This is a genomic window from Sphingomonas metalli, assembly GCF_014641735.1.
GTDB lineage: Bacteria > Pseudomonadota > Alphaproteobacteria > Sphingomonadales > Sphingomonadaceae > Sphingomonas > Sphingomonas metalli.
In genome coordinates, this window is the sequence record NZ_BMIH01000001.1 from 755,453 (window position 1) to 813,123 (window position 57,671).

Below are 57,671 nucleotides of genomic sequence, written 5' to 3' on the forward strand. Positions count from 1 at the left end.
AAAATGCCCGTCCTTGCGACGAAAGCACGCTGGCGTGCGGCGGTACGTTGCTGCCGTGCCTGAGGCGTTAAGCATGATCGCGCCGCGGCGGAGCGGGTGCCGCCGTCCAGACCGTGCCGCGCGGAGTGACGACCACGCCGCCCTGTGTCGCCCGCCTGCCCTCCGCCAACGCGTCGAGCATCGCTTCCACATGCGTCTCCGGCCCGAACGGCGGGCGGACGATGGCATGGGACGCGCGGACGGCCGCGATCAGGCGACGGAGCAGCAGGCGGCGCAGCGTGCGGGGCTGGTCCGCGACGTCGATCGCGGCGTCGGCCGGCCGTTGCGACCAGACTCGGTCGGCGAGCTGCTCCCAGTCGGCGAGCATCTCGGCGAGATGATCGGCGGAGCGGGCGATGCTGCCCGTGTCGAGTTCGGGGATCGCGGCGAGCCATTGCCGCACGCGGGCGCGGGCGAAACGGGGATCGCGGTTGGACGGATCGTCGACCACGGGCAGCGCCAGCGCGGCGACGATCGCGGCCAGCTCGGCCCGGCGCCAGCCGAGGAGCGGGCGGACGAGCATCACCGCGCCGAGCGGGCGGCGACGGCGGATGCCGGAGAGGCCGGCGACCCCGCTGGCGCGATTGGCCCGCATCAGCATCGTCTCGGCCTGATCGTCGGCATGGTGCGCGGTGGCGACGAACCGCGCCCCCTGCCCCGCCGCCCAGGCCGCCAGCGCGGCATAGCGCGCCGTCCGGGCACGGGCCTGCAGGCTGTTCGCGGCGATGGGCCGCGCGGGCGTCAGGACCGCATGGGGGATGGCGTGATCGGCGCACCAGCGCGCGACCATCGCCGCCTCGCCGGCGCTCTCGGCGCGCAGCCGGTGGTCGAAGGTGGCGGCGATCACGTCGCCCGGCAGCGCGGCGGCCGCGAGCGCGAGCATCGCCATGCTGTCGGGACCGCCTGAGACTGCCAGGGCGAGCGGGGGGTGTGGCTCGCCTGTGAGGGCCGCGAGGTCTGCGGCGAAGCGGGTGACGAGATCAGGGGCGAGCACGGCTGCTGTGGTTTCAGAGGCGGCAGCTTTGGGCAAGGTGGTTGGCGGGCTGATCGGGGCCGTGTCCATAGGATCGATAACGATCAGCTTTGTTCACCCGCGTTCGCCCTGAGCGAAGTCGAAGGGCAGCTCTCCACAAGGTGCTTCGACTGCGCTCAGCACGAACGGGTGGTTACGACTGATCCAAACCAACCCCAAGCCGTCGCAGCGCGCTCCGTCATCCCGGTCTCAGGGATGTCGCCTCTACCCGTCATGCCGGACGAGTTCCGGCATCCACGGCGCCGCAAACGCACAACCCGTTGAATGCGCGCAACGGTGGATCCCGGAACAAGTCCGGCATGACAATCGACAGGGGGGCGTCGCCGCGGTTTTCGGAGAGGTCTCGCCTGCGCCTGGGTGACGCGAGTGAATGGTCCGACCTTCGCGACATCACCAACGCGGCTAGCCAGACGACGTCAGCGCCGTTCTTTCCGACTGCACCGCAGACAAGAACGGTGCTTCGACAAGCTCAGCACGGACGGAGGAGAGAGGCATCACGCCCCCACCCCTCACTTGCACTTGGCGGCGGTGCGTCCCTTCGCGATGTCGGCCTTCATCGCGGCGGACAGCTTGCCCGCATAGACGTCGCTCAGCTCGTCATAGACGCGGCAGGCGTCCGCCGGCTTGTTGAGCTTGACCAGCGCCTGACCGAGATAGAGCAGGCTGTCCGGCGCCCGCTCGCCATCCGGCATCTTCTTGTAATTTTCGTAAAAGGCCATGGAGGCCAGGCTGGGCTTGCCGTCGTCGAGATAGGCGCGGCCGAGCAGGTTCTGCGCATAGCTGGCGCGGCGACTGTTCGGATGATCGGCCACCGTCTTCTTCAGCTGCGCCTGCGCCTCCGGGTACAGGCCGGCCTGCCACAGGCGGTAGCCGTAGAGGTAGTTCTCCTCGGCCGCATCGCCGCTGGCGGAGGGGCGCTTGACCGCGGCGAGCTTGGCGGCGCGTTCGGGGTCCATCACCGGCTCGGCAGAGGCGGTAGCGGGCTTGCTGCCGGCGACGGGGCGGGAGGGGCGTGCGGGGGCGATCGGCGCGGGTTCGTCCGCGCCGCCGGTCGCACCCGTCGCGGCGGGCGTGGTCGCGGGCGCGGCGGCGGCGTTGAGCTTGGCGTCGGTCGCGGCCTTGTACGCCTCGAACTGCTCGCGCAGCTGGCGGATCTGATAGCCGTTCTGCTCCGCCTGCCCGGTCAGCGTCGCCATCTGCGATTCCAGCGAGGAGACGCGCGCGGTCAGATCGGCGAGCGGGGTCGAGGCGGGCGCGCCGGGCACCTCCACCGGCGTGTCGGGCCGAACGATCTGCGGCTGGACGAGCTGGCCGTCGCCGCCCGGGAAGACCTTGCGCTGGACGGCGCGCATCTCGCTTTCCAGCCGCCCGACACGGGCTTCGACGGTGCCGGTCTGGGCGGCGGCCAGAGCCGGCAGGGTCGCGGCGGCGACCCCCCCGAGCAGAACGGGCGCGAGCAGCGCGGGGCGGATCAGCTGGGTCATGCGGCTTCTTCGTCGAAAGGAGGGCGGCCGGTCACTGGCCGTCGGGCGTGGTCGCAGGCGGCGGCGGGTTGGCGGCGGATTCGAGATTGGCGCGCTGCACCTCGCTGAGCGCGCGGGTCGGCCGCGGCCGGGGTGCCGCGGTGCGCGCGGCCGGTCGGCGCTCGCGCGTCTCGACCGGCGGGATCGGCGCCAGCGGCGCGCCGACGGTGGGCGAGGCGGACGGGCTCGGGCCGGTGCCCTGACCCGCACGGGCCAGCAGCGACGCGGCATCGACCGGCACGTCCTTGATCGGGCGGCGGCCGTCGCCGAGCGGCGGGATCACCGTGTCGCCGACCGTGATGCGCAGCTCGTCGGGGCGACCGACATTGATCTTGGGCGCATTGGCGGTGGCCGGCACCTCGAAGCTGTCGCCGGGTTTGAGCGTGCCGAGATAGAGGGTGGTGTTGGCCGCGTCGTAGACGCGCATCCACACCTCGCCCGTGGCCGCGGCGAGGCGGACGGGCCCGGTCACCGGCGTCGGCGAGGGCGCCGGTGCCGCGACGACGGGGGCGAAGGGAGTCGCGGGCCCGCCGGCGACGGTGGGGGTCGCGCCGTTCTGGCGGAACAGGTCGGTGGCGTAGTAGAGGCCGGCGAGCACGATCACCGCGATCGCCAGCCCCAGCCCGATGATCGCGACCCCGCGCGAGGGCACACGCGCGGGATCCGCCGTCTCGTAGGGCTCGTACTCCGGCGCGCGCGGCACATGGGTCAGCTCGGCACGGACATCGCGGGCGACCTCGGCATCGTTGACCCCGACCGCGCGGGCATAGGCCCGGGCGAAGCCCACCGCATAGGTCGGCGAGGGCAGCTGGCCGAGCTCCATCGCCTCGATCGCTTCAAGATGGCGCAACGGCACCCGCGTCCGCGATCCCACCTCTGCCAGCGACAGCCCCTGCGCCTCGCGCGCCGTGCGCAGCCGATCGCCCACGCGCTCTGGCGTTGCGGTGCCGCCGGGCTCGACCTCTGTCATCCAACCAACTCCGATGCGGGCCGCCACCCCGGCCTGCGATACCCCATGTTCCAGAGCCTCCCCGGCCTGTCAACGCAAGGCTGCCCTATCGCGGGCGGGACGGGACGCGGCACGCTCAAGCCAGGTCGATTCCCTGCGCCACCGCCCAGGCTTCCAGCGTCCCGCGCAGGTCGCGCGGCGGGTTGGCCAGCAACGCGGCCAGCTCTCCGGTGGCCGCGGCGCGGTCCAGCGAGCGGATCATCGCCTTGACCGGCCCGACCGCCGCGGGGGTGATCGACAGCCGGTCGACCCCGATCGCGATCAGCGCCAGCGCCTCCAGCGGCCGCCCGCCCATCTCGCCGCACACCGCGACCGGTACGCCCGCGGCATGCGCCTCCTCCGTCGCGCGGCGGATGAAGCGCAGGATTGAGGCGGACAGCCAGTCATAGCGCTCGGCCAGCTTGGGATTGGCGCGATCGGCGGCGAACAGGAACTGGGTCAGGTCGTTGGTGCCGATCGACAGGAAGTCGATATGGGGCAGCAGCAGGTCGAGCTGCTCGGCGAGCGCCGGCACCTCCAGCATCGCGCCGAAGCGGATGTCCTGCGGCAGGCGCTTGCCGCGCGCCGCCAGCCAGTCGCGCTGGGCATCGAACAGCGCGCGCGCCTCCTCGAACTCCCACGCCTCCGACACCATCGGGAACATGACCTGGAGCGTCCGCCCCGCCGCCGCCTCCAGCAGCGCGCGCGCCTGCGCCTTCATCAGCCCGTCGCGCTCCAGCGCCAGCCGCAGCGCGCGCCAGCCCATCGCCGGATTCTCCTCGCCCTCGCTCTCGACGGTGAGGTAGGGCAGCGCCTTGTCGCCGCCGATATCGACGGTGCGGAAGATCACCGGCCGGTCGCCCGCCGCCTCCAGCACCTCGCGATAGAGCCGCTGCTGCCGCTCGCGCTGCGGCAGGGTGGCGGACACGAGGAACTGGAACTCGGTGCGGAACAGCCCGATCCCGTCCGCGCCGGTCAGGTCGAGCGCGGCGACGTCGTCGCGCAGGCCGGCATTGACCATCAGCGTGACGCGATGCCCGTCCTTCGTCTCGGGCGGCAGGTCGCGCAGCGCGGCAAAAGCGGCCTTGCGCTTCTGCCGCAGCGTCAGCTTGGCCTCGAACGCCTCCTCCATCGCGGCGGAGGGGCGGACGAAGACATTGCCCTCGGTCACGTCGAGCAGCAGCAGGTCGCCCTCGCCGATCAGCCGGCGCACGTCGCGCACCCGGCCCAGCACCGGCACGCCCATCGCGCGGGCGACGATGGTGACGTGCGCGGTGAGCGATCCTTCCTCCAGGATCACCCCCTTCAGCCGGCGACGGTCATATTCGAGGAGCTCGGCCGGGCCCAGATTGCGCGCGATCAGGATCGTGTCCTGCCTGAGCCCCAGCTGCGCCGCGGTGCCGACCTGCCCCGAGACGATGCGCAGCAGCCGGTTCGACAGGTCCTCCAGATCGTGCATCCGGTCGGCGAGCAGCGGATCGTCGATCTGGCGCATGCGCTGGCGGGTGCGCTGCTGGACGCGCTCGATCGCCGCCTCCGCGGTCAGGCCGCTGTCGATCGCCTCGTTGATCCGCCGCGCCCAGCCCTCGTCATAGGCGAACATCTTGTAGGTCTCGATGACCTCGACATGCTCGCCGCCGACGCCGAACTCCGCCTCGCGCGCGATCCGGTCGATCTGCTCGCGCATCTTGTCGAAGGCGGCATAGACGCGGTGGCGCTCCGCGTCCGTGTCCTCGGCGACGGTATGCTCGACGACGATGCGCGGCTGGTGGAAGACGGCGAAGCCGGAGGCCATGCCCTCGACCAGCTTCTGCCCCGGGATGCGCAGCGAGGCGGAGGATTGCGGCCGGCTCTGCCCGGCATTGGCCTGGTCGATCAGCCCCGCATTGGCGATCAGTTCGGACAGGACCATCGCCACCGTCTGCAGGGCCTCGATCTCGATATCGTCGTAGCGGCGCTGCTCGGCATGCTGGACCGCCAGCACCCCCACCACCCGCTCGCGCCGGATGATCGGCACGCCGGCGAAGCTGTGGAAGCGCTCCTCGCCGGTCTCGGGCTTGTAGGCGAAGTCGGGATGGCTCGCCGCCTCGTCGAGGTTCAGCACCTCGCCCTGCGCGGCGATCGTGCCGACCAGCCCCTCGCCCAGCGCCAGCTTGGTGACGTGGACCGCCGCCTCGGCGAGGCCGCGGGTGGCGAACAGCTCCAGCACGCCTTCGCGCAGCAGATAGACCGAGCAGACCTCGCTATGCGTCTCCTCGCCGATGATCTGCACGACCTGGTTGAGCTTCGCCTGTGCCGGCGTGCGCGCGGCCATCACGTCGTGAAGACGGACCAGGATCTCGCGGGCGGAGGCGGCGGCGGTGGCGGGCATGGCCGATTCGCTATCAGAAGCGTGGCATGGGTGCCACGCAGCAAATCGATTTCGGTGGCGATTGGGGCGGTCGAAGCCGACGCGCGGACGCGGCGGGGCTGCGCCCGACAATCTCCCTGATCCATGACAGACCGCGGAACCGGGCGCCGGCGAAAGGCATGAAAAAGCGAGATAAACCTATTAGAAACAATATGTTGACCGATATCAAACCGGCCTCTGCGGCGACTGCGGGCGATCACGAGCGCTGGTTCGCGCCCGAGCGCCGCGCCGCGCTGCTGGACCTGCTGCGGCAGCTGGACGCGCACGGCTACGACTTCGTCACCGCGACGCCGGCGACCCACAGGCGGGTGCTCGCCCGGCCCGGGCGCCAGCAGGCGGGCGCCCTGCGTGACGTGCTGAGCTGGAGCCTGCCCTTCGCACCGGACCTGCTGGACGCGGAGATGCTGGCGGCGCTGGAGGCGGCCGGCGCGGTCCGGGCCCTGCCCGGCGGGCGGCTGGCGGCGACGCTGCGCGTATCGCGGGTCGAGGGGCGATTGTTCCTCCACTCGGCCTATCCGACGCTGGCGCAGGACTCGGTCTTCCTGGGCCCCGACAGCCACCGCTTCGCGCGATGGATCGCGGCCCGGCTCCTGCCGGACGCGGAGCGGATCCTCGACTATGGGGCCGGCGCCGGCGTCGGCGGGATCAGCGCCGCGGGCCTCGTCCGCCGGCCCCACCTGACGCTGGCCGACATCAACCCCAAGGCGCTGTTCCTCGCCGGCATCAACGCCGACCATGCCGGCATCGCGCACGACACGATCAAGGTCGCCGAACCCCGCGCGATCGCGCAGCGCTTCGACCTGATCGTCACCCATCCGCCCTTCATGATCGACGCCGAGCGCCGCGCCTATCGCGACGGCGGCGACCTGTACGGCACCCGCCTGTCGCTCGAATGGGTGATGCAGGGGCTCGACCTGCTCGCGCCGGGCGGACGGCTGATCCTCCATACCGGCGTGTCGATCGTCGACGGGCGCGACGTGCTGCGCGAGGCTCTGCGCGAACGGTTGCCGGCGATCGGCTTCGGGCTCGACTATGAGGAGCTGGACCCGGACATCTTCAGCGAGGATCTCGACCAGCCGGGCTATGCGGCGGTGGAGCGGATATCGGCCATCGGGCTGGTCGTGCGGCGGGTGGACTGAGGCGGGCGCAAGATTCCCTCCCTCGTCATGCCGGGCTTGTCCCGGCATCCACCGGCCCTCACACGAACAGGACGGCAATTTTGCGGCGCGGTGGACCCCGGAACAAGTCCGGGGTGACGGTGACGGCTAGGCACCGTGCCGTCGCACGTTCCACAAATGTTCCACGTGAAACATTCGTCGGCGGCTAGCGCACGACCCGCGTCTGCCACACCACCCGGCCGATGATCGTCGGCTCGCCCTCGGGGATCGGCGGGGCGGCGGGATTGTCGCTGGTGATGGCGAGACCCGCCCGGCCGCGCGCAACCCGCTTGACCATCAGCGCTCCGCCGATGCGCAGCACGAAGACTCCGCCGCGCGCCTCGGGCGTCCGGCGGGTCTGGTCGATTAGGATGTGGTCGCCGTCGAGCAGTCCGGGCGCCATGGAGTCGCCGCGTACCCGCAGCATCGCCGCCTGACCGCGCGTCAACCCGAGCTGTCGCGCGAGCGCGGGATCGATCCGGTCGCTGCCCAGCAGGAGCTCCGTGTCGACCAGCGCGCCGGGCCCGGCGGAAGCCGCGACGTCGAGCCGCAGGACCGGAAAGACCGGCGGCGCGTCCCCGTCCGGTCCCCCCAGTGCCGCCTCGCCTACCCCGAAAAAGGCCGCGAGCTTGCGGCGATCCTCGTCCTCGAGGCGGCGGGGCGATCCGCGGCGGACATATTGCTGGAGATAGGCGACGTTGCGCCCCAGCATCCGCGACAGGGCGGACAGGCTGGTGCCGCTGTCCTCCGCCAGTCGGGCCAGCGCGGTGCGCGGATCGCTCGTCCCCATGGCGGATCAGTAGTCTAGGAAAATTTCCTAGACAAGTTGGATTCTCAAGAACAGATCGGGAACATCGTTGACGAGTCGGAGGAGTGACGATGTGTCTGTTGTACAGGATCGAGCGCTATCGGGCGGCGACGGCGATGCCGGCGACGACCTTCGGCCGGCGCGCGGTGAACGATCCGCGGCTGGTACTCGACATGCGCCGCGGGCGGGTACCGGGACCGTCGATGATCCAGCGGGTCGAGGCGTTCATGGCGGAGAATCCGGCATGACCCGCCCGCGTGATCCCGCCGCCCGGCTGGTCGCCGCCTTGCTGGCCGACGCCGCCGCCGCCGGCTGCCCGGCCCGCATCGTGTCGAGCGAGACCCGCGACTGGTCGAGCGCGACCTTCACCGGCGCGCGGCATCATATCCGGCTGGCGGCGGCGGCCGGCGACGCGCGGGCGGCGTGGCTCGACGCGCTTGCGCCGCAGCGCTTCGCCCTGCCCCGCCAGCTGCTCGGCGACCTGGTGGTGGAGCGCAGCGACGCGGCCGGCGTCATGCTTTCGGCGCTCGTGCTCGACGATCTGGAAGCGGCCTAGGCCGGGCTGGCCAAGCCCCGCGGGCCATGCTTAACTCTCCCGTATAACAAGCAAGAGAGAGGATCGCCCGATGGCCACCGCCGTCCCGATGCGCCCCGCCATGACCGAGGCCGAATGGCAGGCGCGGCAGGAACTCGCCGCCTGCTATCGCGTGTTCGACATGCTCGGCTGGTCCGAGATGATCTACAACCACATCACCGTGAAGGTGCCGGACGAGGACGGCGCCTTCCTGATCAACCCGTTCGGGCTGCATTTCTCGGAGGTGACCGCCTCCAGCCTCGTCAAGATCGACATCGACGGCAATAAGCTGGACGACAGCCCCTATCCGGTGAACCGGGCGGGGTTCGTCCAGCACGCGCTGTTCCACCGCCACCTGCCCGACGCGCATTGCATCATGCACACGCATACGACGGCAGGGATGGCGGTCAGCTCGCTCGAGGGCGGTCTCCAGCCGATCAACTTCTACGCGTGCAACTTCGCCGGGCAGATCGCCTATCACGACTTCGAGGGCGTGACGGTGCGCGACGAGGAGGGCGAGCGGCTGCTCGCCAATCTCGGCGACAAGCGGGTGATGCTGCTGCGCAATCACGGCATCCTCGCCATGGGGCGGACCCTGCCCGAGGCCTTCATCCGCCACTGGTCGCTCCAGCGCGCCTGCGAGATCCAGCTGGCGACGCTGTCGATGGGCCGTCCCCTGACGGTCGCGCCGGAGGTGATCGCGGTCCATCAGCGCGACCTGCACATGGCGCAGGTGCCGGGTGGCCCCGGCGCCGCCGACTTCGCCGCAATGGTGCGGCTGGTCGACCGGCGGGACACGAGCTGGCGCAACTGAAAGCCTGGGTGATTTGAAGCTGGTAGGCTAGGTGGGGCGGCGATGACCCGCTTCACCGTCAACAACCAGTCGGTCGAATATCTGCTCGACCCGGAGACACCGCTGCTCTGGGCGCTGCGTGACGCATCGAACCTGACCGGCACCAAATATGGCTGCGGCACCGGTCATTGCGGGTCCTGCACGGTCGATGTCGACGGCCGCGCGGTGCGATCGTGCCGCATGACGATCGCGCAGGCGGAGGGGACGTTCGTCACCACGATCGAGGGCTTGTCGCGCGACCGCTCCCACCCGCTCCAGCTCGCCTTTCTGGCGGAAGGCGTGGTGCAGTGCGGCTTCTGCATCCCCGGCATCATCATGGCCGCGCAGGCGCTGCTCCGCCGCAACGCCGATCCGGACGAGGCGACGATCCGCGCGACCATCTCCAACCTGTGCCGCTGCGGCGTCTATCCGCGACTGGTCGATGCGATCACCCGCGCCGCCCGCGCGATGCGGGGCGAGGAGGTGATCCCGGCCGGCGCACGGCCCGATATCGATCCCGCCGATGCCGCGCGCGCGGTCCCGGCGCTGACGCCGGGGCGGGGACAATAGGGTCTCGGGCGCTCTCCCCCCACCGTTCGTACTGAGCCTGTCGAAGCACTGCCTTTCTTTCTGGACCGGGCGATCGCGGCACGAAGAAGAACAGTGCTTCGATAGGCTCGGCACGAACGGAAAATGAGCGCGCCTGTCTAGGCTCCACCCACCCCAACCTTTCGCATCGCTGACACAGGCATTCAGCTTCAAATCACCCGCTTCATGGCACATCCCGTCGCATCATAGGGACCGGCTCGTGCGCCGGTGTTGAGGATCTGAGGACATGCGAAAGCTGATCGGGGCCCTGCTCGCGGCGGCGATGGTGACGCCGGTGGCGGCGGAGGCGCAGCGCGGCCGGTTCGAGAACCGGCCGGACGGCGAGGCGCGCCCGGCCGCGCCGCGTCAGGGCTGGGGCGGACGCCAGTGGAACGGCCCGCGCCCGGATGGCGGCGGCGGCCGGATGGCGCCACCCCAGGACGCCGGTTCGCCGCCCCCCGCCCCCCGCTTCGAGCCGCAGGCTCCGGCGGCCAACCGACCCTTGCAGGAGGGTCGCCGCGATTTCGATCGCCGTGACGATGGCCGTGGCGATCCGGGGCGCAACACGTGGCGCAACGACGGCCCGCGCCCGGACGGCGAGCGCCGCTACGAAGGACCACGGCCCGATGGTCCCCGCCCGGACCGTCCCGGCGAGCCGCGCCGCGACGGCGGCTGGCGCAGCGCTCGCGAGGAGAATGGCGTGCGCGTCTACGACCGCCGGGTCGAGCGGGACCGTCCGCTCTCTGCCGGCCGGCGCGACGCCGATCGGCGCTATGGCTGGGACGGCGGCCGGAACGACCGCGGCGGCTATGGCGATCGCAGCCGCTGGGATCGCGGCTGGCGGGGCGAGAGCCGGTTCGACTGGATGCGCTGGCGCGAGGCCAATCGCGACGCCTATCGCCTGCCCCGCTATTACGCGCCCTATGACTGGAACGGCGGCTATCGCCGGTTCGGGATCGGCATCACCCTGTCGAGCGGTCTGTGGGGCCGCAACTACTGGATCGACGATCCCTGGGACTATCGCCTGCCCGAGGCGTACGGCCCCTATCGCTGGATCCGCTATTATGACGACGCGCTGCTCGTCGATCTGGAGACGGGTCAGGTCGTCGACGCGGTCTACGGCATCTTCTGGTAACCGGGGTGGTCCGGCGGCGGGGCTCGCCCTGCCGCCGGACCTGTTTCCGCCCCCTTGCGCCATCTGGCGCTCGATCCGAATATGAGCGGCATGAGCCTGTTCGCCCGCAAGTCCAAGACCCCCGCCCCCGCCACGTCCGCCGTCCGCCAGCGCTTCGGCGCAGAGGTGGCGGCGCGGCTCGACGCCCATCCCGCCGTGGAGCGCGCGGCGATCGCGGCGGCGCAGGTCTATTACTATGTCGATTTCCTCGATGCAGAGACGTGCGATCGGTTGATCGCGATGATCGACGCGCATCGCCGCCCCTCCACCCTGCTCTCCGACCGCAACGACCAGGGCTTCCGCACCTCCGACAGCTGCGACATGAACCGCTGGTCGCCCGAGGTGCAGCCGACCGACGAGGCGATCGCGGCGCTGCTCGGTATCGATCCGGCGCATGGCGAGACGATGCAGGGCCAGCGCTACGCCCCCGGCCAGCATTTCCGCGCGCATCACGATTATTTCCACGCGACCGAAAGCTATTGGGAGCGGATGCAGCAGGAGGGCGGACAGCGGACCTGGACCGCGATGATCTATCTCAACGACGTGCCCGAGGGCGGCGCGACCTGGTTTCCCCAGGCGGGGATCAAGGTCGCCCCGCGGCGGGGCATGCTGCTCGCCTGGAACAACATGAACCCCGACGGCAGCCCCAACGAGGCGACGATCCATGAGGGGATGCCCGTGGTCGAGGGCGTGAAGTACATCATCACCAAATGGTTTCGCGAGGATCGCTGGATCAAGTGAGCGCGCCGCCCCCCTCGCCTTCGCCGGCGCGAGGGCGTAACGGGGGCGGCATCACCATGCAGACGATCCGCGCATGACCGTTCTCGGCATCACCCGCTCGATCCTCGGCCAGCCCTGGCGCTGGCGGGCGCTGTCCGCCGATGCGCGCGATGGGCTGATGAGCGACGATGCGCTGGTCGACCAGCTGCTCCTCGCCCGCGGCTGCCCGCCCGAGGCGGTCGCCGACTGGCGCGCGCCCTCGATCCGCGGCTTCATGCCCGACCCCTCGATCTTCCGCGACATGGACCGCGCCGCCGAGCGGCTGGCCGATGCGGTGGAAGCGGGCGAGCAGGTCGCGATCTTCGGCGACTATGACGTCGACGGGGCGACCTCGACGGCACTGCTCGTCCGCCTGCTCGGCGATCTGGGCCTCGCCGCCCGCCCCTATATCCCCGACCGGCTGGCCGAGGGCTACGGTCCCAACGCCCCCGCACTGCGCCGCCTCGCGGCCGAGGGCGCGACGCTGATCGTCACGGTCGACTGCGGGGCGCAGGCGTTCGAGGCGCTGGAGGCGGCGCGCGATGCCGGCATCGCGATCCTCGTCGTCGATCATCACAAATGCGCGACCGCGCTCCCCCCCGCCCACGCGCTGGTCAATCCCAACCGGCTCGACGAGGCGGCCGAGGCGGCGGCGCACGGCCATCTCGCCGCGGTCGGCATGTGCTTCCTCCTCGCCGCAGCGCTGGTCCGCACGCTGCGCGCGCGCGGCTTCTTCGCCACCCGCGCGGAACCGAAACTGCTCGACCTGCTCGACCTCGTCGCGCTGGGCACGGTGGCGGACGTCGCGCAGCTGCGCGGGCTCAACCGCGCCTTCGTCACGCAGGGACTGAAGGTGATGGCGCAGCGGCGCAACATCGGCCTCGCCGCGCTGATCGACGCTTCGCGCCTGTCGCGCGCGCCGACCTGCACCGATCTCGGCTTCGCGCTGGGGCCGCGGATCAATGCCGGCGGACGCGTCGGCCGCGCCGATCTCGGCGTGCGCCTGCTGACCACCGCCGACCCCGCCGAGGCGCAGGCGCTGGCGCAGGAGCTCGACCGGCTCAACGAGGAACGCCGCGCGATCGAGGCGGCGGTGCAGGCGGAGGCGGACCTCGCCATCGATCTCGGCGCACATGTCGTCACCGTCTGGGGGCGCGGCTGGCACCCCGGCGTGATCGGCATCGTCGCCGGCCGGCTCAAGGAGCGGCTGGGCCGCCCGGTGATGGTCGTGGCGGTGGACGAGCAGGGCACCGGCAAGGGCTCGGGCCGATCGATCACCGGCGTCGATCTGGGCGCGGCGGTGATGGCCGCACGCGAGCACGGCCTGATCGCCGCGGGCGGCGGCCATGCCATGGCGGCCGGCCTGACCGTGGCGGAGGATGCGCTGCCCGCGCTCGCCGCCTTCCTCGACGAGCGCCTGTCCGCCGCGGTCGACCGCGCGCGGGAGGATCGCGCGCTGCTGCTCGACGCGGTGCTGGCACCGGGCGGCGTCAATCCCGATCTCGTCCGCCGGATGGAGACCGGCGGCCCCTATGGCGCCGGCTGGCCCGCCCCGCGCGTTGCCGCCGGCCCCTACCGGCTCGTGCGCGTCGACGTGGTCGGCAACGGCCATGTCCGCGCCATCGCCGCCGGTGCCGACGGCCGCAGCCTGAAGGCCATGGCCTTCCGCGCCGCCGACACGCCGCTGGGCCAGGCCCTGCTCGCCGCGCCGCCGCATCGCCAGCTCTGGCTGGCCGGCCGCGCAAAGATCGACGACTGGAACGGCGGCAACACCGCCGAACTCCATCTCGACGACGCCGCCTGGACGGATTGACGCGCGGCCCCGCTTCGCCTAACCGGCCGAGACCCGGACGGCCCCTTCGTCTAGCGGTTAGGACGCGGCCCTTTCACGGCTGAAACACGGGTTCGATTCCCGTAGGGGTCACCAGGCTCGAAGCCAAATTCCTTTCGGAATGTGCAGTCATGCGGAACCACGTGTCTGTGACCCCCGAGCCAATTCACAAAATAGATTGCCGCTTTTTGTTGGCACGACGCTTGTACGGTTGCCCCGCTCTCCCCACGACGACGGCGCCTCGCAATGGCTCGACGCGGCAGGCTGTCACCCAGAGGCGAGGCCTGGTTCGCCGATGTCACGCTGTTGGAATTCGCTATTGGCTGCTCGGCAGCCTGCAGCTCAGAAGACCGGTCGCTGACACGCGGCAGCCTCCTATCGCTTCCTCAAGGCGGAACATCTAAGTCGTCCGCTTCCGAGAAGCTGACTGTGAAGCCACAGGCGTCCTAGATACCCAGTTCAAGTGACACGCAAACGGTGCGCGGCGCTCCGGGATAGATCCAGAAGCTGTTGTACGAACTCAGGGCGTAGCGGCGATCCAACAGATTGTCCGCTTCCACTCTCACCGTCGCATACCGTCCCAGCGGTGCCTCGGCGGCTGCCTTCACTTTCACAAAGGCGGGCAACAGCAGCCCACTCGTATCCGTCGCCCCGGATCGCTTGCCGACATAGCTTGCCCCGCCACTGAGCGACCAGCCGTGATCCGCCGATCGATACATGATGAACGCCGAGCCGGAATGGTCGGGCGTGTTCAACGCTCTGGGTGTGGCGAAATTACGGTCGTCGTAGCGCGCTCGCGTCCATGCGTAATTGAACACCGCCTGCCAGCGCCGCCCCAGGCGCAACGCCGCATCGACATCGATGCCCCGGCTTCCGAGCGAGCCAACGGGTGCCAGGAAATTGGCATCGAGCGGATCCGTGGTGAGCACGCCAGACTTGGCGATGTCGAACCACGTGATGCCCGCGTCGATGCCGGCCCATCGCCCGCTCAGGCCCGCTTCGTAGCCATGGCCCCGCTCCGGGGCAAAGGCCGCGCCATCGCGACCGCTACCGGAATTGAGGAGGATGGACTCGCCCCAATTGCCGTGCACCGACACCGAGCTGGTGATTGCGTAGCGCGCGCCCATGCGGAACGTGACCGGGGCATTCTGGGCCCGCGACACGGTGCCCGTCAGGTTCCGGCGCAGTTCCTGCCGATAGGCATCCAGCCGCATGGCGCCGACGAACGACAGTCGATCCGTGATATCCCACAGATCCTGCGCGTAGAGGGCCAGAGCATGGCGCTTTTCCCGCTGATCGATGCTGGGCAGCAGCGGCAGCGCCTGCGCTGCGCCGTAGACGGGCTCGAAGATATCGATGGCATAGGGAGCGGCGGGAGACGGATTGCGCCGCCGCAGCAGTTCCAGATAGTCGAGGCGATACGCCTTGACGCCCAACGCCGGCTGATGACGCCCCAGCGCTTGCCACCGACCACGCAGCTCGAGGCGCGCGGCGAGGTCTTCCACCGCATAGCCTCGCTCGCGCCGCTGCCGCCACAGGGTCCGCCCGCCGACCAGCCGGGATTGGTCGGCCGACGCTCCGCGCAGTGAGCCCGACCGATAGGCGACCCCGCCGACGAGCGACCAGTCGCCGCCCATCCGCAATTCGCCCGTCAGTTGGTGCCGCGTATCGCTGGCCTGCGTGTCGCCGTTGGACGGCTCGCCCAGAAACCGGGAAGCGGGCAGCGCCAGGGCGTTGCCCGCCACCGCGACGACGCCGCGGTCGAACGGCGAGGCATATCGGATGATCTGCCCGACATAGGTCAGTTGCAGCGCGCCGGATGGACGAAAGGTCAGCGAGGGCGCCACTGTCCGGCGTTTGAGCCGCACGAAGTCGCGGTAACCGTCGCTGTCTTCGGTCGCCACGACGATACGCCCCGCCAGATTGCCGACCAGCGGTCCCGTCGCATCGAGCTCGACCCGACGCGTATCGAACGAGCCATAGGTCAGCCGAGCCGACGCGGCCGCGGCGAACCGCGGCGTCTTTGTCACCATGTTGACGCGGCCGGCGGGATCGATGTCGCCGAAGACGGCGCCCGCAGGTCCCTTGAGTATCTCGATCCGCTCGATCGTCGCCGGATCGCGCGCGGGCGCGCTGCCGCGGTTGGCCACGAATCCGTCGACATAATATTCGCTGCCGCCATCGGCCGTGCTGAGAAAGCCGCGGATCGCGAAATTGTCCGCAAAGCCGCCGCGATTGTTCTGCTGGCTGCTCCCGCTCACCAGTTCCAGCGCATCGCCGAGGCGGTACGTGCCGGCGGCCTGCAGCAGATCCTGTTCGAGCGACCGGCTCGATTGCGACATGCGTTCGGTCGCGCGATCGGCGGACAGGGTCGGGTCACGCTTGGCTCGCGTGCCGAGCACGACGATGTCGTCCCGCTCACCCTGGGTCGCCTCTCGTGCTTCGACCGGCGCGCTCAGCAGTGCGGGCAGGAGAACAAGCCGACGCAGGGCCGGTGCCGCCCGGCGTTGAGGCGAGCGGATCGGGACATTGGACACACCGGTTCCTTGTGCCTATCAAGTGATGATGTATCATTTCCATGCCGCTTCGACCATCACGCGTCAACTGCGCCGGAGGCCGCGCGAGGTCTTGGCGAAGCCGAGCGACGCAGCGTCGGCACGGAGCCGCTTGCAGGGCATCGACGCGCTGCGAGGCCTCGTCATGGTGCTGATGCTGCTGGATCATCTGCGGGAGACCTGGTTCCTGCACGTTGCCGTCGCGGATCCGATCGACGCGCGAACCGCCTTGCCGGCACTGTTCGCCGCGCGGCTGGCGGCAAGCCTGTGCGCGCCGGTGTTCGTCGCGCTCACCGGCATCGGCGCGTACCTGTTCGCCAGCCGGCACACGGTGGCGGAGACCAGACGCTATCTGGTCAAGCGCGGACTGGTGCTGATGGCGCTCGACCTGCTGGTCCTGTCGCAACTCTACTGGGGCGTCGCCGCGGCTCCGACGCTCTGGCTCCAGGTGATCTGGTGCATCGGCATCTGCATGATCGTGCTGGCAGGCCTGATAGGACTGTCGCGGCGGGCGCTGATGATCGGGGGTATCGTCATCGTGTGCGGGCACAATCTCCTCGATACGATCCGCCTGACCGCCGATCATCCGCTGTTCGTGCCTTGGGCGATGCTGCATCAGCGCGACGTTATTCCGCTTCCGTTCGGGCTGATCGCGAAAACAACCTATCCGGTACTCCCATGGATCGGGGTGATCGCCTTGGGCTTCTCGATCGGTCCCTGGTTCCTGCCCACGACCGCCTCGCGGGATCGCGCCCGTAACCTGGTGCTCATGGGCGGCTTGATGGTGACGGCGTTCGTCCTTCTCAGATTTGCCAACGTCTATGGGGATGCGCCCTGGTTCACCGTGCCGCGTGCCCCCCTGCGGACCGCGATGAGCTTTCTGGCGTTGACGAAATACCCGCCCTCACTGTTGTTCCTGCTGCTGACCTTGGGCGTCGGCACGCTGCTGCTCGCCAGCATCGAGCGCTTGCCGGCCGGCAGGATCATCGCCGCCCTTGCGGCATTCGGAAGCGCGCCGATGTTTTTCTACCTGTTTCATCTGGCGGTACTGCGGCTGCTCTACCATGCAGCGCTCGCCATCCGGGGACCGACCCATGGCACGCTTTTCGCGGTTGGGAGCTACGGCTGGGTGCTGGCATGGTACGTGGCGCTGATCGTGCCGCTGTATCTGCCAACTGCGATGTTCGCCCGCCTCAAGGCCAGGCGGCGCGATCTTGCGTGGCTCCGTTACCTCTGATGCCGGCGTGGTGGACAGCCGGCTCGCCGGCCTTGGCGGGATCGACGGCGACCAGGAGATCGCCCAGATCGACCGACGGCCCCCAATAGAGCGGCTGCAGATAGCCCTTGTCGTCGACGCCCATTGCATAGGTCACGCCTGCGCCGTCGAGCCGGAACACCCTCGCACCCTTGGGCGCCATCACCTTTGCATCCGCTTCGCCGCTCCGGACCGCGGCCAGCGTCCCTGCCGCCAGCATCAGCCCGTTCCCGCGCCTCACGCGGCGCGGTTTGCCGTCGCGACGGCGGCGATCCGCACGGTGTCGCCGGCAAAGGCCAGGCGGAACACCGGCGCCGCCGTCCCGCCGAACCGCTCACGACGATAGCCGATGCCGTGCGCCGGGGTGCCGCCGTCGAGGCCCCAATAGTCGACGAAGCTGATGACCTCGCCCTCGCCCGTCACCCACCAGCAATAGGCCTGGAACGGCTCGGCGGCGGGGTTTCCTGCGACAAGGCCGCTGCCGTTGATCGGGCGCCACGGTCCGTCGATCGCCTCCGCGACCATGCCGTAGAGACCCGTCGGTGCGCCGATACCGGGGGCGAACCGCTTCGCCTGCGTCGACCAGAAGAGATAGTAGAGGCCGTCGCGCACCACGATATGCGGCCGCTCCAGTTCGCTGTTGACCCCGATCGCGGTGACGATCGGCGGGCGCAGCGCCCAGCCATCGGCGCCTCGCGTCGCGAGCCCGATCACACCGTCGTGAACGTCGGCAACGCCGGGGGCCGAGCCCGTGAACAGGATGTGCTCGCGTCCGGTCGCCGGATCCCGAAAATAGCCGGGATCGCGGAACCCCTTGATGCGATCGTCGGTCGGCACGTCATCATCGGCGACGCGATAGGACAGGCCGTCGGCGCGGGCCGTCTCGACCGGCTCGCTCCAGCCGGACAGCCGGCCATGGTCGAACCGCCCGCACGTCTCGAACAGCCGCTGCGCGAACCGCGGCCCGCCGGTCCGCCAGCCCGCGGCGGTGAAATGCATCGTCAGCGCCGCCGCATCGTCCGCCAGTACGGCGCTGCCCGACCATTCGCGCGATCCGGGCGAGAAGCCGTCCGGGAAGGCCGCGCCGTGGTCGCGCCATCCATCGGCGCCGCGGCTGTAGAGGCGGATGCGGGCGGCATCATGCCGCGCTTCCGGATCCGCCGCGCGCGGAACGGCCAGGAAGAACCACCATTGTCGCCCGTCGACGATCGCGGTGCTGCCGTCCGCGCGCATGATCTGCCACATGTCCCACAGGTCGCGCGCGGGGTCGATCGGGGCGACGTCGCCGACGCCGATCACCGGCAGCCGCGCGTCCGGGGTGGTTGCAGCGGCAGCGGCCTGCTGCCGGGTCCAAGCGGTCATGTCGGCATCCTGATAGGTGGTTTGCGGTCAGGCGGGGTCGGTCGCACCGACGGGCAGCCCATCGGCGTTGCGCGCGCGGACGCGAAAGACGGCGATGGCGGCGGCGAACATCAGCAGGCCGCACAGCGTCAGCACATGGCGCGGATCGCCGGCGAGCCACGGTTCGTAGACCAGCGGCAGCGTCACCGAGAACAGCAGCATCGGCACGACGATCATCATGTTGAAGATGCCCATGTACACCCCGGTCCGCTCCGGCGGGATCGACCCTGCCAGGATGACGTACGGATTGCCCATGATGCTGGCCCAGCCGATGCCGATGCCGATCGCGGGGACGAACAGCATCCACTTGTCGGCCATGTGCGGCAGCGCGAGCATGCCGGCCCCCGCAAGCGTGAGGCATAGGGCGTGGAGCGATGCCGCCCCGATCCGTCGCGCGACCGGCACCATGGCGAAGGCCGCGACGAAGGCGACGCCATTGTACCACGCCGCCATCTCGCCGTTGGTCAGCACGGCCGCGTGGAAGCCGCTGGAGGTGGCGTCGGCGGTTCCGTACACCGAGCGGCCGATCGAATAGATGACGTAGTTCCAATAGGCGGCCATCGCATACCATTGGAACAGGCTCATCACCGCGAGCTTGCGCATGGCCGGCGGCATCTGCGCGATCGCCGAGCCGATCTCGCGCAGCGCTGCGCCCAACCCCTTCGGCTCCGCGGCGATCCGCGCCCGCTCCGCCGGCGTCAGCGGCAATTCCGGCACCCGGGTCACCGAATAGATGATCGTCGTCAGCGACAGGACCGCACCGACCATGAAGGCGATCCGCGCGGTATAGGGGATGTTGTGCGCATCCACCCAATCCTGGTTCATCCCCGCCCACACCAGCATCGACGGCGTCAGGAACGCGAGCATCTGGGCAAGCCCGGTGAACGCCGACTGCGTCAGGAACCCGACCTGATGCTGGCTCTCGTTCAGCCGGTCTGAGACGTAGGCGCGATAGGGCTCCATCGTGATGTTGTTGCCGGCATCGAGGATCCACAGCAGCGACGCCGCCATCAGCAGCGACTGGCTGAGCGGCATGCAGAACAGCCCGACGGCGCAGAGTAGCGCACCGATCAGGAAATAGGGCGTTCGCCGTCCGAAACGGCTGTCGGTCCGATCGCTCAGCGCCCCGATCAGCGGCTGCACCAGCAGCCCCGTCATCGGTCCCGCCAGCTGCAGCAGCGGCAAGGCCGCCTCCGACGCGCCCAGATAACTGTAGATCGGGGCCATATTGCCCTGCTGCAGCCCGAAGCTGAACTGCAGCCCGAGAAAACCGAGGTTCATCTCCAGGATGCGCGGCAGCGACAGTTGCGGCTTCGATCCCGGAAAACGCATCGCCTCTCTCCCGCTACGCCATTCCTTCGAGCGGCTTCCGGATCGCATACCCCCGCACGAGGCATACAGCAACAATCGATTGCAGATGGCATGGAGGCAAAAGCCCCGATCGCTGCCGATGGTTATCGCACCCGAGCACGCGACGATGCGACGATGCGACGATGCGACGATGCGACGATCCCGAGGCCGGCCCGAAGCTGTTCGAGCGGGGGATGGACATCGTCGTCACCGCCTCCGCCCTGCCCAAGCTGGGCGTCGCCACGCCCGCCGCGGCGATCGACCTCGGCATCGGCGGCTTCAACGATGTCGCCCAGCCCGCGACGATCGTCGGCGTGGTGGCGGATCCGCGCTTCCGCTGCGTGCGCGAGCCGCTCGACGCCACCGCCTTCTACCATAGCGACGCCAATCTGGGCTTCCTGGCGGTGCGCTTCGCCGATCCCGACCCGGCGGCCGTGATGGCGCGGATCGGCGCGGCGTGGAAGCGGGTGGTGCCCAACGTACCGTTCGAGGCGCAGTTCGCCGACGATGCCGCCGCCGAGCTCTATCGGGCTGACCAGGCGCTCGGCACGATGTTCGCCGGCTTCGCGCTTCTTGCAGTGCTGATCGGGTGCCTCGGCCTCTTCGGGCTCGCCGCCTTCACCGCCGAGCGCCGCACGAAGGAGATCGGCATCCGCAAGGTGCTCGGCGCACGGACGCGCGACATCGTGCGGCTGCTGGTGTGGCAGTTCTCCAAGCCTGTGCTGATCGCCAACGTCATCGCCTGGCCGCTGGCCTGGTGGGCGATGCGGACCTGGCTGAACGGCTTCGACGACCGCATCGCGCTGACGCCCATGCCGTTCCTGCTCGCGGGGATGCTGGCGCTCGTCATCGCCATCGCCACGGTCGCCGGCCACGCGACCCGCGTCGCCCGCGCCAAGCCGATCACCGCGCTCCGCTACGAATAGGTAGGACGCCTGAGATGAACGCCATGCCCATCGTCGTCGCGATCAGCGCCGCTGCCGTCACCCTCGCGCTGGTCGCCGCCTTCGCCGCAGGCTGGTGCGCGGGCCGCCGCGGGCGCACTCCGCGAGCGGAGGAACCGTCGATCGCCTCCCGTATCTCGCTCGCCGACCTGCGATCGCGGATGCAGCGGCTGGAGGCGATCGCGGCGGGGATCGACGTCTAGGGGCAGCGGGACTGCGGTCGATCGAGAGGCGTGGCCGCCCGTTAGGATGTGGCCATGCCGATCGCGCGGGATCGCTCACCAGCCCGGGATAGTGAGGTAGCCGGCACCGCTTTGTCGCGCACCATCCGACCACGCCTCTCCGACACCGGTCGAGTAGAGCGGCCGCTCCGCATGGCACAGCGCCTGTGCGGCGACCCGGTTCTGCCCGGAACCGGAGCGATGGGCAGCGGCTCGAGATGCTCGGGCACGACATATTCGGCCGAGCCTCTGCTCGCCGTCCGCCTGAGCGCCGTCGAGGGCGCCCAGACAGCGCTGCTGCGACACCGCCCGGCACGCACGGCTCGACATGCGGTCGTCCGGCTCAGGCCTGCGCCGTGGGCCTGATCACGATCTCGCCGACGTTCACCCCTGCGGGCTGGCCGATGGCGTAGGCGATGGCCTCGGCGATCGTTTCCGCCGGCATGGCGATCGATCCGCTGGCCGCGATCCGCTCGCGCAGGTCTCCGTCGCGGATATGGTCGGCAAAGCCGGTGGCCGTGAAGCCGGGGGTCAGGGTGGTGACCCGTATGTCTCCGGCAAGCTCCTGGCGCAGGCCGTCGCAGATCGCCACGACGGCCGCCTTGGTGCCCGCGTAGACCGCCATGTTCGGGACGATCTTGCGCGCGGCCGTCGACGCGACCGCGATGAAATGTCCCGAGCCCTGCTCGCGGAAGATCGGCAGCGCCGCCGCGATGCTCCAGAGGACGCCCTTCACGTTGACGTCGACCATCGTCTCCCAGTCGTCGAGCGCGAGTGCGTCCACCGGGCCGATCGGCATGGCGCCCGCATTGGCGACGAACACGTCGAGGCGGCCGAAGGTCGCGACCGCGTGCCGGGCCAGCCTGGCCACGTCCTCGCGCCGTCGGACGTCGACGGGGATCTGGGTCGCCGTGCCGCCACGCGCGGTGATGTCGTCGACGAGGCGCCGCAGCCGATCCTCGCTCCGTGCGCCCAGCACTACTCTCGCGCCCCGCTCGGCAAGGTAGCGCGCGGTCGCCTCCCCCATCCCGCCGCTGGCCCCGGTGATCGCCACCACCGCATCGTCGATCTGCATCCTCGGAGCCTCCTTATGCGGCATGCGAACGCGACATCCCGTCCGGGAAGCACACCCCGGTCAGCGCTTCGGAAACCTGCCAGAGGCGGGCCGCCGCGTCCTCGTCCAGCGCCTGCGGCGGAACCTTGGCAAGGGTCGGATAGCCGCGCACCTCGGCGATCCCGTCCGGGCCGTAATAGGCGCCTCCGACGGCGTCGGGGGCGGTCGCCGCGTAGAGCGTCGGCAAGGCGCCGCGATCCGCCGGCTGGAACAGGAACGGCAGCAGCGTCCGCGCAAGGCCGTACGCGCTGCGGCGACCGGGGCCGTTGTGGAGCAGGTCCGTCCGCGCGACGCCCGGATGCGAGGCGATGCTGACGACGCCCCAGCCCTGCGCCTCGCTCCGCCGCTGCAGCTCCAGCGCGAACATCAGACAGGCGAGCTTCGACTGGGCATAGGCTTTCATCGCCGCATAGGCCTGCGTCGCGTTCAGGTCGGCGAAGTCGATGACGCCCGCCCGTGCCGCGACGCTCGACACCGAGACGACGCGCGCCCCCTGGCGCAGCAGCGGCAGCAAATGGGCGGTCAGCGCGAAATGGCCGAGATGGTTGGTCCCGAGCTGCAGCTCGAAACCGTCGGCGGTGGACTCGCGACGCGGCGGCACCATCACGCCGGCATTGTTGATCAGCATGTCGATCGTTCCGTGACGCTCGGCGACCCGGGCGGCGAACGCCGCGACCGAGGCGAGGCTGGCGAGGTCGAGATCCTCGAAGCGGATGTCGGCCGAAGGGACGGCAGTTCGGATCCGCGCCACGGCGCCGGCGCCCTTGGCCGGGTTCCGGCCGGCGAGGACCACGGTGGCGCCCGCCCTTGCGAGGGCGAGGGCATCCTCGAAGCCGAGCCCCCCGGTGCCGGTCACGATCGCCGTTCGCCCCTGCTGCGGAGGTATGTCGGCCTGCGTCCACCTTGCCATGCTCGTGCCTTCCCGATAATGTTGCACCGGGTGTAATGTATATTTTGCACTGAGTGCAACTATTTTCTCGAGGCAGGCGCGTGGTTTATTCGGCCGGGATGCTTCCGTCGTCCGGCGTCCGGGAGCGTAAGCGGCGCGAGACGCTATGGCGGATCACCGATGCCGGCGTGCGCCTGTTCATCGCACAAGGGTTCGACGGCACGACGGTGGACGAGATTGCGGCTGCGGCCGGCATCTCGCGCCGGACCTTCTTCCACTATTTCGACTCCAAGGACGACATCCTGCTGTCGTTGCAGAGCGATGTCGGCGACCTGTACGCCGCCGAGGTCCGCCGGGCGCCGGGAAGCCAGTCCCCGTTCGCGCTCGTCCGCGATGCGGCGTTGCGGGTCTGCGCCGCCTTCCCGCACGACGATATGCTGGCGCTCGACCGGCTGATGCGGGGCAGTGCCTCGGTCCAGGCCCGCAAGCAGGCGAGCTATCGCCAGCAGGAGGACGCACTTCTCGCGGCGCTGCGCGAGCGCTGGCCCGACCCCGAGCGGGAGACGCGGCTGCGGGTGCTCGCAATGGTCGCCGTCGGCGCCACCCGCCTCGCATCCGAGACCTTCAACCGCGAGGGGGGTGCCCGGCCGTTCGACGCGGTTCTCCGCGCCGCCTTCGACGCCGTCACCGCCGAGTTCGGGGCGGGATCGTGAACGAGATGCGGCGGCCGCCTGATTGCGACGGCAGGATCCGGTGGAACATCCGCGCCTGGCCATAGCGACCCAGACTGGCGTATTACCGGCGGCAATACGGGCTTTCGGCCGCGGCGATCCTTTCACCACCTCCCTTGCGGCGAGATCGTCTTCGGCAGACAAATACTATCTTCTGCCTTGATCAAGCCCGGCAAAGTCGGGGTAGCCCCGATCTCACAACTCCTTTCCTGCAACTGGGTCGAAGGCGATCGCCGCCGCTCGCTTATCGGCAGTACGGGAAGCCGAAAGAGCGCGACCAACGTCGCCCGCCCGTCAGTCCCGGGTCGCTCGCAGATCATGGATCACAATCTGGTACGCAGCGTCACGCCATAGGTGCGGGGGTCGCCGAGCGTTCCGGTGATCGCGCCGGTATTGGCCGCTCCGCGGGACAGGAAATAGCGCGTGTCGCCGATATTGCGGCCCCAGAGCTGGATGTCGAATAGCCCGTCCAGCGTCCGGAAACCCAAGCGGATATTTACCAGATCGTACGCCGGGATGGTCGAATAGCGGCTGAGGCTGGCACTGGTATTGGTCTCCGACCGATAGCTATAGTCCGACCCCAGATAGAATTCCGTGTCGCGTCCCTGCGTCTGGCCCAGCGGCGTTCGTATCTCGCCGCCGGCGGACGCCGACCATTTCGAGACGCCGGGCAGTCGACGCCCGCTCAGATCGCAGATCGCCTGGCCGGTGATCTCGATCGGGCACGGCGCGTTGGCGTAGGAGATGTAGCGCGCATCGTCGTAGGTGCCCGAGCCATAGAGTGTCAGCCATCGTGTCGGCGCGGTGCGCATATCGGCCTCGAAGCCGCGCGTGCGCACTTTGGCGGCGTTGGTGAAGAAGCTGACGCCGTTGCGGTCGATATCGACGATCGTCGTCTGGTAGTCGCGCACGTTCGTCCAGAATGCGGCGACATTGGCGATGAGGCGGCCGCCGGCCCAACTGGTCTTCGCCCCCGCCTCGTAGCTGTCGATCGTCTCTGGCTTGATCACCGGATTGGCTGCGAACTGGCCGGTCGTCGTGATGTTGGCGAGGTTCAATCCGCCGAACTTGTTGCCGCGTGCATAGGTGACGTAGGTCAGCAACGGCGCCGCGACCTTCCAGGACAAGGTCGCTTGTCCGGACAGACGGCCAGCCTTGGTGTCCGCCGTGTAGAAATTCGCCAGGCCGTATCGGCTGCGGATCGTCTGCGCCGCGGCCTGTTGCGCCGTGGACAGCCCGGCCAGCGATGCTCCGGTCGCGATCTGGTCGAAATAGCCGGACTTGGTCTCGTAGGTATAGCGCAGGCCGGTGGTGAGATCGAGCGCCCGCGTAACGTGCCACACCGTCTGTGCGAAGGCGGCATAGCTGTCGGTGACGGGGCGCGAGTGGCTGACCACGTCATAGCCGTTGAGCGCGGCGGCGCCGACGGCGGCGTTGGTGGCGGGCGCCAGGAACCAGTCCGCGGCACGGCTGCCGTAGAGATTCACCGCCTCCGCGTCGATCGATTGGTAGAGATAGTAGAGGCCGGCGACATAATCGACGCGGCGGTCGCCGTTGGACGCGACCCGTAGTTCCTGGCTGACCTGCTTCTGCCTGTTACTCTGGTGGAAATCGGTGCCGGCGTCCAGGCTCGTGCTGTCGCCGTCATTGTGCGGGTACCAGTTCCAGGCGCGAAAGGCGGTCACCGAGGTCAGAGTCGCCTGCCCGAGGTCGAGGTCCGTCGTCACGTTGATGCCGTACTGGTTCATCCGGTAGCGCGGATTGGCGTCTACATCGGTCGTGCGCAGGTCGGGATCGGCCGGGACTGCCGAATAGCCAAGCCGCGCGGCGCGATCGTAGAAGTTGTTCGCGAAGGTCACGCCATTGTCGTAGCTGCGGATCGCACCGAGCAGGATGGTGCCAGCGGTGAACGATCGCTGCCGTCCCCAGTCACCGATCACCCGCAGCGTCAGCCGGTCGGTCGGCTTGTAGAGCAGCTGGCCGCGCAGATTCAGATCGTGAAAGTCCTGGCCGTACCGCCCGTCGAACCGGTTGCGCGTGAATCCGTCGCGATCCGTCTTCGACACGAACAGGCGCGCTGCGAGCGTGTCGGTCAGCGGCCCGGACACATAGGCATGGAGCTGCCGGAAGTCGAAATTGCCGAGGCTGGCGTCGCCGCCCGCCTCGAAGTCGAAGGTCGGCTGCTTCGTCGTGACGACCACCGCCCCCGCGGAGGTGTTCTTGCCGAACAGCGTGCCCTGCGGCCCGCGCAGCACCTCGATTCTCTCGAGGTCGGCCAGGTCGAACACGGTCTGCCCGGGCCGGGCGAGATAGACACCGTCGAGGTACACCCCGACGGCCGGCTCCAGCCCGTCATTATAGACGGCGACGTTGTTGCCAAGGCCGCGGATGTTGATGCTGGTATTGCGCGGATTGGTATTGGTCACGACCAGGCTCGGGGTGAGCTGCTGCAGGTCCCGCAGATTATAGGTCCGGGTGGACTCGATCTGCGCCGAGCCGAACGCGTTGATGGCGATCGGCACGTCCTGACTTTTCTCCGTGCGGCGACGCGCGGTCACCAGGATGTCCTGCCCGGCCTGGTCATCGTCCGCGCCGGTCACGTCCGGTTCGCTGGCGGCGGCCCCGCCAATATCGCTACCGGTGACGATCGTCGGTCCTTGTGCCCATAGCGGCTGTGCGATCAGGGCCGCGCCGGCGAGAAGAAGGGTATGACCGGCGGAAGCGAGGCGTTTTGGCATGAACGGTCTTTCGATCAGGAACTCGGATGCGGCGCCGCCGCCTCCGCATGGCTAGGTCGCTGCACCTGCGAAACGAAAGAAGTAATTCCTACTAAATTGGTAGAGAATGTTCATTGTCGCTGCGCCGTCGCCCGCTATGCCGGCTGTGACCCGCGACCGGGCCTCATCGATGGGAGCCGATATGAACCGCCGAAACCTTCACGCAGCGATCACCGTCTCGGCGCTGATGATGGCGGCCCCCGCCGTCAGCTTCGCGCAGACCCGAGCCGTGCCCCCATCCCAGGCGGCCGTCCCGGCGCGAGATGCTCCCAACTTCCTGGTCATCGTCGCCGACGATCTCGGCTGGTCGGATCTGGGTGCCTTCGGCGGAGAGATCGCGACTCCCAATCTCGACGCGCTGGCCCTGTCGGGAGTGCGCTTCACGGGCTTCCACACCGCACCGACCTGCTCGCCGACCCGATCGATGCTGATGAGCGGCGTCGACAACCACGAAGCGGGCCTCGGCACGATGGCCGAGCTTCTGGGCGACGCGACCCGCGGGCGGCCGGGCTATGAGGGATACCTCAACGACCGTGTCGCCTCGATCGCCGAATTGCTGCGCGCAGGCGGCTACGCAACGTTCATGGCCGGCAAATGGCATCTGGGCCTGACCCCCGAGCGCGAGCCGGCTGCGCGCGGTTTCGAGCATAGCTTCGCGCTTCTCGAGGGGCTGTCGAACCATTTCGGCGAGGACCAGAATGCCGCATGGGCCAACGCCGGCTTCGCACCAAGCTATCGTGACGACGGCAAGCCGGCCTCGCTTCCCAAGGGTCGCTATTCGGCAGACTATTTTGCCGATCGACTGATCGGCTATCTCGACGGCGCGGCGAAGGCTGGCGATCGGCGCCCCTTTTTCGCCTATCTGCCCTTTACAACGCCGCACTGGCCGCTTCAGGCGCCGGCGGAGACGATCGCCAAGTACAAGGGCCGCTACGACGCCGGGTACGAAGCCCTGCGCACCGCACGGCTGGACCGCCAGAAGGCACTGGGGCTGGTTCCCGCCGATGTGGTGGCGCACACGGTCGAACTGGCCCGTCCCTGGGCGTCGCTCAGCGTCGAGGAGCGGGCGATCGAGGCGCGGAAGATGGAGGTCTACGCCGCCATGGTCGACCGGATGGACCAGAATGTCGGGCGCGTGATCGCCACGCTGAAGGCGCAGGGCCGCTACGAGAACACGGTGATCCTGTTCTTCGCCGACAACGGGCCGGAAGGCAACGTGATCGAGGCGCCGACCGGCCGTTTCAAGGCGGCCAAGCCGGGCGCGGCACCGACCACCGGAAACCCGGACGCGCCGGCCGCCCCCGACCCCTCGCTGCGAATCGACAACAGCCTCGCCAATATCGGCACGGGAACGAGCTATGTCGGCTATGGCCCCGGCTGGGCACAGGCGAACTCCGTCCCCTCCTGGCTGGTCAAAGGCTATACGACGGAGGGCGGCATCCGCGTCACCGCCTTTGCAACCGGCAAGGGCGTGGCAGGCGGCGGACGCATCGCGAACGCCAATCTCGACGTCCGCGACGTTGCGCCGACGTTGCTCGACCTCGCGGGGCTGAAGCAGCCCGCCCAGTTTGCAGGACATCCGATCCTGCCGCACGAGGGCCGCAGCCTGCGACCTATCCTGGCGGACCGGGCGAGTGCGATCCGCGGCGCCGAAGACACGCTGGGCTACGAACTCTTCTTCCGCCGCGCATTGCGCAAGGGAGACTGGAAGGTGGTATTCCTTCCTGCGGGGACCAATCGCTACACGCGAACGGGCGTCAGCACCGGGCGTTGGCAGCTGTTCAACGTCGCCGCCGATCCTGGCGAAACCAAGGATCTGGCGCAGGCCGAGCCTGCGCGGCTGACCGAACTGGTCGCCGCTTATGAAGGCTATGCGAAGGCCAGGGGCGTGGTGCCGCTGCCGGCCGACGCGTCGCCGGCGCCGGCAGCGACGGCCAAGCCCTGATGCGGGTCGCGGCGCTGCTGCTGGCGTTCCTCGGCGCCAGTTCGATCGGAGCGCAAACGCCGCCGGCGCCGCGCTGTCTGGTGGGGGATGCGACGGTAACCGTCCCGGCCGGGACGGTGTTGCTCGGCGAGGACGGATCCGACAGGCCGGGCCGCCCCATCCGGGTCGCCGCGTTTCGCATCGACGCGCATGAGGTGACCAATCGCCAGTTCGCGGCCTTCGTCGCGGCGACCGGCTACCGGACCCGCGCCGAGCGCGAGGGCGCTTCGGCGATGTTCGTAGCACCGACCGAACCCGTGGCGCTGGACGACGCCTCGCAATGGTGGCGTTTCGTCAAAGGTGCCGACTGGCGGCATCCGCGCGGGCCCGCCAGCGATCTTGCCGCGCGTTGGGACGAGCCGGTCGTCCATGTCGATCGCGCCGATGCCGCTGCCTATGCCCGCTGGGCGGGCGGATCTCTGCCGACGCTGGAGCAATGGGAACATGCCGCGCGCGGCCGGCAGCGGGAGATGCGCGAGCCAAGCCACTGGGCGTTCGACGACGTGGGCAAGCCGCGCGCCAACGTGTGGGAGGGCGTCTTCCCGATCAAGGACACTGCCGAGGATGGCTATCCCGGCCTCGCGCCGGTGGGCTGCTTCGCCCCGAACGAATGGGGCATCTTCGACATGGTCGGCAACGTCTGGGAATGGGTGGCGGGCGACGAGGCGGTCGGGCTGGTGAAGGGCGGCAGCTATCTGTGCGCGACGAACTATTGCGCCAACTTCCGTCCCGCCGCCTTTCAGGCGCAGGAGCAGGACCTGCCGACGTCGCACATCGGCTTTCGCGTGGCGTATGCGGTCACGTCGCCGCCCGAGGGGTCACCCCGAGAGGCTTCGCCGATAGAGCATCGCAGGAGTGGAAGCCGCGCATCCACTCCTGTGGGATGAAGCGTTGACAACCAGAGCCTGCGCCAGCCCTGCGGACATCCCTCGCCTGCCTGTGCAATGCGGCCACGGGGCGGGAGACGTTCATGCCGGACGGCGCACGGCGCCGGACCACGCCTGAGCCATAGAGCGTCACATTTCCGGCTCGAATCCGTGGCTTATCGATCAGCATCCTCTAAGGATGCTCGCCCAGGGCAGCACGGACGGGCAGGCGGACACGAGCATCATGCATTCCTGGTACAAGGTTGCGCCTCTCGTTGCGGGGTTCTCGAGCGCGCTGGCCGCCTGTGCGGCCGCGGATCGCCCCGCCATGCGTTCCCAGACAGAGGGCGCGACCTTCATCAATCCCATCCTGTCGTCCGGGCCCGATCCCTGGGTCACGCAGGTCGGTGGCGTCTATTACTACACCCATACGCTGGGCGACAGGATCGGGCTGTGGCGGACGCGTGACGTGACCGATCTCGGACACGCGGAGTATCGAACCATCTGGACGCCTCCGGCCCAGGGCCCGAACGCGCATGCGATCTGGGCGCCCGAGCTCCACCGGCTCAACGGCAAATGGTACCTCTACTATTCGGCCACGGCGTCCGGCTTCGACGATGACGCGCATCGCGGCGTCTTCGTGCTCGAGAACGAGTCGACCGATCCGCTCCAGGGAGAATGGATCGACCGCGGTCGCGTGAACACCGCGCGCGCCGGCATCGACGGCACGGTGTTCGAACATCTGGGAACGCTCTACTTCGCCTATTCACCCTATCTCGGCGCCGTTAGCGGCATCGCCCTCGCCCGGCTGTCCGATCCCTGGACGATCGCGGGCGAGGAGGTCGTGATCGGCAGGGCCGATCGGCCCTTCGAGAACCAGGGCGGACGGCAGATCATGGAAGGCCCGGAGTTCCTGGCGGGGCCCCGCGGGCAGGTGTTTCTCACCTATTCGGCAGGCGCATGCTGGTCCGACAACTATGCGCTCGGGCTCCTTCGCGCGGAAGGATCGAACCTGTTGTCGCCGACAGCCTGGACCAAATCGCCGGCACCCGTGCTGTCGAGCGCGAACGGCGTCTTCGCCACCGGCCATAACGGCTTCTTCCGGTCCCCGGACGGACGGGAACAGTGGATCGTGTTCCACGGCAATCCCGCGGCGAATATGGGCTGCACGGCGCGGCGGGCGCCCTATCTGAGCCGGGTGCGATGGACCGCGTCCGGCGAACCCCGGATCGATCGCCCGAGCGCGCCCGGTATCCCTGTCCCGAAACCGGGCGGAACGACGCGCCGGTGACCTTCTGGTCCCGGCGGCACAGGATCCGGATTCTCCCCGCAGCATGGAGCAGGCGAGCGCAGTCCGGCGTTCAGCGCGAGCGACAACAAGGAAGCTAGCGGATGAAAGCGGCGGACGTATTCACCAAGCTCGACATCGAACTCAAGCCGGATCCGTCGCGGACGGTAATCCGCCCCTTCAGCTTCGGCTATCCCGCCGCCTTCGATCGCAAGCCGACGCGCGCGCAGGACGTGGCCCGGCGCGTCATGGCGCTCGACGAGACCACCCGCGACCGCATGCTGAAGCTGCTGCTGGCATCGATGCAGTCACGGCACCGCCATGTCGACGGCGTCTTCCTGCGTCGGTTCGAGGAGGTGAAGCAGGATCTGGGGACCGATGTCGTGGTGGAACGCGACCGGCTGCTGATCGGGGCCTATTTCAGCCAGGAATATGCGTTCGAATCGGCGGCGCTGTTCAATCCCAGCATCGTCACCCTGCCCGATCAGGATGCCGGCGACGACAGCGTCCGCTTCCTCCTCTCGCTGCGCGGCGTCGGTGAGGGGCACATCTCGTCGGTCACCTTCCGCACCGGCACCTGGGACGGCGGCGCCGGCCTCGTCGTCGATTCTCCGAGCGAGCAGGGCGTCCCGCCGCGCATCGACAGCGACGACGACGGCTGGGTGAAGATGCGGGCGGACGACAGCGAGGACGTGTCGGAAACGGTGATCTTCCCGATCCTGCCCAGCCAGCGCTCGGGCGTGGAGGACCTTCGCCTCGTCCGCTTCACCGATCATGACGGGGTCGAGAGCGTGATCGGCACCTACACCGCCTTCGACGGCAGCAGCGCCCGCTGCGAACTGCTGCGCGGCATCAACGAGCGGACCTTCGAGATGCGGGCGCTTGCCGGATCGTTGGCGAGCTACAAGGGCATGGCGCTGTTCCCGCGCCGGATCGGCGGGCGCTTCGCGATGCTCGGCCGGCAGGACAATGTGAACGTCTGGCTCCTCTACTCAGACGATCTCTATACCTGGGACGAGGGGATGCGGATCATGGGCCCGCGATACCCCTGGGAGTTCGTGCAGATCGGCAATTGCGGCTCGCCGATCGAGATAGACGAGGGATGGCTCGTCTTCACCCACGGCGTCGGCATGGTGCGCGGCTATTGCGTCGGCGCCTGTCTGCTCGACAAGGACAATCCCGCCAAGGTGCTGGCGCGCACGCCCTCGCCGCTGCTGTTCCCCTCCGCCGAACAGCGCGGCGGATACGTGCCCAACGTGACGTACAGCTGCGGCGCGCTGCTCCACAAGCGCCGCATCCTGCTGCCCTACGCCATCGGTGACGAGTACAGCGCCTTCGCGACCGGCAGCGTCGACGATCTGCTGTCGGTCATGGAGCGGCTGGGCTAGCGGGGGGACCTCGCGCCGATCCGTTCGAGATGAGTTCAGGATCGGAACGAGGCATCCTCATCGTCGCTCCAGTGCAGGCCGAGGCCTCGCGCCGTTGCTGCCTTGCGCCACCGCCAGGAGATCCCAGCCTTTGCGAGACCTTTCCAGAAGTCTATTTTCCGTCATCCCCGCGAAGGCGGGGATCCAGACGCGCGGGAGCGTGCCGCATTACTCAAAAACGTCAGAGGATATGGATCCCCGCCTTCGCGGGGATGACGGCGTTTATTGAAAGGTCTCGCCTCCTCCGGAATGACGATCGCTTCATATCGAGTGGATCAGAGGTCGTTCGGTACACCGGTGCCCCCAAGGCCCCTGGACGTTGTCCGGGCGGACGGACAGGGCCGACCTCGGCTCATCTTGTGCCGGGCTGCGCGTCGGGCGGTCCGGCATCGCCGCGGACCTGCCGCTCGAGCTCGGCATTGAGCTCTGCGCCCAGCAGGAACACATAGGCGGTCAGCCACAGCCAGGTCAGCAGCACGACCACCGCGCTGAGCGATCCATAGGTCGCGCCATAGTCGCTGATGTTGGACACGTAGATCCCGAACAGCGACGTGCCAGCCAGCCACGCCACCGTCGCCAGGATCGCGCCGGGCGACAGCCACACCCAGCGGGCCTGGCGACGATCGGGCGCGAAGCGGAACAGGATCGCCGCCGCGGTGACGACGAGCGTCGCGAGCAGCAGATAGCCCGCGATGCGGATCAGCGACAGGAGCATGGCGGGCGCGTCGGGCACCAGGCTTTCGAGGAAGCCGAGCAGCGCCGTCACCAGCACCGCGGCGAGGACCAGAACGACGCCGCCGGCGACGATCGCGAGGTTGAGCGCGAGGCTGCGCACGAAGCCGCGCCGCTCCTCGACATCATAGGCGATGTTCAGGCCGGTGGTGATCGCCGATGCGCCCTTGGTGGCACCGTAATAGGCGATGCCGAGCGCGAGGACGAGCCCGAGCCCCTGCTTGTCCTTGGCGCTCTTGATCACGGCGAGCAGCTGCTCGGTGATGATGGTCGCAGCCTCGCGGGGCACCGCCGCGAAGATCGCCTCGACATTGCGGCGGACCGTCTCGGCGTCTGCGAAGAGGCCATAACTGAGGACGACGGCGCCCAGCGCCGGGATGATCGCCGCGAACATGTAGAAGGCGATGCCGGCCGCGATCAGCCCGATGTTGTCCGCTCCGGTCTCCGCCCATGTCCGCCTGAGGATCGCGAGCCATCCGGCCTTGGGAACCCCGAGCGGCGAGCGCGCTCCGACGCCGGCGACGTCGCTGGACTGGATCATGCTGCCTTCTCCCCTGCGCGGCCACGCAATCGACCAACAAGCCGTTGGAAACGAAAGATTTGCCAGTTAACGGCCGACAGCCGCGATCGTGCCGGAGCGAGCGCCCGGCCGGGTTCGCGCCAGCTCCGCTCGGATGTCCCGGGCCGCATCGGCTTACCCCCTCGGGCTTCCAGGCGCAGATGGTGCGTCTGGAATAGGTCGCCATCGCTGCCTAACTCTTCGAACGACAAGGAGACTTTTATGGCGAAGACGGCATTGGTGGTGGGCGCGAGCGGGATCGTCGGCAGCGCGACGACCGCGTTGCTGCGCGAGCGGGGGTGGAACGTGCACGCCCTGGCGCGCCGGCCGGTCGACCTTCCCGGCGTCGATCCGGTCGCGGCCGACCTGCAGGATGCGGAAGCGACCGCGGCAGCGCTCGCGGCACTCAATCCCGACGCCGTGTTCATCACCACCTGGCTGCGGCAGGACAGCGAGGCGGAGAATATCCGGGTCAACGGTGCGATGGTACGCAACCTGCTCGACGCCCTGCCCCGCCCGACCGGCCCGCGCCATGTCGCGCTCGTCACCGGGCTCAAACATTATCTCGGTCCGTTCGAGGCCTATGGACAGGGCGTGTTGCCGCAGACGCCGTTCCGCGAGGAACAGGGCCGTCTCGACGTCGAGAACTTCTACTATGCGCAGGAGGATGCGCTGTTCGCCGCGGCCGCCCGCGACGGCTTCAGCTGGAGCGTCCACCGTCCGCATACCGTGATCGGCCTGGCGGTCGGCAACGCCATGAACATGGGAACGACGCTGGCCGTCTATGCGACCCTGTGCCGCGAGGCGGGGCGCCCCTTCCTGTTCCCCGGCTCGCAAGCGCAATGGTCCAGGTTGACCGACATGACCGACGCGCGGCTGCTGGCGAGCCATATGCTCTGGGCCGCCGACACGGACGCCGCGCACGACCAGGCGTTCAACGTCGTCAACGGCGACGTCTTCCGCTGGCAATGGATGTGGAGCCGCATCGCCGACTGGTTCGGGGTCGAGGCCGTTCCGTTCGACGGCACCGTCCGTCCCCTCGAGCAGCAGATGGCCGAAGATGCCGGTCCGTGGCGCGATATCGCGCTGCGCGAGGGGCTTGCCGAGCCTCGGCTCGATCGCCTGGCCTCGCCCTGGCACACCGACGCCGATCTGGGCCGGCCGATCGAGGTGGTGACCGACATGAGCAAGAGCCGCCGTCTGGGCTTCACCGGTTACCAGCCGACGGACGATGCCTTCTTCGCCCTGTTCGAGCGGTTGCGGGCCGAGCGGCTGATCCCGTGAGCTGGTGCGGCGGGCGCGACCACGTCCCGTCCGCCGCCGGCAATTTCGCCGCGAGCGTCACACGCCAGGTGACAAAGCCCTTCGAATTGCGCCACTCTCCGATCCTGCAACCCAGTCGGAGACACGACCATGCCCTCGCCCAAGATGCTGCTCGCCGCGGCGGCGCTGCTGACGGCCACCGCTGCCCCGCTCGCCGCACAACAGGCCGGCCCCGTGGTGAAGACCGACAAGGGCCAGGTGCGCGGCACGGTCGAGGACGGCGTGGCGAGCTGGAAGGGCATCCCCTTCGCCGCGCCGCCGGTCGGTCCGCTGCGCTGGCGCGCGCCCCAGCCCGCCGCCGCCTGGACCGGCGTGCGCGACGGATCCGCCTATTCGCACGACTGCATGCAGGTGCCCTTTCCCAGCGATGCGGCGCCGCTGGGCACCACCCCGGCCGAGGACTGCCTCTACGCCAATGTCTGGAAGCCGGCGAACGCCACCGGCAAGCTGCCCGTCATCGTGTGGATCTATGGCGGCGGCTTCGTCAACGGCGGCGCCTCTCCGCCGACCTATTCGGGTGCGAACCTCGCCAGGCAGGGCGTGATGTTCGTCAGCTTCAACTATCGCGTCGGCCGCTTCGGCACCTTCGCGCTGCCGCAGCTGACCCAGGCGGATGCCGATGGCGGGATGCTGGGCAATTACGGGATCATGGACCAGATCGCGGCGCTGAAATGGGTGCGGCAGAACGCCGCGGCCTTCGGCGGCGACCCGGCCAATGTCACGATCATCGGCGAGAGTGCTGGCGGCATGTCGGTGCACATGCTCAACACCTCGCCGCTCGCGCGCGGCCTGTTCAGCAAGGCGTTCGTCATGTCGGGCGGCAACGGCCAGCTCGACGGGCGGCGGCTCGCCGATGTCGAGCAGATCGGCGCGAACTTCGCCCGTTCGAAGAATATCGATCCGGCGGCGCCCGATGCGCTCGCCCGGTTGCGCGCGCTGAGCGCCGAGGAAGTGACCGACGGGCTCAGCATGATGCAGATGTTCCAGCCCAAGGCGGGGCCGCCGACCAATACCGGACCCTTCGTCGACGGGAAGGTCGTGGTCGACCTCGCGCCGGCCTATGCCGGGGACCGGTTCGCCCGGGTGCCGACGGTGATCGGGGCGACCAGCGCCGACATGGGCGGCAAGTCGGGCTTCATGATCGCCGGGGCGCGCGAGGCGTCCGGGGCGATCGCGGACAAGGGCGTGCCCGTCTACGAATATCGCTTCTCCTACGTCGCGGATTCGGTGGGTCAGCCGGGCGCACAGCATGCCACCGATATCCCCTTCTTCTTCGACACCCAGGCGATCAAATATGGCGACAAGACGACGCCGCGCGACAATCAGGTCGGACGGCAGATCAGCCGCTACGTGGTGAATTTCGCGAAGACGGGCGATCCCAACGGTGCCGGCCTGCCCGCCTGGGGCCGCTTCTCGCGTGCCAACGACCTGATCATGGACTTCACCGCGGACGGCCGGTCGGTCGCCGCACGCGATCCCTGGGGCGCGGAGATCGACGGCGCGAAGCAGCGGCTCGCCGCCGCCACCGCCTCGGGCAGATATACCTCGCTGACGACGCCGGTAGGGACGCTGCTCGACAATCCGGGCGCCAAGGCGGTCCTCCAGCGCGAGGTGCCGGACCTGCTCGCCAGCCCGCAGCTCGGCATGGCCCGCGGCGTCACGCTGGAGGCGCTCCAGCCCTATATGCCGGCGCTGACCGACGCCAAGCTGCGGCAGATCGACACCGAACTCGCCAAGGTGCCCGTCACGGCGAAATGACGGGCACGACGGTCGCTGCGTCGGCGGCAATCATCCGGCGCGGCGACCTTAGCCCGGCAGGCTGAGCGGCCGCGCGCGCGTGGCCCGGCTCCATTGCGAGACGTCCGCGGTCAGCATCTCCGCCGTCCGCCGGATCAGGCGGCGCAGGGCATCGAACTCCGGCGGCTCGTCCTGAGCGATCCGGCGCAGCGCGGTCAGCTGCGTCGCCAGCGCGGCGTTGCGCTCGGCGGCGCCCGCGAAGTCGCCCTGCATCCGGATGCCGTACACCGCCGCGCCGATCGCGGGCAGCGACGCGCTCACCACGGTGACGCCGAGCGGCAGCGCATGTTCGACCCCCGGCTCGTGCAGCAGGAAGGTCCAGACCAGCTCGACGCCCAGCACGCAGACACAGACCAGCGCGGTGATCGTGAACAGCAGACCGCCGAAGCGATGCAGGCGATGTTCCAGCCGGTGCATGCGCCCGGACTCGCGCTCCACATAGCCGATCTGGTCGTCGAGCAGCGCGACGAGGCTGTCATGCGCTTCGCCGAGATAGGCGGCGTCGATCCGGCCCGATGGCAGGGCGATCCGCCGGGCGATGTCGCGCCGCTGCCGCCCGGCCCCGGCGCTCTCCTCGGCGCGCACGCCGCGCAGGAACAGGTCGCCGAGCGAGGCCGAGACGGCGAGGCAGCGCAGTTCCTCCGCCAGCGTCCGCTGCTCGAGCCAGCGGCCATGCCAGTTGGCGCGCGATCCCCAGTGGGTGATGATCAGGATCAGCGCGATCGACAGGAACTCGCCCGCCGCCAGGAACGGCTTCACCGCGGTCGGGACGACCAGCCCGAGCAGCGCGAGCGTCACCGAGAGGGCGGCGAGCGCGAAGCTGCTGACGAAGGCGCTGCGAAACAGCTGTGCGGCGAGGCTCGCCTCGCAATCGGCGGCGTCGAAGCGCGGCCAGAGCTGCTCGTCGATCCGCGTCTGCAACGTCTTGGCCGGATCGGTGGCGGCGGTTCGCCCGGCCGGGCACGGCCGGCGGAGGTCGGCGAGGCGGAAGCGCCGCACCCCGGTCACCGCGAGCAGAAGCGGATAGGCGATCGCCAGCAGCGGCGGCGCATCGCGCATTGCGCGCCGCGCCGGGGCCGCGCCGGCGGGGGCCGGGATCGAGTCGAGGCGCGCCATCAGCCGCGGCAGATCGCCCGCGGTCCCGCGCGCGACCGTGTCCAACGCCTCCGGCCCCGACTCGTGATCGTTGAGGCCGCTCCAGAGCAGCAGCGGCGGCTGCGATCCGTCCGGCCGCAGCACGAGCACCGGGATGGCCTGCGCGACCGCCTCGGCGACGATCTGGGCGGCGCCGCCGCGTCCGCGCGGAGGATCGCCGTCCCATATCGCGACCAGCACATCGCTCTGACCGAGCATGACCCGGCCGGCGCGCTCATAGGCCGCGGCCTCGCCGCCCGGCTCGTCGCGCCGCCCCGGCAGCTCCAGCACATTAGCGGACTGGTCCAGCCGGTGCCGCAGCTCCGCCGCCGGGGCAGCGTCGAAGTCCTGCGCATAGTCCTCGCGGGCGAAGGGCAGGATCGTGTCGAGCTGCCAGCCGGCCGCGAGCGCGGCGTCTGCGGCCAGCATATCGGCGCCCTCGGCGAGGCTGCCGACCAGCCGGAACCGGCTGCCCGGCGCGGCCGCCGCCTCGATCGCACGCAGCAGCGCGGCGAGCCGGTCGCGCAGTTCGGCGGGATCGATGGCCAGAAGCCGGTCGGGCCGGTGACCGGTGATTCCGACCGCGATCGGCGCTGCCCCGGCCGGCACGCCCGCCGGCGCGGGTTGGCCGCCTGCGCTCAAGCGGCCATCCGCCGCCCGCCACGCCGCCGCCGCAGCGCGCCGCCGATCACGCCGAAGCCGACGACCATGCTCGCCCAGGTCGTGGGCTCTGGGACGCCGGTCATCGGAGCGGTATCGATCAGGCTCGGAAGATAGTTGCCCACATAGGTGATGGGTGCGTTTTCGGCGGGCGTGTCGATGTTGCCGTCGGAGCCGGAGGCGAAAAACCCATAGGGGATGAGGCTCGCATCATATTCGCGGGTGATCACGGCATGGACGCCGCCGTCGATGGTCGGCTCGCTCGCGAAGAAGGCGCGGGCGGCGCTTTGCGTGATATTGTCCGTGCCGCCGCCGGTGGTACGCGGGTCGCCGAAGACGACCTGCGCGGCGTTGCAGTTCAATATGTCCACACAGGTATTGAACGACTCGACCGAATAGCTTGCCGTATAATCCACATAGAAGCGCTCGCCGCCCGTGATTCCCCCGAGTTCGACGGATAGCGGCGTCGCGCTCCAGTCATAATAGAGACCGGCGCCACCATTGGTGCCCGTGATCGTGCCTCTGAACGGATCCGTGCCGTAATCGTCCGTGACGCTCAGGCCCGAAATATTGGCATTGCCGTTTGCGGTGTAGAGGATATTCGTACCGGGAACCGCTTCGCCCCGCACGATGCCGGTCCTGCTCACCGTAAATGCGAACGACGCCGCGGTATATTCGTAGCTGCCAAGGCCCACCAGCGCGAGGTGGCCCGGCGTGATCAACGAGTCGAAGCGAAGCCCCTCGACGTCGCCCACATCCTGTATCTCGATCTCGAAGCGGATCGTGGTGCTCGACGATATCTGGCATTTGCCGACGCAGTAATCATTGTGCAGGAAATAGAAGCTGTCTTTGGTCGCTTGCCCGACATAATCCACACCGAGCTGTGAAGTCGGGACAGGGCGCTGGTCGGACTGCAGAATAGTCGCCGTGTCCCCACCGGTCGTAGGGGGCGGCTGCACGTCGCCAAACGTATAGGAATATGTATTGATGACCTGCACGCTGTTGATCGTGAACAGATCGGCGGCAGAGGCGGGCGTTGCCATCGACGCACCCAGCATGACTGAGGCGGCGATGGTGAGAATGCGGTTCGCGAACGTAGCCATGGAAAACCCCCCGGTTTCCAAAGCATTTACCATATTCCTGCAAATTGGAAAGCGCGTGAGTCCTATTATCTCAGGCTCACTATCCGCACTCGGGCGACATCGAGGCGCTGGCCCGTTACAGCCTGGCGCCAGGTCAGGTCAGGGAGGAACAGGGCTGCCGCGCTGATTCGCTTCCGGGCTTGGCATGGATCCGCTGCCTCAGGGCGAGTGCCGACCGGCAGGCCTGCGCTGCATCCGCCTTCCGTCCCGCGGCGAGCAGGATCCGCGATCGCAGTTCGAGGAGTTCCGCCTGATCCGGATCGTCGGGCCCATATTCGCGGTCGTAGACGGCTTTGACGAAGTCCGCCCGCGACAATGCATCCTGCGGACGTCGCGCGATCAGATCGGCCTGTGCGGCATAGAATTGCGCGTCGGCAACCTGGAAGCTCTGCGGCCCGTACAACTTGCCGTAAAGGTCTCGCGCGCGATCGAAGCTCTGCAGGGCCGGCCCCGTCTGTCCCGCTCTGGTCAATACTCTGCCCTGCAATATCAGCGCCATCCCGATCAGTGGATGGCCGGGATCCAGGACGCGCTCGTAGATGGCGAGCGCCTCGTCCGCGCGCCGGCGTGCAGAGTCCAGACGCCCCGCTTCCAGATCGGCGCGCGCCTGATTGCGGATCGCGTCTGCGGTGCGCACATGGTCGCGACCAAAGAGCCCGGCAAACACGGTTCTCGCCCGGCTGAACACCCGTTCCGCCTCGGCGATCCGGCCGATCTGGAGCAGCGCTTCCCCCTGGTTGAGCCAAGCGCGTGCAGCATCCTCGCGATGATCGCCGGGCAACGCGACGTAGCGCTGCGCAGCCTCACCAAGCAGGTCTGCCGAGGCCAGGTAATTCCCTTCCAGCGTCGCGATTCGCCCCCGCCTCTCGGCGACATCCGCATCGAGTTCGTCGGCATCGGGGCTACCGCGATCGTAGCTTCCGGTCGCCGCCTGGATTGCCCGCGTGCTGGCTGCTGCGTCACCCCGCTGCCGATAGATGCGCGCCAGCAAGAGCATCGCACGCGCACGCTCCTCGCCTCTCGGGGGCAAGCGGGCCAGAGCGATCTTCAGATCGCGCTCCGCCTCCTTCGCCACGCCGAGATTGGCGTAGATCTCCCCCGTCGCCCGCAACAGGCGCGCGCTCACGCCGGGTTCGTCGGACAGCTCTCCGGCGGCGCGTCTGCTCGCCCGGTCGAGGATGGTCAGCGCGGTGATCGTGCGGGGGTTCTCGGTTGCGGGATTGGCGATCTGGAAGGTGCCGATCAGGAAATCGAGGCTCTTGTCGGCGAGTTCGCGCTGGCGGACCGCCACGCGGCGCTGGCCCTCGGCATAGATGGCGAGGCCGATCGTCACCGCCGCCACCGCCAGCGACGCGGCGGTGACCCACATCAGCCGCCGCTGCCGCCGCGCGGCGTCGCGGCGGACCAGCGCATCGAGCGGCACGCCGGCGATGCCGGCGATGATCTTGAGCAGCGCCAGCCGCCGGCCGTCCTTGCCCGGACGCATGTCGGCGGCGATCGGTTCGGCGGGCGCGTCCGACAGGCTCTGGTCGGCCCCCAGCCGGAAGCGGAGCGCCGGCGGGAAGCATTCGCGCGCGTCCCCCGCATAGGGCTCGCCCGACAGGATCAGGGCGAGCGTGCGCTGCTCGCCGTGCAGTCGCTTGAAGCTGAGGATCTCCTCGTTGACCCATTTCGACTGGGCGGCCCTGGGGCTGCACAGCACGATCTGGAAGCGCGAGGCGGCAAGCGCCGCGCGCAATTCGCCGCCCAGGTCGCCGCTCGCCGCCAGCTCGTCGCGGTCGCGGAAGGACGGCAGCAAGCGCCGCTGGACCGGGCCGAACGGGGTCTCGGTGCCGACCAGCGCGCGCGGCATCCGGAACGTCTCGAGCCGGTGGTGCAGCCAGCGCGCGGCGGCGGCGTCGGCATGGCTATAGCTGATGAAGGCGGCGAAGCGCTCGGTCACCGACGCACCGCCGCGGCCAAGCCTGCGCTGTTCCCGAAGCGTCGCCCCACCCTGTGATCTCCCCCGACCATCAGTGCCGCGCGCAGCTTGGCACATTCGGAAAGCGGGTCAATATCCGTGGTCTAGCAAATCCGAAGGCTGGCGACGCGCCGGCTCAGGCGGAATAGGAGTCCAGGAAGCGCTGGTGCGCCGGCAGCGCCCGGACCGCGCCCGCGATCGACTCGCGCATCCCGTCCAGCACTGCTTTCAGCTGGGCCGAGGGCATCAACCCGACCAGCGGGTGGTGGCTCGCCGCCTTCAATCTCTGGCCGAGCATCACCTGAAGCCAGGAGGCGACGCGGAAGAGTTCGTGATCGGCCTGATAGGCATGGGCGCTGTCGCGGAACAGGGCGATCCGCTCTGCGAGACCGTCGGGGATCGGCATGGCGCGCCGGTCGCGCCAGAAGGGCTCGGGGCGGTCGTTGACGTGATAATGGAGGATGATGAAGTCGCGTACGCCCTCGATTTCGCGCGCCGCCTGTTCGTTGAAGCGCGCGATCGCGGCCTCGCTCGGCCGGCCGGCCGGAAGGAGCTGGAGGAACCGGGTCAGCGCGATCATGATCAGGTGGATGCTGGTCGACTCGAGCGGCTCGACGAAGCCGCTGGCGAGGCTGAGCGCGATGCAGTTGCGGCTCCAGGCCGCCTTGCGCCGGCCGGTCTGGAACCGGATCAGCCGGGGCTCGATCAGCCGCTCGCCCTCCACGCCGGCGAGCAGCCGCTCGTGCGCGGCGGCGTCGCTCAGATAGTCGGCGCAATAGACGAGCCCGTTGCCGACGCGATGCTGGAGCGGGATCTTCCACCGCCAGCCCGCGTCGTGCGCGATCGCGCGGGTATAGGGCCGCGCCGGCTCGACCGCCGCCGTCTGCATGGCGAGCGCGCGGTTGGTCGGCAGCCAGTGGCTCCAATCCTCGAAGCCGACGCCCAGCGCCTCGCCAATCAGCAGCGCGCGAAAACCGGTGCAGTCGAAGAACAGGTCGCCGCCGACCTCCCGTCCGTCGGCGAGGACGAGGCCGGTAATGTCGCCGCTCTCGGCGTCGCGCACGACCCGGTCGATGCGGCCCTCGATCCGGGTCAGACCGTTCGCCTCGGCCTTGCCGCGCAGGAATTGGGCATAGCGGCCGGCATCGAAGTGATAGGCGTAGTTGAGGGCCGGCGAGCCGCCGATCGCGAAGCGCTCGGCCAGCCCGGCCTCATGTTCGTAGCAATAGGCGCCGAACGGCTCGGCCTCTCCCCGCGCCTGCGCTTCCAGCCAGAAATGGTGGAAGTCGCTCATCCAGGTCGACTGGCCGACATCGCCGAACGAGTGGAAGTAGCGATCGCCGTCGAAGGCCCAGTTCTCGAACGAGATGCCCAGCTTGAAGCTGGCGCCCGTCGCCTGCACGAACTCGCGCTCGTCCACGCCGATCAGCGCGTGGAAGGCGCGCACGGTCGGGATGGTCGACTCGCCGACCCCGACCGTGCCGATCTCGTCGGATTCGATCAGCGTCACGTCCGCGAAGGGACCGAGCTGGCGGGTCAGGATCGCGGCCGCCAGCCAGCCTGCGGTGCCGCCGCCGGCGATGACGATGCGGCGGGGTCGCGGTGTGCCGGTCACCGATTGATCCGTTGCAGCAGTTGCGCGCGGAGCCGGCGGGCCGAGCGCGCGTCGAGCGGCGCGAGGGGCCCCTGCGCCGCCGCCGGCAGGTGCGCGGCGGGGCGATCCGCCGGGCCGAACAGGTAATAGTCGAACATCGCCGCCCAGGCCGCCTTCTCGGCCGGGGGCCGGTCGCGCAGGCTCAGCATGCCGTGCAGGATGGTCGTCATCGGGGAGTCCATGAACCCCGGCGCCTCGTTCCACCAATAGTTGATCATGACGTTGAAGTCGGACAGCGCCTCGACATGATGCCACCAGAGCGCCGGATAGACCACGGCATCGCCGGGCTCGAGCTCGGCGACGAGGGCGTGGCGCTGCGCCTCCGCAAAGGCCGGGAAGCGGTCGAGGTCGGGCGCGCGGAAATCGACCAGCGAGACGACCTGGCCGCCCGGCGTCGGCTCGAGCGGGCCGGGATAGAGGTTGGCGATCTGATCCGGCGGAAAGAGGGTGAAACGCCGGCGGCCGACCGCGACGCAGGCGATGTTGTTCGACATGTCGTAATGCGCCGACGCGATCGTGCGGTTGCCGATCCAGATGCTGCGCAACGCCTGTGCGAAGGCCGGATCGTTTGACGGAAGGTCGTTGCCCGCCGCGGCGAACCCGGGGAAGAACTGGTCGAGATCGGTCGAGCCGACATAGAAGCTGTCGCCGGTCCCGTCGGTCAGCATCTGCCGCACGAAATCGTCGAGTGGAACCCGCGCCGCGGCGAAGTTCAGCCGGGTCAGGCCGTCGTCGTAGAAGAAGCGGCCGCCCGCCCCTGCCGGCGCCGTGTAGCCGACGCCCGGCCGGCCGCTGTAGAAGGTCAGGAGATAGTCGGCCGCGGCCCCCGCCCCCCGGCTTCCGGCTGCGACGATCGGCCAGTCATGCACCAGTCCGCGGACGATCACCGGCTGGTTGCGCCGCACGAGCGTGCTGGGATGCGCGCCGCCCAGCTGCGCCGCGTCGATCTCCGCCACGCGCGCGGCCGTGATCGCCGAACCGGCCGTCCCCGTCACGCCGCGGCCCGTTGCGCCGACTTGAGCGCGATCAGCCGCTGGACGTTGCCGAGCGAGGCGGCGGCCAGCATCGCCCCTTCCAGCAGGCCGCGACGATGCAGGCGCTCCAGCGCGTCGCCGGTCAGGTCGGCGAGCGCCTGACGGTCGACCACCAGAATGTCCGGCACCTCATAGGTGACGCCGTCGTCAAGCGCGATCTGCAAGGTGATCGCCTGCAACAGGCCCGCCTCGCGCCACGCGGCGCACACTTCGCCGACCGTTTCCATGCCCCCGTAGATCGTCCGCAGCACGCCCGTGATATGGTCGAGCAGCGGGGCGTTGCCGCCATGTTCCTTGAACAGGGGCAGCCCATCGGGATCGCCGACCCGGGGGTCGTCGAGGTCGATATGCACCATCGGCTCGCCGTCGCCGTCGCCGCCCGCCCCCTTGAGCGCGATCGAAAAGGGTCCGCGCCGCTGGAAGACCGGAACATAGGCGCTGGTCCAGCGATCCCCGTCGAGGAACAGGTTCTCGTCGCGATCCAGACCGAGCAGCGCATAGGGCTGGATCGCCCCGCCCTCCTCGCGGAAGACGATGGGGAAGGCGCGCTGCGCCTCCTCGAACTCCGAGGGAAAGATCGGCAGCTGGTTGACGCTGTCGCCGAAGGCGGCGCCGGCGCGGATGGCGACGCGCAGATCGGCATGATCGACATTGTTCAGCAGCACGCGGTTCATCGCCGTCAGCGTCTTTCCGGGTCGGGGACCTGAAAGTCCCTTCGGCCCAATTGCGTATCGTTCGGTATCTGGCCCATCAAGCACCGCCCCGGAAAAAAAGAAGGCCACTCCGAAGAGTGGCCCCAGAGGGGAGATGAACCGGTGGAACCCTAGAAACGATAGCGCGCCCCGACCAGCACGCGCGGCTTGTTCTCCTGCGCGAAGAAGGTCTGGTTCTTCGAGCGGCCGTAGCTGCGCACCGACTCGCTGGTCAGGTTGATCCCTTCCAGCGACACCGCGATCTGCCGGCTGATGTCCCAGCTGACGTTGAGGTCGACGGTGCTGTACGGCGCGAAGAAGACCGGGTTGCGATCGGTGGTGCCGCCACGCCCGAGCTCGGACAGGAACTTGTCGCGCCAGTTATAGGTCAGTCGCGCCGACAGTCCGTTCTTGTCGTAGATGAGCGAGGCGTTCGCCGTGTCGGACAGGCCGAGCAGCGCGAACTGATCCGATGTCGGCGGGGCGAGCACGTCGATGCCGACATTGCCGCGCACCAGGGTATAGGACGCCGCCACGCCGATGCCGGTATCGCCGAAGAAATACTGGCCCGCAAACTCGGCGCCGTAGATCTCGGCATCGCGATTGTTGATCGGCGAGGCGATCGAGAAGTTCGCCAGCGGATCGTTGGCGTCCGGCGTGATGTCGACCGCGCGCGACAGCTGGTCGAAATAGCCCTGATTGACCGACACGCCGGTGCTGTTGGCGCGGATGTCGGCATCGGTCTGGGCGACGTTGCCACCGTTCTGGATCAGCCGTGCGGTGTAGCTGAACAGGTTGATGTCGGTCCGGTCGAGGCCGAGCCGGCTGAGCGCCGCGGCCGCGGTGCCGGAGCGCGAGCCCGCCGCCCCGGTGGTGGCGTCGCGCAGGCCGAACAGATTGCCGTTCGACAGGCCGGTACCGATGAAGTTGCGCACCCGCTTGTCGAAGAAGCCGGCCGAGAGGTAGCTCGACGGCTTGAAGTACCATTCGACGGACACGTCGAAATTGTCCGAGACCAGCGGCCGCAGGTTCGGATTGCCCCGCGTTCCGTTGGGCTGGCCGCCGAACAGCGTGGGCCGGCTGCCCGCACCCGCCGTCGAGCTGACGAACTGGTCGCCATAGGACGGCCGCGCGATCGTGCGGCTGAACGAGGCACGCGTGATGACGTTCTCGAACGGCGAGATCTGGAAGTCGATCGAGGGCAGCAGGTTATCGTAGCTGCCGCGACCGGACAGCGGCGAGGCGGTCGACGATCCGGGCACGTTGAAGTCGTTGTCCGACGTCCAGATGATCGCCGAGGGACCGTTGACGAGCGAGAAGGCACGCACCTTCGTCACCTCGTAGCGGGCGCCGACCACCAGCGTGGCGTCCGCGCCGGCGATCTGCCCCTTCCAGGTCAGCTGGCCGTAGACCGAGGCGATCTTCTCCTCGATGCTGTCGTCGTTGGCGGAGCCGGCGGTGACCGGGTTGCCCCGCGCCGCGTAGAGCGGCGAGAAGATGTTGGTCAGCGCCACCGCGTTGCCGCGGAAGGCGTTGAGGCCGGGTCCGGTGACGCCGGGCTTGAAGTGGTCGAACTTGCAGACGAGGCAGAAGGTCTTGATCAGGCTGGCGGCCTGCGCCTCGACCTCGCCCGGATTGCTGATGCTCCAGTCGCCCAGCGTCTGCTGGGTCTGGGTGCGGGTCGAGCGCAGCTTCGAGTCGATATAGCTGCCGCCGAACTCCGCCTTGCTGCCGCCGCCCAGGTCCCAGCCCAGGCCCAGCTGCGCCTGGTTGATGGTCTGGATCTGGCGCGCCGAGTTGGTGCGGGCGACCTGGGTGCCGAGGTCCCCGGCATCGAGCTGGCCGTTGCAGTTGCCGATGATCCGGCCCGGCCCGGTGCTGGTCGCCAGCGCCCGACAGTCGTTGATCGTCTCGGTGATCGTCGGGAAGCCGCGCGTCCAGTCGATCGTCTGCCCGTTGACGACGTTCGCACCCATCGAGAACAGGGTCGAGCTGGCGCCGTTGGACGCATCCGGCAGCGCCTGCGACTTGGAATGCTGGATGTCGGCGACCAGCTTGAACGTGTCGGTCACGTCCCAGGCCGCGTTCAGGCCATATTCCTGCAGCTTGTCCTTGGTGGCGCGATATTGCTGCTCGTAGCCGGTGTCCTTCGGATCGGGCACCGCCTGCGAGATGACGGTCGCGGTCGGCACCGGGCTGTTGTCGAAGGTGACCGTGCCAAACGGACGGTTGAGCCAGTTGGTCTGGTCCTGCCGCGCCTCGTTCTGGCGGTTCTGCGCCCAGAGCACGTCGGCCGTCACCAGCAGGCTCTCGACCGGGCGGAATTGCAGCACGCCCGAGGCGTTGATGCGCTCGCGCGTCGATTCCGAGAAGTGGTAGCGCGCGTCGTTCGGGAACGCGATCAGGCTGCCCGCCGGCGGCCGGTTGTTGACCACGGTGTTCGAGCCGAAGATGTCGCCGGGATTGTCGATCGTGCGGATGTTCCAGGCGTTCGACGTCGAGCTGGCGGCGGTCGAGTTGCGCTTCTGGTAGCTGCCGAACAGGGCGACACCGAAGGTATCGCTATCATTCTTCCAGTTGACGAGGCCCGAGACTTCCGGCGTGACCTTGGCCAGGCCATCCTCGTCCTTCGAGATGCTGGTGTCGTAGACCGCCTTGGCGCCGATCGAGCCGGACAGGCCCGACTGCCGCGAGTCGAGCGGCTTGCGGGTGATGACGTTGATCGTCGCGCCGATGCCGCCGGTCGGGATCGCCGCGCGGCCGGTCTTGTAGACCTCGAGCGTGCTGACGCCTTCCGAGGCGAGATTGCCGAAGTCGAAGGAGCGTCCGGTGGCCGTGGCGAAATCGACGCTCTGGTCGCCGCCGACGCCCTGGAGGTTCGTCGCGGGCAGCTGACGGCCGTTCAGGGTCACGAGGTTGAAGCCGCCGCCGAAGCCGCGCGCGGTCACCTCTGCGCCCTCGCCGTTGACGCGGTTGATCGACACGCCGGTCACGCGCTGGAGCGATTCGGCGAGATTGGTGTCCGGGAATTTGCCGATATCCTCGGCGGAGATCGCGTCGACGATGCCGTTCGAGTTGCGCTTGATGTCGATCGCGCGGTTAAGCGAGGCGCGGATACCCGTCACGACGATGTCATCGCCCGAACCGTCCGTTGGAGGCGTCGCGGCGCCGTCCTGGGCGGTGCGCGGCGCGTCCTCCGAACCCGGCTGGGCATTGGTCGCGGGCGCATTCGTATCGTCGCCGCCACCGACGACCTGCGCGGCGGCCGGCGATGCCAGGACCAGCGCCATCGCACCGACAGATGTCGTGCAGACGAGCGCGCCTAGTGATGGAAAACCCCTCATGCTTCCTCCCCTTCCGTTCGGGACGTCGACAGTTATTCTGCGAACCGGTCCAACTGGCGCGTATGCCTAGACCGTTGTCCTACGTTGTCAATCGCAATAAAAGTATACGGACCATGTAACCGTTATCTTATAATGTCGGACTTTTACCGGCAGGCGGCGACGAACTCTGGTGCATTCGGCTACAATCGATTGGCGGCGCCGTGCGGGTACTTGGCCGGCGTCGGTCAGGCCGGCATCAGCGTGAGGAAGATGTTGGCCGTCAGCCGGCCGCGGCGCGGATCCGACGAGAGCATCGTCGGGTCCGGGACGGTTCCGGAATGCAGCAGGCAGCTGCGATAGACGATGAGGCGGTTCACCGCGGCCTCGACATGCGCGATCTGCTCGAACCAGGGGGCGCCGTCGGCGACATAGCCCTCCGGTGCAGGCTCCGCGGCCCGCGCCGCCTCATACCGGGCGCGCCGGTTCCGATCGATCGTCTCGAACCCGGTGGCACGGTGGCGGTAGAAGGCGGTGCCGCCCGCCGAGCGGTCGCAGAGATAATGGAGGATCGCGAACTGCATCGGATCGACCGAATCGACATGGGGTGCGCGCTGGGGCGGGGCGAGCGCCTCCGGCGCGAGCGTCACCAGCGAAAAGGCGCCCTGGGCGCGAGCCGGTCGCGCGGCGCCCAGGCCGAAGGCTTCCGCGATCGGCCCGACCAGGACATCGACGATCGCTTCGATATAGGCATTGGGCAGGGCCGCCCGAAGGCCGGGATATCCGCCGGTCGGCTGGAAGGCGGGTGCATAGCCGGCTGCCGCGGCGAGCGCGACCAGCTCTTCCGGCGCGTCGAGCACGCCATCGGCCTGCAACAGCCGCTCCTGCTCGGCGCCGACCGAGAAGCCGCTCAGCCTGGCGCCTCTTGCGATGCCGAATGCCACCCCGCCCCTCTCCCCTCATCGCCGTCCGCGCAACGGCATGGTGTCGCCAGCCGGCCTGCGGCGGCCTGTGCCCATCGCTGTGTCAAGGCAATTTGTCCGACGCTGTCAACCGTTCCGGGACGGCCGTCCCTCACCAAGTTTCCGCCCGGAGTGGACCAAAGCGGCCGAGCTTCGTACATCGTCCTATGGTCCAGTCTCATCGCCGCGCCACGATCGTTGATGTTGCCCGGCATGCGGGCGTCTCGACCAAGACCGTGTCGCGCGTGCTGAACGGCCAGCCGCACGTCACCGAAGACATCATCCGCAAGGTGAAGGATGCCGCGGCCGCGGTCGACTATCATCCCAACATGATGGCCCGGGCGCTGGTGCAGCGCCGATCGCATCTGATCGGCCTGGTCTACGAGAATCCCTCGCCCAGCTATGTGGTCGATTTGCAGAAGGGCGTGCTCGAGCGCCTGCGCGACGAGCATTACCGGCTCGTCGTGATTCCGATCGCCTCGATCTCGCAGCACGAGGCCGACGTCGTCGGGCTGCTCCGCTCCGCCGCGCTGGACGGCGTCGTCCTCGCGCCGCCCGCGTCGGACAGCGCCCGGATCATGCAGGATCTCACCACCGCCGGCATCCGCTTCGCCCGCATCGCCCCGACCCGGCTGATCGAGGCCGGTCCCAGCAACCTGATCGACGACGTCTCCGCCGCCCGCGAGATCGCCGAGCACGTCATCCGTCTCGGCCACCGCGATATCGCGGTCATCAGCGGCGATCCGACCCACGCCTCCGCCGATGCGCGGATGCAGGGCTTCCGGCAGGCGTTCGCCGCCGCCGGCGTTCCCCTGCCCGCCCATCGCATCGCGACCGGCTACTACACCTATGAAAGCGGGCACGCTGCCGCGCGTACGCTGCTCGCCCGGCGCGACCGGCCGACCGCGATCCTCGCGCAGAACGACGACATGGCGGTCGGCGCGCTAATCGCCACGCTGGAGAGCGGGCTGACCGTGCCCGGCGATCTGTCGATCACCGGCTTCGACGATTCGGAGGTCGCGCGGATCACATGGCCGGCGATCACCACCGTCCGCCAGCCGGTCTTCGACATGGCCGTCGCCGCTGCCGACATGGTCGTCGCCCAGCTCCAGGACACCGCCCCGCTCATGTGCCGCAGTCATCGGCACGAGCTGATCGTCCGCCAGTCGACCGGCCCCTGCCCGGCCTAATCCTGGCGTCGAGCCCTCCGTTCCCGGGGTGGATGACCCGCCGCCGGGCGTCGCGTCAGCCCGGCTGGCCGAAGGTGAAGCTGTAGCTCAATGGCTTGAGCGGGATACGATAGGGCATATGGGGTCTGCCATCGAGGCTCCAGCCGGTATCGCCGCCCACCCCCGCCTGCGCCGCATCGACCAGCAGGGTGCCGTCGCCATGCGGGCGGATATCGCTGCTGTGCGCCTGGCCGGCGGGCTTCTGCATCAGGTCGCCATAGGGGAAGGCGAGCGCGTTGGCCGAGAGCGGCTGCGCGCCGGTGACGCGGAAGCCGCCGCGCGCGGCGCCGGTGAGCTCCAGCCAGCGGACGTCCTGCTTGGTGCCGGACTCCTGCGGCCGGGCATAGTTGTAATACTGATCCGCCAGCGCGCCCTGCCACCGCGCCACCAGCCCCGCCGTCTTGCGGTCGGCATAGGTCTCCTGCGGTCCCCGGCCGAACCAGCGGACCTGGTCGAGCGCCGGTGCGGTCGCGAAGGTCAGGCCGACGCGGAGCGGATCGGGCAGATTGTCGCGCACGGGCGTGAAGCGCACATCGGCGCGGACCGTGCCGTCGGGCGCCATCGACCAGCGCGTCACCATCTTCACCGCGCCTACGCCCATGTCGTGGTGGACGGTGATCGCGTCGTCCGCGATCTCGATCGCGTCGAGCCGCCGGTTCTCCGAGAAGCTCTTCCACATCGCATGGCTCTGCGGGATTCCCGCGCCGATGTCGTTGTCGGTCGGCGCACGCCAGAAGCTCGGCGCGCCGCCCGTCGCCAGCGTCGCACCGTTGCGCGCGTAGCGGCGGACGAGGCCGGTCTTGCGATCGATCTCCAGCACGGCGTCGCCCGCGGCGAGCCGCAGCACCTCGCCCGCCTCGACCGGCGTGACGGATCGCGTCGCGGCGGGCAAGGCACGGGACGCGGACAGCGCGAACTGCTCCCACCCGACGACATGCCCCGCCGCCACGCCGGGGATCGCCCCCGCCCTGGCGCGGGCGCGCAGCACCAGGATCCGCTCGGCCGCCGGGTCCTTCGCCGGCGGCGGCACGAAGTCGAGCGCGCCCGATCCGCCCGGCGCGACCGACGGCGTCGCGATGCTGCCCTGCGCCACGGCCACGCCATCCTCCATCGCGGTCCAGTCGATGGTGAAGCGCGACAGGTCGATATGGTCGTGGCGGTTGACGACGGCATAGCCCGCCGCCGCGGGGACGAAGGCGATCGGCGACTGGACCTTCGCCATCTCGTAATATTCGGGGTCCGGCACCCGGTCCGCGCCGACCACGCCGTCGCCGACCGGACTGTCGTCGCCGCCCTTGTTCTCGAAATTGGGGCCCTGCGCCCAGAAATTGCGGCCAGCCGCGTCCTTCTGGTAGATCGATTGGTCGACCCAATCCCAGATGAAGCCGCCCTGAAGCTTGGGATAGCGGCGGAAGGTGTTCCAATATTCCTGGAAGTTGCCCAGGCTGTTGCCCATCGCATGCGCATATTCGCACAGGATCAGCGGCTGGGTGAATTCCGGCCGCTGGGCATAGTCGGCGATCTTGACGACGTCGTCGTACATCGGCGCGAAGATATCGACATAGGCGTTGGTCGGGTGCCGCCAGCCGCTCATGCTATAGCCGAGGAAGCTGATCAGCCGCGACGGATCGCGCTGTCGCACCCATTTCGCCGCCGCCTCGAAATTCGGGCCGACACCGCTTTCGTTGCCCAGCGACCAGAAGATGATCGAGGGGTGGTTCTTGTCGCGTTCCACCATCCGCGCAACACGATCGAGATGCGCGGCAGCCCATTCGGGCTTGTGCCCCAGGTTGAGCGTCGGATCGCCCTTTTCCTGGGTCAGCGAGAGATAGCCGTGGCTCTCGATATTGGCCTCGTCCATGACATAGAGGCCATATTCGTCGGCAAGGTCGTACCAGCGCGGATCGTTGGGATAGTGGGACGTCCGCACGGCATTGATATTGCCCTGCTTCATCAGCTCGATGTCGCGCCGCATCGTCGCTTCGGACACGATGCGGAAGGTGCGCGGATCATGCTCGTGCCGGTTGACGCCGCGGATCATCACGCGGCGGCCGTTGACCCGCACCTCGCCGCCCGCGACCTCCACGGTGCGGAAGCCGATGCGGCGGCTGGTGGCCTCGATCAGCCTGTCCTTGTCGTCGAGCAGCTCGACGAGCAGCGTGTAGAGGTGCGGATCCTCCGCGCTCCACGGCGTCACGCCGGGTATTTCGGTCTTGACCGTCAGCCGGCCCGGTGAGGACTTGACGATCGGCGCGGCAACGATGCGCTTGCCGTCGAACAGCGAGTAGCGGACCTTGACGGGCGTATCGGGAAGGCCGGCGCCCTTCTCCACATCGGCGACCAGCGAGAGCGTGCCGTCGCGATAGCCGTTGGTCAGCCCCGCTTCGATGCCGAGGTCGCGAAGATGGGTCTGCGGCGCGGCATAGAGGGTGATGCTGCGCTCGATCCCGTTGACCGGCCAGAAGTCCTGGTCTTCCAGATAGCTGCCATCGGCATAGCGATAGAGTTCGATCGCCACGACGTTGCGGCCGGGATGCGCCGCGGCGGTGATGTCGAATTCGGCGGGAAGCTTGGAGTCCTCCGAATAACCGATCCGCTGGCCGTTGACCCAGAGATAATAGGCCGCACCCGCCGCGCCGATGTTGAGCAGCAGGCGCCGCCCGGCGAAATGCGCGGGGATGACGATGTCGCGGCGGTACGAGCCGACTTCGTTCAGCTTGTGGTCGATGAAGGGCTGGTTGCGCGGAAAGGGATAGCCGCTGCCGACGAAGACCGGGCCGCCATGGCCCTCCGCCTGCAGGATGCCGGGGACGACCATCTTGCCCCAGCCCGACACGTCATAACCGGGCTTGTAGAAGTCGACCGGACGCTCTTCCGGAGTCGGCGACAGTTTGAACGACCAGTCGCCGTCGAGCGACAGATGGTAGCGCGACTGGCGGACGTCGCGCGACAGCGCGCCGCGCCGCGTCTCGAACCCGTCGAACGTCGCATGCATCGGTTCGGCGCCCTGGCGGATCACCTCCGGCCGTTCCCATTCGGCCGGCTCCTGCTGGGCGGCCGGCGCGGCGGCGCTGAGTGCGGTGCCGAGCAACAGGGATCCGAGCCTCAACGCGCGCATGTCCGACCTTTCTGCGGATCGCCCGGGTCCGTTGACCTCGGGCGACAATGGTATACGGTTGCGTATAGGCGCGGTCGCCCGCTCCATCAACTCGCCTTCGCGCGATGCGGTGGCAGCCGATCCGTGCTGCGACGCGAGCCGTTCCGTGCGGTTCAAGCAATGGTCTGTGCGGACCAAGTGACTATACTTCTTCCAGTTTCATTCGGTCTTTGCGGAACGGCACGTTATCGATCACCCGCAGCTCGCAAGACTTGCCCGGATCCGCTAGACATTGCGCCGTCCGCGATCGACCGACGACGTTACAGACACAGAGGATGATGATGATTCGAGCATGGCGCGGCACGGCCGGGATCCTGATGGCGGCAGCTCTCGCGTCGCCTGCCATGGCGCAGAACGGTGCGACGCCGGCGGTGGCGACGCCGGCGGAACGGCCCGCGCACAGCTTCACCGTCAGCGGCACGGGCTTCCTGAAGGACGGCAAGCCGCATCAGGTCATTTCCGCCGAGATGCACTATGTGCGCATCCCGCGCGCCTACTGGCGCGACCGCCTGCGCAAGGCGAAGGCGATGGGGCTGAACACCATCACCACCTACGCCTTCTGGAACGCGCACGAGCCGCGGCCGGGCGTGTACGACTTCACCGGCCAGCACGACCTCGCCGCCTTCCTCCGCGATGCGCAGGCCGAGGGGCTGGACGTGATCCTGCGCCCGGGCCCCTATGTGTGCGCCGAATGGGAGCTGGGCGGCTATCCCGCCTGGCTGCTCAAGGACCGCAAGCTCGTCCTCCGCTCGACCGACCCGGCCTATACGCAGGCCGTGGAGCGCTGGCTGGTGCGGCTGGGACAGGAAGTGAAGCCGCTGCTGCTGCGCAACGGCGGGCCGATCGTCGCGGTCCAACTGGAGAACGAATATGGCGCCTTCGGCAGCGATCGCGCCTATCTGGAGGGGCTGGAAGCGAGCTATCGCCGCGCGGGGCTGGCGGACGGGCTGCTCTTCACCTCCAACCAGGCGGGCGACCTTGCCAAGGGATCGCTGCCGCATCTTCCCTCGGTGGTCAATTTCGGCTCGGGCGGCGCGCCCAATGCGGTCGCGAAGCTGGAGGCCTACCGGCCCGGCGGGCTGCGCATGGTCGGCGAATATTGGGCCGGCTGGTTCGACAAATGGGGCGAGGACCATCACGAGACCGACGGGCGGAAAGAGGCCGAAGAGCTCCGCTACATGCTGGCGCGCGGCTATTCGGTGTCGCTCTACATGTTCCACGGCGGCACCACCTTCGGCTGGATGAACGGGGCGGATTCGCACACCGGCACCGACTATCATCCCGACACCACCAGCTATGACTATGACGCGCCGCTCGATGAGGGGGGCAATCCGCGCTACAAATACGCGCTGCTCGCCCAAGTGATCGCAGAGGCGACCGGCAAGCCCGCGGCGCCCGCGCCGGCCGTGACGCGGGCGGCCAGCTTCCCGGTCTCTCCCGTCCGGCGCAGCGCGTCGCTGTGGCGCAACCTGCCCGCGCCCGTGCGCGCGGAGCGGCCGATGACCTTCGAGGAGCTCGACCAGAATTACGGCTATGTCCTCTACCGGACCCCGCTCGCCGCGGGGCGCGGCGGGCGGCTCCTGCTCAAGGGAATGCACAGCTATGCGCAGGTCTATCTCGATCGCAAGCTGATCGGCACGCTCGACCGGAGGCTGGGGCAGGAGTCGATCGATCTGCCGCGCCCGGCGGGGCCGGCGACGCTCGACATCCTCGTCGAGAATACCGGCCGCGTGAACTATTCGCACGCGATCCGCACCGAGCAGACCGGCCTGACGGGCGAGGTCAGCCTGGACGGCGCGCCGCTGACCGGCTGGGCGATGTTCCGCCTGCCGATGGACGACCTGTCTTCGCTGAAGCTGACGCCCGAACCCTGTTCCGGCCCCTGCTTCTACGAGCTGGAGATGACGGTCGACCGGCCGGCCGACACCTGGCTCGACATGCGCGGCCTGCACAAGGGACAGCTGTGGCTCGGCCGGAAGAATCTCGGCCGCTTCTGGTCGATCGGTCCCGTCCACACGCTCTACGCGCCCGCACCCTGGCTGCAAAAGGGCGCCAACCGCCTCCTCGCCTTCGACCTGACCGGCGACGCCACCGACCGGATCGCGACCGTAACCGGGCCGATCTGGGGGAAGGTGACGACGGAGCGGGAGGCGCAGTAGCGGGCGCGGGCGGCACCCCCGGGGAACATGCCGGGGGTTCGCTGACACTGGCTGGGGCGGCAGGATTCGAACCTGCGTATGACGGTACCAAAAACCGTTGCCTTACCGCTTGGCGACGCCCCAGCAGAGGGCGGGGCCATATCGGGTGGCCCGCCCGGTTGCAACGGCGATCAGTCGAGCCGGCGCAGCCAGCCGTGGCGGTCGGGCGCAGCGCCGCGCTGGATCGCGGTCAACGCGTCGTGGAGGCGCTGGGTGGTCTGCCCGGTGCCGCCGCTGCCGATGCTGAAATCGCCCTCCGCGTCGACCACGCGGCCGACCGGGGTGACGACCGCGGCGGTGCCGCAGGCGAAGGCCTCGACCAGCCGCCCGCTCGCCGCGTCCGCGCGCCACTGGTCGATCGCATAGGGCTCCTCGCGCACCGTCAGGCCCGCGTCGCGCGCCAGCGCGATCAGCGAATCGCGGGTGATGCCGGGCAGGATCGTGCCGGTCAGCGGCGGCGTGACGAGCGATCCGTCGTCCATCACGAAGAACAGGTTCATGCCGCCCAGTTCCTCCACCCAGCGGCGCTCGACCGCGTCGAGGAAGACGACCTGATCGCATCCCTGCCCGATCGCCGCCTTCTGCGCGATCAGGCTGGCGGCATAGTTGCCGCCACACTTGGCGGCGCCGGTGCCGCCGGCGGCGGCGCGCGTATGCTCGCGGCTGACCCAGACGGCGATCGGCCGCATTCCGCCCTTCCAATAGGCGCCGACCGACGAGGCGATGACCATGTAGAGATATTCGGCCGCCGGCTTCACGCCCAGGAAGACCTCCGACGCGAACATGAAGGGCCGCAGGTAGAGCGCGCCCTCGCCGCCCGGCACCCAGTCCCGATCGGCCGCGACGAGCCGCTCGATCGATTCGACGAACAGGGACTCGGGCAGTTCGGGCATCGCCAGCCGCCGCGCCGAATCCTGGAAGCGGCGCGCATTCGCGTCGGGCCGGAACAGCGCGGTCCCGCCATCGGCGAGGCGATAGGCCTTGAGCCCCTCGAAGATCTCCTGCGCATAGTGGAGCACCGACGAGGCCGGATCGACCGGCAGCGGCGCGCGCGCCGTGATATGCGCGTCGTGCCAGCCCTTCTCGTCCGAGAAGCGGATCACCGCCATGTGATCGGTGAAGACGCGGCCGAAGCCCGGATCGATCAGCCGCTTCGCCCGCTCCGCCGCGGCGACGGGCGCCTGATGGGCCTCATGGCGAAAGGAAAGCACGTCGGCAGACATTTTCAGGCAATCTCATGTCGTGGCGGGTTGCGGACGCGTAGGGCGGCTGGTTAAACCGGTCAACATGGCTGCCGCAGCACCTTCCACGCCCGCCCTCTTCCTCCGCGAGCCCGAATTGCGGCGCGGGATGGAGCTTCTCTATTTCGGCCACAGCCACATCACCCGGTCGACCGACCAGATGCTCGCGGCCAAGGGGCTGGGGCGTGCCCATCATCGCGCGCTCTATTTCGTCGCGCGCAAGCCCGACCTGACGGTGAGCGAGCTCCTGTCGCTGCTGGCGATCACCAAACAGTCGCTCGGCCGGGTGCTCAACGAGCTGACCGCGCGCGGGCTGGTCGAGGTGCGGCCGGGCGAGCGCGACCGTCGCCAGCGGCTGC

44 protein-coding genes and 2 tRNA genes (1 of these 46 cut by a window edge) are annotated in these 57,671 nt (G+C 69.0%); 22 read left to right on the top strand and 24 right to left on the bottom strand.

Features of this window, described 5'->3' with window-relative positions; all coding sequences use genetic code 11:
- Positions 1 to 67: 67 nt before the first annotated feature.
- From tilS to ptsP, 4 genes are all read right to left on the bottom strand, one after another.
- Complete coding sequence (gene tilS / locus IEX18_RS03875) at positions 68 to 1,102, bottom strand: tRNA lysidine(34) synthetase TilS (protein WP_188657309.1); 1,035 nt, start codon at positions 1,100 to 1,102, stop codon at positions 68 to 70.
- Between the two features lie 479 nt (positions 1,103 to 1,581).
- Positions 1,582 to 2,556, bottom strand: a complete 975-nt coding sequence (locus IEX18_RS03880) for a tetratricopeptide repeat protein (RefSeq protein ID WP_188657310.1) — start codon at positions 2,554 to 2,556, stop codon at positions 1,582 to 1,584.
- A gap of 31 nt (positions 2,557 to 2,587) precedes the next feature.
- Positions 2,588 to 3,565 (bottom strand): helix-turn-helix domain-containing protein, encoded by a 978-nt coding sequence (locus IEX18_RS03885; RefSeq protein WP_188657311.1) that lies wholly within the window; start codon positions 3,563 to 3,565, stop codon positions 2,588 to 2,590.
- Between the two features lie 115 nt (positions 3,566 to 3,680).
- Complete coding sequence (ptsP, locus tag IEX18_RS03890; RefSeq protein ID WP_188657312.1) at positions 3,681 to 5,954, bottom strand: phosphoenolpyruvate--protein phosphotransferase; 2,274 nt, start codon at positions 5,952 to 5,954, stop codon at positions 3,681 to 3,683.
- Between the two features lie 191 nt (positions 5,955 to 6,145).
- Here ptsP and IEX18_RS03895 point away from each other — a divergent pair, with 191 nt between their 5' ends.
- The gene (locus IEX18_RS03895; protein ID WP_188657313.1) at positions 6,146 to 7,132 is read left to right on the top strand and encodes a methyltransferase; all 987 of its coding nucleotides are present in this window, start codon (positions 6,146 to 6,148) and stop codon (positions 7,130 to 7,132) included.
- Between the two features lie 184 nt (positions 7,133 to 7,316).
- Here IEX18_RS03895 and IEX18_RS03900 read toward each other — a convergent pair whose 3' ends face one another.
- Positions 7,317 to 7,940, bottom strand: coding sequence for a S24 family peptidase (locus IEX18_RS03900; RefSeq protein WP_188657314.1), 624 nt, complete (start codon positions 7,938 to 7,940; stop codon positions 7,317 to 7,319).
- 89 nt (positions 7,941 to 8,029) lie between these two features.
- Between IEX18_RS03900 and IEX18_RS03905 the strand changes: the two genes are divergently transcribed.
- The 8 genes from IEX18_RS03905 (at position 8,030) to IEX18_RS03940 (ending at position 13,812) form a co-directional block, all read left to right on the top strand.
- Complete coding sequence (locus IEX18_RS03905; protein WP_188657315.1) at positions 8,030 to 8,206, top strand: hypothetical protein; 177 nt, start codon at positions 8,030 to 8,032, stop codon at positions 8,204 to 8,206.
- A complete protein-coding gene (locus tag IEX18_RS03910) occupies positions 8,203 to 8,514 on the top strand; it encodes a hypothetical protein (protein ID WP_188657316.1) in 312 nt (103 codons plus the stop codon). The genes IEX18_RS03905 and IEX18_RS03910 overlap by 4 nt, the downstream gene beginning before the upstream one ends.
- Before the next feature lie 70 nt (positions 8,515 to 8,584).
- Entirely contained in the window at positions 8,585 to 9,346 is a 762-nt protein-coding gene (locus tag IEX18_RS03915; RefSeq protein WP_188657317.1) for a class II aldolase/adducin family protein, read from the top strand.
- Between the two features lie 42 nt (positions 9,347 to 9,388).
- Positions 9,389 to 9,934 carry a (2Fe-2S)-binding protein gene (locus IEX18_RS03920; RefSeq protein WP_188657318.1) on the top strand — a complete coding sequence of 182 codons (546 nt, stop codon included), beginning with the start codon at positions 9,389 to 9,391 and terminating at the stop codon, positions 9,932 to 9,934.
- 265 nt (positions 9,935 to 10,199) lie between these two features.
- A complete protein-coding gene (locus IEX18_RS03925; RefSeq protein ID WP_188657319.1) occupies positions 10,200 to 11,087 on the top strand; it encodes an RcnB family protein in 888 nt (295 codons plus the stop codon).
- 90 nt (positions 11,088 to 11,177) lie between these two features.
- Positions 11,178 to 11,867 (top strand): prolyl hydroxylase family protein, encoded by a 690-nt coding sequence (locus IEX18_RS03930; protein WP_188657320.1) that lies wholly within the window; start codon positions 11,178 to 11,180, stop codon positions 11,865 to 11,867.
- A 73-nt stretch (positions 11,868 to 11,940) separates the two neighbouring features.
- Complete coding sequence (gene recJ / locus IEX18_RS03935) at positions 11,941 to 13,698, top strand: single-stranded-DNA-specific exonuclease RecJ (RefSeq protein WP_188657321.1); 1,758 nt, start codon at positions 11,941 to 11,943, stop codon at positions 13,696 to 13,698.
- Positions 13,699 to 13,737: 39 nt separating this feature from the next.
- A tRNA-Glu gene (locus IEX18_RS03940) sits at positions 13,738 to 13,812 on the top strand.
- 350 nt (positions 13,813 to 14,162) lie between these two features.
- Here the strand turns inward: IEX18_RS03940 and IEX18_RS03945 are convergent.
- Entirely contained in the window at positions 14,163 to 16,253 is a 2,091-nt protein-coding gene (locus IEX18_RS03945; RefSeq protein ID WP_229664346.1) for a TonB-dependent receptor, read from the bottom strand.
- A 25-nt stretch (positions 16,254 to 16,278) separates the two neighbouring features.
- Here IEX18_RS03945 and IEX18_RS03950 point away from each other — a divergent pair, with 25 nt between their 5' ends.
- On the top strand, positions 16,279 to 17,508 hold the full coding sequence (locus IEX18_RS03950; RefSeq protein ID WP_229664347.1) for an acetyltransferase domain-containing protein: 1,230 nt from the start codon (positions 16,279 to 16,281) through the stop codon (positions 17,506 to 17,508).
- Here the strand turns inward: IEX18_RS03950 and IEX18_RS03955 are convergent.
- Genes IEX18_RS03955 through IEX18_RS03965 form a run of 3 tightly spaced genes read right to left on the bottom strand, consistent with a single transcriptional unit; the run spans position 17,465 to position 20,259 of the window.
- Positions 17,465 to 17,767, bottom strand: a complete 303-nt coding sequence (locus tag IEX18_RS03955) for a hypothetical protein (protein WP_188657883.1) — start codon at positions 17,765 to 17,767, stop codon at positions 17,465 to 17,467. The two genes, IEX18_RS03950 and IEX18_RS03955, sit on opposite strands and share 44 nt — an antisense overlap.
- Entirely contained in the window at positions 17,764 to 18,888 is a 1,125-nt protein-coding gene (locus IEX18_RS03960; RefSeq protein WP_188657322.1) for a glycoside hydrolase family 68 protein, read from the bottom strand. The genes IEX18_RS03955 and IEX18_RS03960 overlap by 4 nt, the downstream gene beginning before the upstream one ends.
- Before the next feature lie 27 nt (positions 18,889 to 18,915).
- On the bottom strand, positions 18,916 to 20,259 hold the full coding sequence (locus tag IEX18_RS03965; RefSeq protein ID WP_188657323.1) for an MFS transporter: 1,344 nt from the start codon (positions 20,257 to 20,259) through the stop codon (positions 18,916 to 18,918).
- 161 nt (positions 20,260 to 20,420) lie between these two features.
- On the opposite strand from IEX18_RS03965, the gene IEX18_RS03970 reads away from it, so the two are divergent.
- Positions 20,421 to 21,203 (top strand): ABC transporter permease, encoded by a 783-nt coding sequence (locus tag IEX18_RS03970; RefSeq protein WP_188657324.1) that lies wholly within the window; start codon positions 20,421 to 20,423, stop codon positions 21,201 to 21,203.
- Positions 21,204 to 21,217: 14 nt separating this feature from the next.
- Entirely contained in the window at positions 21,218 to 21,424 is a 207-nt protein-coding gene (locus IEX18_RS03975; protein WP_188657325.1) for a hypothetical protein, read from the top strand.
- 361 nt (positions 21,425 to 21,785) lie between these two features.
- Here the strand turns inward: IEX18_RS03975 and IEX18_RS03980 are convergent, their stop codons facing one another.
- Together IEX18_RS03980 and IEX18_RS03985 are read right to left on the bottom strand one after the other, a co-directional pair.
- Entirely contained in the window at positions 21,786 to 22,517 is a 732-nt protein-coding gene (locus tag IEX18_RS03980; RefSeq protein ID WP_188657326.1) for an SDR family oxidoreductase, read from the bottom strand.
- A 13-nt stretch (positions 22,518 to 22,530) separates the two neighbouring features.
- Entirely contained in the window at positions 22,531 to 23,466 is a 936-nt protein-coding gene (locus tag IEX18_RS03985) for an SDR family oxidoreductase (protein ID WP_188657327.1), read from the bottom strand.
- Between the two features lie 98 nt (positions 23,467 to 23,564).
- On the opposite strand from IEX18_RS03985, the gene IEX18_RS03990 reads away from it, so the two are divergent.
- Positions 23,565 to 24,158: a TetR family transcriptional regulator gene (locus tag IEX18_RS03990; protein WP_188657328.1), complete on the top strand. Its 594-nt coding sequence runs from the start codon at positions 23,565 to 23,567 to the stop codon at positions 24,156 to 24,158.
- A 341-nt stretch (positions 24,159 to 24,499) separates the two neighbouring features.
- Here IEX18_RS03990 and IEX18_RS03995 read toward each other — a convergent pair whose 3' ends face one another.
- Positions 24,500 to 26,914 carry a TonB-dependent receptor gene (locus IEX18_RS03995; protein WP_188657329.1) on the bottom strand — a complete coding sequence of 805 codons (2,415 nt, stop codon included), beginning with the start codon at positions 26,912 to 26,914 and terminating at the stop codon, positions 24,500 to 24,502.
- A 181-nt stretch (positions 26,915 to 27,095) separates the two neighbouring features.
- Between IEX18_RS03995 and IEX18_RS04000 the strand changes: the two genes are divergently transcribed.
- The 4 genes from IEX18_RS04000 to IEX18_RS04015 all read left to right on the top strand — a co-directional run bounded on the left by IEX18_RS04000 (position 27,096) and on the right by IEX18_RS04015 (position 32,479).
- Complete coding sequence (locus IEX18_RS04000) at positions 27,096 to 28,898, top strand: arylsulfatase (protein WP_188657330.1); 1,803 nt, start codon at positions 27,096 to 27,098, stop codon at positions 28,896 to 28,898.
- On the top strand, positions 28,898 to 29,824 hold the full coding sequence (locus IEX18_RS04005; protein ID WP_188657331.1) for an SUMF1/EgtB/PvdO family nonheme iron enzyme: 927 nt from the start codon (positions 28,898 to 28,900) through the stop codon (positions 29,822 to 29,824). Before IEX18_RS04000 ends, IEX18_RS04005 begins: the two co-directional genes overlap by 1 nt.
- Positions 29,825 to 30,131: 307 nt before the next feature.
- Entirely contained in the window at positions 30,132 to 31,094 is a 963-nt protein-coding gene (locus IEX18_RS04010) for a glycoside hydrolase family 43 protein (protein ID WP_229664348.1), read from the top strand.
- A gap of 101 nt (positions 31,095 to 31,195) precedes the next feature.
- Positions 31,196 to 32,479 (top strand): glycoside hydrolase family 130 protein, encoded by a 1,284-nt coding sequence (locus IEX18_RS04015; protein WP_188657332.1) that lies wholly within the window; start codon positions 31,196 to 31,198, stop codon positions 32,477 to 32,479.
- Between the two features lie 391 nt (positions 32,480 to 32,870).
- Here the strand turns inward: IEX18_RS04015 and IEX18_RS04020 are convergent, their stop codons facing one another.
- Positions 32,871 to 33,791, bottom strand: a complete 921-nt coding sequence (locus tag IEX18_RS04020) for a YihY/virulence factor BrkB family protein (protein ID WP_188657333.1) — start codon at positions 33,789 to 33,791, stop codon at positions 32,871 to 32,873.
- A gap of 240 nt (positions 33,792 to 34,031) precedes the next feature.
- Here IEX18_RS04020 and IEX18_RS04025 point away from each other — a divergent pair, with 240 nt between their 5' ends.
- Both IEX18_RS04025 and IEX18_RS04030 read left to right on the top strand, forming a co-directional pair.
- Positions 34,032 to 35,093 carry an SDR family oxidoreductase gene (locus tag IEX18_RS04025; RefSeq protein WP_188657334.1) on the top strand — a complete coding sequence of 354 codons (1,062 nt, stop codon included), beginning with the start codon at positions 34,032 to 34,034 and terminating at the stop codon, positions 35,091 to 35,093.
- Positions 35,094 to 35,222: 129 nt separating this feature from the next.
- Positions 35,223 to 36,890 carry a carboxylesterase/lipase family protein gene (locus IEX18_RS04030; RefSeq protein WP_188657335.1) on the top strand — a complete coding sequence of 556 codons (1,668 nt, stop codon included), beginning with the start codon at positions 35,223 to 35,225 and terminating at the stop codon, positions 36,888 to 36,890.
- A gap of 48 nt (positions 36,891 to 36,938) precedes the next feature.
- Here IEX18_RS04030 and IEX18_RS04035 read toward each other — a convergent pair whose 3' ends face one another.
- The 8 genes from IEX18_RS04035 to IEX18_RS04070 form a co-directional block, all read right to left on the bottom strand.
- The gene (locus tag IEX18_RS04035) at positions 36,939 to 38,705 is read right to left on the bottom strand and encodes a hypothetical protein (protein WP_188657336.1); all 1,767 of its coding nucleotides are present in this window, start codon (positions 38,703 to 38,705) and stop codon (positions 36,939 to 36,941) included.
- Positions 38,702 to 39,826 (bottom strand): PEPxxWA-CTERM sorting domain-containing protein, encoded by a 1,125-nt coding sequence (locus IEX18_RS18525; RefSeq protein WP_229664349.1) that lies wholly within the window; start codon positions 39,824 to 39,826, stop codon positions 38,702 to 38,704. Before IEX18_RS18525 ends, IEX18_RS04035 begins: the two co-directional genes overlap by 4 nt.
- A 133-nt stretch (positions 39,827 to 39,959) precedes the next feature.
- Entirely contained in the window at positions 39,960 to 41,807 is a 1,848-nt protein-coding gene (locus tag IEX18_RS04045) for a tetratricopeptide repeat protein (protein WP_188657337.1), read from the bottom strand.
- A gap of 154 nt (positions 41,808 to 41,961) precedes the next feature.
- Complete coding sequence (locus IEX18_RS04050) at positions 41,962 to 43,440, bottom strand: tryptophan halogenase family protein (protein ID WP_188657338.1); 1,479 nt, start codon at positions 43,438 to 43,440, stop codon at positions 41,962 to 41,964.
- Complete coding sequence (locus IEX18_RS04055) at positions 43,437 to 44,474, bottom strand: cupin-like domain-containing protein (RefSeq protein WP_229664350.1); 1,038 nt, start codon at positions 44,472 to 44,474, stop codon at positions 43,437 to 43,439. Before IEX18_RS04055 ends, IEX18_RS04050 begins: the two co-directional genes overlap by 4 nt.
- On the bottom strand, positions 44,471 to 45,187 hold the full coding sequence (locus IEX18_RS04060; protein ID WP_188657339.1) for a SapC family protein: 717 nt from the start codon (positions 45,185 to 45,187) through the stop codon (positions 44,471 to 44,473). Before IEX18_RS04060 ends, IEX18_RS04055 begins: the two co-directional genes overlap by 4 nt.
- A 149-nt stretch (positions 45,188 to 45,336) precedes the next feature.
- Positions 45,337 to 48,549, bottom strand: a complete 3,213-nt coding sequence (locus IEX18_RS04065; RefSeq protein WP_188657340.1) for a TonB-dependent receptor — start codon at positions 48,547 to 48,549, stop codon at positions 45,337 to 45,339.
- 224 nt (positions 48,550 to 48,773) lie between these two features.
- Positions 48,774 to 49,469 carry a DUF6445 family protein gene (locus tag IEX18_RS04070; protein ID WP_188657341.1) on the bottom strand — a complete coding sequence of 232 codons (696 nt, stop codon included), beginning with the start codon at positions 49,467 to 49,469 and terminating at the stop codon, positions 48,774 to 48,776.
- Between the two features lie 185 nt (positions 49,470 to 49,654).
- Between IEX18_RS04070 and IEX18_RS04075 the strand changes: the two genes are divergently transcribed.
- Positions 49,655 to 50,677, top strand: coding sequence for a LacI family DNA-binding transcriptional regulator (locus IEX18_RS04075; protein WP_188657342.1), 1,023 nt, complete (start codon positions 49,655 to 49,657; stop codon positions 50,675 to 50,677).
- A 55-nt stretch (positions 50,678 to 50,732) separates the two neighbouring features.
- On the opposite strand, the gene IEX18_RS04080 is transcribed toward IEX18_RS04075, so the two are convergent.
- Entirely contained in the window at positions 50,733 to 53,825 is a 3,093-nt protein-coding gene (locus IEX18_RS04080) for a glycoside hydrolase family 2 TIM barrel-domain containing protein (protein ID WP_229664351.1), read from the bottom strand.
- A gap of 323 nt (positions 53,826 to 54,148) precedes the next feature.
- On the opposite strand from IEX18_RS04080, the gene IEX18_RS04085 reads away from it, so the two are divergent.
- A complete protein-coding gene (locus tag IEX18_RS04085) occupies positions 54,149 to 56,032 on the top strand; it encodes a glycoside hydrolase family 35 protein (protein ID WP_229664352.1) in 1,884 nt (627 codons plus the stop codon).
- A gap of 48 nt (positions 56,033 to 56,080) precedes the next feature.
- On the opposite strand, the gene IEX18_RS04090 is transcribed toward IEX18_RS04085, so the two are convergent.
- Positions 56,081 to 56,155 (bottom strand) — tRNA-Gln (locus IEX18_RS04090).
- 47 nt (positions 56,156 to 56,202) lie between these two features.
- Positions 56,203 to 57,294: a branched-chain amino acid aminotransferase gene (locus IEX18_RS04095; RefSeq protein WP_188657344.1), complete on the bottom strand. Its 1,092-nt coding sequence runs from the start codon at positions 57,292 to 57,294 to the stop codon at positions 56,203 to 56,205.
- A gap of 64 nt (positions 57,295 to 57,358) precedes the next feature.
- Here IEX18_RS04095 and IEX18_RS04100 point away from each other — a divergent pair, with 64 nt between their 5' ends.
- A protein-coding gene (locus tag IEX18_RS04100; protein WP_188657345.1) for a MarR family winged helix-turn-helix transcriptional regulator crosses the window boundary here: on the top strand, positions 57,359 to 57,671 show its 5' portion. The gene runs 176 nt beyond the window's last position; only the first 313 of its 489 coding nucleotides appear in the window; the start codon lies at positions 57,359 to 57,361; its stop codon lies beyond the right edge, outside the window.

Bases quoted from the DNA above. Each gene is read 5' to 3' on its own strand.
- IEX18_RS04060 (WP_188657339.1), bottom strand. From the start codon at position 45,187: ATGAACCGCGTGCTGCTGAACAATGTCGATCATGCCGATCTGCGCGTC.
- IEX18_RS04025 (WP_188657334.1), top strand. From the start codon at position 34,032: ATGGCGAAGACGGCATTGGTGGTGGGCGCGAGCGGGATCGTCGGCAGC.
- IEX18_RS03920 (WP_188657318.1), top strand. From the start codon at position 9,389: ATGACCCGCTTCACCGTCAACAACCAGTCGGTCGAATATCTGCTCGAC.
- IEX18_RS04065 (WP_188657340.1), bottom strand. From the start codon at position 48,549: ATGAGGGGTTTTCCATCACTAGGCGCGCTCGTCTGCACGACATCTGTC.
- tilS (WP_188657309.1), bottom strand. From the start codon at position 1,102: ATGGACACGGCCCCGATCAGCCCGCCAACCACCTTGCCCAAAGCTGCC.
- IEX18_RS03965 (WP_188657323.1), bottom strand. From the start codon at position 20,259: ATGCGTTTTCCGGGATCGAAGCCGCAACTGTCGCTGCCGCGCATCCTG.
- IEX18_RS04085 (WP_229664352.1), top strand. From the start codon at position 54,149: ATGATGATGATTCGAGCATGGCGCGGCACGGCCGGGATCCTGATGGCG.
- IEX18_RS03980 (WP_188657326.1), bottom strand. From the start codon at position 22,517: ATGCAGATCGACGATGCGGTGGTGGCGATCACCGGGGCCAGCGGCGGG.
- IEX18_RS03905 (WP_188657315.1), top strand. From the start codon at position 8,030: ATGTGTCTGTTGTACAGGATCGAGCGCTATCGGGCGGCGACGGCGATG.
- IEX18_RS18525 (WP_229664349.1), bottom strand. From the start codon at position 39,826: ATGGCTACGTTCGCGAACCGCATTCTCACCATCGCCGCCTCAGTCATG.
- IEX18_RS04020 (WP_188657333.1), bottom strand. From the start codon at position 33,791: ATGATCCAGTCCAGCGACGTCGCCGGCGTCGGAGCGCGCTCGCCGCTC.
- IEX18_RS04095 (WP_188657344.1), bottom strand. From the start codon at position 57,294: ATGTCTGCCGACGTGCTTTCCTTTCGCCATGAGGCCCATCAGGCGCCC.
- IEX18_RS03915 (WP_188657317.1), top strand. From the start codon at position 8,585: ATGGCCACCGCCGTCCCGATGCGCCCCGCCATGACCGAGGCCGAATGG.
- ptsP (WP_188657312.1), bottom strand. From the start codon at position 5,954: ATGCCCGCCACCGCCGCCGCCTCCGCCCGCGAGATCCTGGTCCGTCTT.
- IEX18_RS03950 (WP_229664347.1), top strand. From the start codon at position 16,279: ATGATGTATCATTTCCATGCCGCTTCGACCATCACGCGTCAACTGCGC.
- IEX18_RS04010 (WP_229664348.1), top strand. From the start codon at position 30,132: ATGCGTTCCCAGACAGAGGGCGCGACCTTCATCAATCCCATCCTGTCG.
- IEX18_RS03880 (WP_188657310.1), bottom strand. From the start codon at position 2,556: ATGACCCAGCTGATCCGCCCCGCGCTGCTCGCGCCCGTTCTGCTCGGG.
- IEX18_RS03985 (WP_188657327.1), bottom strand. From the start codon at position 23,466: ATGGCAAGGTGGACGCAGGCCGACATACCTCCGCAGCAGGGGCGAACG.
- IEX18_RS04030 (WP_188657335.1), top strand. From the start codon at position 35,223: ATGCCCTCGCCCAAGATGCTGCTCGCCGCGGCGGCGCTGCTGACGGCC.
- IEX18_RS03895 (WP_188657313.1), top strand. From the start codon at position 6,146: ATGTTGACCGATATCAAACCGGCCTCTGCGGCGACTGCGGGCGATCAC.
- IEX18_RS03995 (WP_188657329.1), bottom strand. From the start codon at position 26,914: ATGCCAAAACGCCTCGCTTCCGCCGGTCATACCCTTCTTCTCGCCGGC.
- IEX18_RS03960 (WP_188657322.1), bottom strand. From the start codon at position 18,888: ATGACCGCTTGGACCCGGCAGCAGGCCGCTGCCGCTGCAACCACCCCG.
- IEX18_RS03925 (WP_188657319.1), top strand. From the start codon at position 10,200: ATGCGAAAGCTGATCGGGGCCCTGCTCGCGGCGGCGATGGTGACGCCG.
- IEX18_RS03990 (WP_188657328.1), top strand. From the start codon at position 23,565: ATGCTTCCGTCGTCCGGCGTCCGGGAGCGTAAGCGGCGCGAGACGCTA.
- IEX18_RS03910 (WP_188657316.1), top strand. From the start codon at position 8,203: ATGACCCGCCCGCGTGATCCCGCCGCCCGGCTGGTCGCCGCCTTGCTG.
- IEX18_RS04015 (WP_188657332.1), top strand. From the start codon at position 31,196: ATGAAAGCGGCGGACGTATTCACCAAGCTCGACATCGAACTCAAGCCG.
- IEX18_RS03975 (WP_188657325.1), top strand. From the start codon at position 21,218: ATGAACGCCATGCCCATCGTCGTCGCGATCAGCGCCGCTGCCGTCACC.
- IEX18_RS04005 (WP_188657331.1), top strand. From the start codon at position 28,898: ATGCGGGTCGCGGCGCTGCTGCTGGCGTTCCTCGGCGCCAGTTCGATC.
- IEX18_RS03900 (WP_188657314.1), bottom strand. From the start codon at position 7,940: ATGGGGACGAGCGATCCGCGCACCGCGCTGGCCCGACTGGCGGAGGAC.
- recJ (WP_188657321.1), top strand. From the start codon at position 11,941: ATGACCGTTCTCGGCATCACCCGCTCGATCCTCGGCCAGCCCTGGCGC.
- IEX18_RS04000 (WP_188657330.1), top strand. From the start codon at position 27,096: ATGAACCGCCGAAACCTTCACGCAGCGATCACCGTCTCGGCGCTGATG.
- IEX18_RS03885 (WP_188657311.1), bottom strand. From the start codon at position 3,565: ATGACAGAGGTCGAGCCCGGCGGCACCGCAACGCCAGAGCGCGTGGGC.
- IEX18_RS03970 (WP_188657324.1), top strand. From the start codon at position 20,421: ATGCGACGATGCGACGATCCCGAGGCCGGCCCGAAGCTGTTCGAGCGG.
- IEX18_RS04075 (WP_188657342.1), top strand. From the start codon at position 49,655: ATGGTCCAGTCTCATCGCCGCGCCACGATCGTTGATGTTGCCCGGCAT.
- IEX18_RS03930 (WP_188657320.1), top strand. From the start codon at position 11,178: ATGAGCCTGTTCGCCCGCAAGTCCAAGACCCCCGCCCCCGCCACGTCC.